The organism is Actinoplanes sp. KI2 (assembly GCF_025630775.1).
In the GTDB taxonomy this organism is placed as follows: domain Bacteria; phylum Actinomycetota; class Actinomycetes; order Mycobacteriales; family Micromonosporaceae; genus Actinoplanes.
Window position 1 is genome coordinate 1 of sequence record NZ_JAOSZE010000005.1, and the last position, 55,157, is coordinate 55,157.

At 71.7% G+C, this 55,157-nt stretch carries 59 protein-coding genes (1 of these 59 running past the window's edge); 31 read left to right on the plus strand and 28 right to left on the minus strand.

Features of this window, described 5'->3' with window-relative positions; translation table 11 throughout:
- Positions 1-46: 46 nt before the first annotated feature.
- The 5 genes from ODJ79_RS06405 to murD all read right to left on the minus strand — a co-directional run bounded on the left by ODJ79_RS06405 (position 47) and on the right by murD (position 6,004).
- A complete protein-coding gene (locus tag ODJ79_RS06405) occupies positions 47-880 on the minus strand; it encodes a carbohydrate ABC transporter permease (protein WP_263022597.1) in 834 nt (277 codons plus the stop codon).
- 62 nt (positions 881-942) lie between these two features.
- Positions 943-1,920, minus strand: a complete 978-nt coding sequence (locus ODJ79_RS06410; RefSeq protein WP_263022377.1) for a carbohydrate ABC transporter permease — start codon at positions 1,918-1,920, stop codon at positions 943-945.
- 61 nt (positions 1,921-1,981) lie between these two features.
- The gene (locus ODJ79_RS06415; protein WP_263022378.1) at positions 1,982-3,292 is read right to left on the minus strand and encodes an extracellular solute-binding protein; all 1,311 of its coding nucleotides are present in this window, start codon (positions 3,290-3,292) and stop codon (positions 1,982-1,984) included.
- Positions 3,293-3,338: 46 nt separating this feature from the next.
- Positions 3,339-4,295 carry a MurR/RpiR family transcriptional regulator gene (locus ODJ79_RS06420; protein WP_263022379.1) on the minus strand — a complete coding sequence of 319 codons (957 nt, stop codon included), beginning with the start codon at positions 4,293-4,295 and terminating at the stop codon, positions 3,339-3,341.
- 359 nt (positions 4,296-4,654) lie between these two features.
- Positions 4,655-6,004, minus strand: a complete 1,350-nt coding sequence (gene murD, locus ODJ79_RS06425) for a UDP-N-acetylmuramoyl-L-alanine--D-glutamate ligase (protein WP_263022380.1) — start codon at positions 6,002-6,004, stop codon at positions 4,655-4,657.
- Between the two features lie 94 nt (positions 6,005-6,098).
- Here murD and ODJ79_RS06430 point away from each other — a divergent pair, with 94 nt between their 5' ends.
- Together ODJ79_RS06430 and ODJ79_RS06435 are read left to right on the plus strand one after the other, a co-directional pair.
- On the plus strand, positions 6,099-7,388 hold the full coding sequence (locus tag ODJ79_RS06430) for a hypothetical protein (RefSeq protein ID WP_263022598.1): 1,290 nt from the start codon (positions 6,099-6,101) through the stop codon (positions 7,386-7,388).
- Positions 7,385-7,753: a signal peptidase I gene (locus ODJ79_RS06435; protein ID WP_263022381.1), complete on the plus strand. Its 369-nt coding sequence runs from the start codon at positions 7,385-7,387 to the stop codon at positions 7,751-7,753. The genes ODJ79_RS06430 and ODJ79_RS06435 overlap by 4 nt, the downstream gene beginning before the upstream one ends.
- Positions 7,754-7,763: 10 nt before the next feature.
- Here ODJ79_RS06435 and ODJ79_RS06440 read toward each other — a convergent pair whose 3' ends face one another.
- Positions 7,764-8,933, minus strand: a complete 1,170-nt coding sequence (locus ODJ79_RS06440) for a globin (RefSeq protein ID WP_263022382.1) — start codon at positions 8,931-8,933, stop codon at positions 7,764-7,766.
- Between the two features lie 118 nt (positions 8,934-9,051).
- Between ODJ79_RS06440 and ODJ79_RS06445 the strand changes: the two genes are divergently transcribed.
- On the plus strand, positions 9,052-9,198 hold the full coding sequence (locus tag ODJ79_RS06445) for a hypothetical protein (protein ID WP_263022383.1): 147 nt from the start codon (positions 9,052-9,054) through the stop codon (positions 9,196-9,198).
- 469 nt (positions 9,199-9,667) lie between these two features.
- Here the strand turns inward: ODJ79_RS06445 and ODJ79_RS06450 are convergent, their stop codons facing one another.
- Together ODJ79_RS06450 and ODJ79_RS06455 are read right to left on the minus strand one after the other, a co-directional pair.
- Entirely contained in the window at positions 9,668-10,720 is a 1,053-nt protein-coding gene (locus ODJ79_RS06450) for an LLM class flavin-dependent oxidoreductase (protein WP_263022384.1), read from the minus strand.
- A gap of 28 nt (positions 10,721-10,748) precedes the next feature.
- On the minus strand, positions 10,749-11,741 hold the full coding sequence (locus ODJ79_RS06455) for an alpha/beta hydrolase (protein ID WP_263022385.1): 993 nt from the start codon (positions 11,739-11,741) through the stop codon (positions 10,749-10,751).
- A gap of 99 nt (positions 11,742-11,840) precedes the next feature.
- Between ODJ79_RS06455 and ODJ79_RS06460 the strand changes: the two genes are divergently transcribed.
- The 5 genes from ODJ79_RS06460 to ODJ79_RS06480 all read left to right on the plus strand — a co-directional run bounded on the left by ODJ79_RS06460 (position 11,841) and on the right by ODJ79_RS06480 (position 14,859).
- Positions 11,841-12,623 (plus strand): maleylpyruvate isomerase family mycothiol-dependent enzyme, encoded by a 783-nt coding sequence (locus ODJ79_RS06460; RefSeq protein WP_263022386.1) that lies wholly within the window; start codon positions 11,841-11,843, stop codon positions 12,621-12,623.
- A gap of 84 nt (positions 12,624-12,707) precedes the next feature.
- Positions 12,708-12,917 carry a DUF3072 domain-containing protein gene (locus tag ODJ79_RS06465; RefSeq protein ID WP_263022387.1) on the plus strand — a complete coding sequence of 70 codons (210 nt, stop codon included), beginning with the start codon at positions 12,708-12,710 and terminating at the stop codon, positions 12,915-12,917.
- A gap of 160 nt (positions 12,918-13,077) precedes the next feature.
- Positions 13,078-13,269 (plus strand): hypothetical protein, encoded by a 192-nt coding sequence (locus tag ODJ79_RS06470; protein ID WP_263022388.1) that lies wholly within the window; start codon positions 13,078-13,080, stop codon positions 13,267-13,269.
- A gap of 55 nt (positions 13,270-13,324) precedes the next feature.
- The gene (locus tag ODJ79_RS06475; protein WP_263022389.1) at positions 13,325-14,119 is read left to right on the plus strand and encodes a TrmH family RNA methyltransferase; all 795 of its coding nucleotides are present in this window, start codon (positions 13,325-13,327) and stop codon (positions 14,117-14,119) included.
- A gap of 122 nt (positions 14,120-14,241) precedes the next feature.
- Positions 14,242-14,859 (plus strand): hypothetical protein, encoded by a 618-nt coding sequence (locus ODJ79_RS06480; protein ID WP_263022390.1) that lies wholly within the window; start codon positions 14,242-14,244, stop codon positions 14,857-14,859.
- 96 nt (positions 14,860-14,955) lie between these two features.
- Here ODJ79_RS06480 and ODJ79_RS06485 read toward each other — a convergent pair whose 3' ends face one another.
- Positions 14,956-15,909, minus strand: coding sequence for an EamA family transporter (locus ODJ79_RS06485; RefSeq protein WP_263022391.1), 954 nt, complete (start codon positions 15,907-15,909; stop codon positions 14,956-14,958).
- 78 nt (positions 15,910-15,987) lie between these two features.
- On the opposite strand from ODJ79_RS06485, the gene ODJ79_RS06490 reads away from it, so the two are divergent.
- A complete protein-coding gene (locus ODJ79_RS06490; protein WP_263022392.1) occupies positions 15,988-16,884 on the plus strand; it encodes a LysR family transcriptional regulator in 897 nt (298 codons plus the stop codon).
- 19 nt (positions 16,885-16,903) lie between these two features.
- Here ODJ79_RS06490 and ODJ79_RS06495 read toward each other — a convergent pair whose 3' ends face one another.
- Positions 16,904-17,491 carry a dihydrofolate reductase family protein gene (locus ODJ79_RS06495; RefSeq protein WP_263022393.1) on the minus strand — a complete coding sequence of 196 codons (588 nt, stop codon included), beginning with the start codon at positions 17,489-17,491 and terminating at the stop codon, positions 16,904-16,906.
- Between the two features lie 135 nt (positions 17,492-17,626).
- Entirely contained in the window at positions 17,627-18,304 is a 678-nt protein-coding gene (locus tag ODJ79_RS06500; RefSeq protein ID WP_263022394.1) for a hypothetical protein, read from the minus strand.
- Between the two features lie 290 nt (positions 18,305-18,594).
- On the opposite strand from ODJ79_RS06500, the gene ODJ79_RS06505 reads away from it, so the two are divergent.
- Positions 18,595-19,389: a hypothetical protein gene (locus tag ODJ79_RS06505; protein WP_263022395.1), complete on the plus strand. Its 795-nt coding sequence runs from the start codon at positions 18,595-18,597 to the stop codon at positions 19,387-19,389.
- A gap of 52 nt (positions 19,390-19,441) precedes the next feature.
- On the opposite strand, the gene ODJ79_RS06510 is transcribed toward ODJ79_RS06505, so the two are convergent.
- Together ODJ79_RS06510 and ODJ79_RS06515 are read right to left on the minus strand one after the other, a co-directional pair.
- The gene (locus ODJ79_RS06510; RefSeq protein WP_263022396.1) at positions 19,442-20,563 is read right to left on the minus strand and encodes an SPFH domain-containing protein; all 1,122 of its coding nucleotides are present in this window, start codon (positions 20,561-20,563) and stop codon (positions 19,442-19,444) included.
- 9 nt (positions 20,564-20,572) lie between these two features.
- Positions 20,573-21,022 (minus strand): NfeD family protein, encoded by a 450-nt coding sequence (locus ODJ79_RS06515; RefSeq protein WP_263022397.1) that lies wholly within the window; start codon positions 21,020-21,022, stop codon positions 20,573-20,575.
- A gap of 106 nt (positions 21,023-21,128) precedes the next feature.
- Here ODJ79_RS06515 and ODJ79_RS06520 point away from each other — a divergent pair, with 106 nt between their 5' ends.
- Positions 21,129-22,433, plus strand: coding sequence for a serine hydrolase domain-containing protein (locus ODJ79_RS06520; protein WP_263022398.1), 1,305 nt, complete (start codon positions 21,129-21,131; stop codon positions 22,431-22,433).
- Positions 22,434-23,810: 1,377 nt separating this feature from the next.
- On the opposite strand, the gene ODJ79_RS06525 is transcribed toward ODJ79_RS06520, so the two are convergent.
- Positions 23,811-24,761: a DMT family transporter gene (locus tag ODJ79_RS06525; RefSeq protein ID WP_263022399.1), complete on the minus strand. Its 951-nt coding sequence runs from the start codon at positions 24,759-24,761 to the stop codon at positions 23,811-23,813.
- 22 nt (positions 24,762-24,783) lie between these two features.
- On the opposite strand from ODJ79_RS06525, the gene ODJ79_RS06530 reads away from it, so the two are divergent.
- Positions 24,784-26,223: a PLP-dependent aminotransferase family protein gene (locus ODJ79_RS06530; RefSeq protein ID WP_263022400.1), complete on the plus strand. Its 1,440-nt coding sequence runs from the start codon at positions 24,784-24,786 to the stop codon at positions 26,221-26,223.
- Here the strand turns inward: ODJ79_RS06530 and ODJ79_RS06535 are convergent.
- Positions 26,210-27,010: a DUF3097 domain-containing protein gene (locus tag ODJ79_RS06535; RefSeq protein ID WP_263022401.1), complete on the minus strand. Its 801-nt coding sequence runs from the start codon at positions 27,008-27,010 to the stop codon at positions 26,210-26,212. The two genes, ODJ79_RS06530 and ODJ79_RS06535, sit on opposite strands and share 14 nt — an antisense overlap.
- A gap of 89 nt (positions 27,011-27,099) precedes the next feature.
- On the opposite strand from ODJ79_RS06535, the gene ODJ79_RS06540 reads away from it, so the two are divergent.
- Together ODJ79_RS06540 and ODJ79_RS06545 are read left to right on the plus strand one after the other, a co-directional pair.
- Entirely contained in the window at positions 27,100-27,882 is a 783-nt protein-coding gene (locus ODJ79_RS06540; protein WP_263022402.1) for a hypothetical protein, read from the plus strand.
- Positions 27,883-28,380: an NUDIX domain-containing protein gene (locus ODJ79_RS06545; RefSeq protein WP_263022403.1), complete on the plus strand. Its 498-nt coding sequence runs from the start codon at positions 27,883-27,885 to the stop codon at positions 28,378-28,380.
- On the opposite strand, the gene ODJ79_RS06550 is transcribed toward ODJ79_RS06545, so the two are convergent.
- Positions 28,371-28,676 carry a DUF1905 domain-containing protein gene (locus ODJ79_RS06550; protein WP_263022404.1) on the minus strand — a complete coding sequence of 102 codons (306 nt, stop codon included), beginning with the start codon at positions 28,674-28,676 and terminating at the stop codon, positions 28,371-28,373. The two genes, ODJ79_RS06545 and ODJ79_RS06550, sit on opposite strands and share 10 nt — an antisense overlap.
- A gap of 49 nt (positions 28,677-28,725) precedes the next feature.
- On the opposite strand from ODJ79_RS06550, the gene ODJ79_RS06555 reads away from it, so the two are divergent.
- From ODJ79_RS06555 to ODJ79_RS06565, 3 genes are all read left to right on the plus strand, one after another.
- Positions 28,726-30,396 (plus strand): PQQ-dependent sugar dehydrogenase, encoded by a 1,671-nt coding sequence (locus ODJ79_RS06555; protein WP_263022405.1) that lies wholly within the window; start codon positions 28,726-28,728, stop codon positions 30,394-30,396.
- Positions 30,397-30,465: 69 nt separating this feature from the next.
- Entirely contained in the window at positions 30,466-31,308 is an 843-nt protein-coding gene (locus ODJ79_RS06560; RefSeq protein ID WP_263022406.1) for a L,D-transpeptidase, read from the plus strand.
- Between the two features lie 9 nt (positions 31,309-31,317).
- A complete protein-coding gene (locus ODJ79_RS06565) occupies positions 31,318-31,719 on the plus strand; it encodes an NUDIX hydrolase (RefSeq protein WP_263022407.1) in 402 nt (133 codons plus the stop codon).
- Positions 31,720-31,741: 22 nt separating this feature from the next.
- On the opposite strand, the gene ODJ79_RS06570 is transcribed toward ODJ79_RS06565, so the two are convergent.
- From ODJ79_RS06570 to ODJ79_RS06585, 4 genes are all read right to left on the minus strand, one after another.
- Entirely contained in the window at positions 31,742-32,614 is an 873-nt protein-coding gene (locus ODJ79_RS06570; RefSeq protein ID WP_411267273.1) for an HAD-IIA family hydrolase, read from the minus strand.
- A complete protein-coding gene (locus ODJ79_RS06575) occupies positions 32,557-33,585 on the minus strand; it encodes a ferrochelatase (RefSeq protein ID WP_263022599.1) in 1,029 nt (342 codons plus the stop codon). Before ODJ79_RS06575 ends, ODJ79_RS06570 begins: the two co-directional genes overlap by 58 nt.
- Before the next feature lie 69 nt (positions 33,586-33,654).
- The gene (gene fabI / locus ODJ79_RS06580) at positions 33,655-34,422 is read right to left on the minus strand and encodes an enoyl-ACP reductase FabI (RefSeq protein WP_263022409.1); all 768 of its coding nucleotides are present in this window, start codon (positions 34,420-34,422) and stop codon (positions 33,655-33,657) included.
- Between the two features lie 27 nt (positions 34,423-34,449).
- A complete protein-coding gene (locus ODJ79_RS06585; RefSeq protein WP_263022410.1) occupies positions 34,450-35,154 on the minus strand; it encodes a beta-ketoacyl-ACP reductase in 705 nt (234 codons plus the stop codon).
- 87 nt (positions 35,155-35,241) lie between these two features.
- On the opposite strand from ODJ79_RS06585, the gene ODJ79_RS06590 reads away from it, so the two are divergent.
- From ODJ79_RS06590 to ODJ79_RS06600, 3 genes are all read left to right on the plus strand, one after another.
- The gene (locus tag ODJ79_RS06590; protein ID WP_263022411.1) at positions 35,242-36,447 is read left to right on the plus strand and encodes a sensor histidine kinase; all 1,206 of its coding nucleotides are present in this window, start codon (positions 35,242-35,244) and stop codon (positions 36,445-36,447) included.
- Between the two features lie 16 nt (positions 36,448-36,463).
- Positions 36,464-37,108, plus strand: coding sequence for a response regulator (locus ODJ79_RS06595; RefSeq protein ID WP_263022412.1), 645 nt, complete (start codon positions 36,464-36,466; stop codon positions 37,106-37,108).
- 63 nt (positions 37,109-37,171) lie between these two features.
- Entirely contained in the window at positions 37,172-38,077 is a 906-nt protein-coding gene (locus ODJ79_RS06600; RefSeq protein ID WP_263022413.1) for an alpha/beta hydrolase family protein, read from the plus strand.
- Between the two features lie 482 nt (positions 38,078-38,559).
- On the opposite strand, the gene ODJ79_RS06605 is transcribed toward ODJ79_RS06600, so the two are convergent.
- From ODJ79_RS06605 to ODJ79_RS06615, 3 genes are read right to left on the minus strand one after another with little or no spacing between them, the layout of a single operon-like run.
- On the minus strand, positions 38,560-39,510 hold the full coding sequence (locus ODJ79_RS06605; protein WP_263022414.1) for a VWA domain-containing protein: 951 nt from the start codon (positions 39,508-39,510) through the stop codon (positions 38,560-38,562).
- A complete protein-coding gene (locus ODJ79_RS06610; protein WP_411267267.1) occupies positions 39,507-40,598 on the minus strand; it encodes a DUF58 domain-containing protein in 1,092 nt (363 codons plus the stop codon). The genes ODJ79_RS06605 and ODJ79_RS06610 overlap by 4 nt, the downstream gene beginning before the upstream one ends.
- Positions 40,580-41,677, minus strand: a complete 1,098-nt coding sequence (locus tag ODJ79_RS06615; RefSeq protein WP_263022415.1) for an AAA family ATPase — start codon at positions 41,675-41,677, stop codon at positions 40,580-40,582. The genes ODJ79_RS06610 and ODJ79_RS06615 overlap by 19 nt, the downstream gene beginning before the upstream one ends.
- Positions 41,678-42,063: 386 nt before the next feature.
- Here ODJ79_RS06615 and ODJ79_RS06620 point away from each other — a divergent pair, with 386 nt between their 5' ends.
- From ODJ79_RS06620 to ODJ79_RS06635, 4 genes are read left to right on the plus strand one after another with little or no spacing between them, the layout of a single operon-like run.
- Complete coding sequence (locus ODJ79_RS06620; protein WP_263022416.1) at positions 42,064-42,270, plus strand: hypothetical protein; 207 nt, start codon at positions 42,064-42,066, stop codon at positions 42,268-42,270.
- A gap of 10 nt (positions 42,271-42,280) precedes the next feature.
- Positions 42,281-42,790: a PH domain-containing protein gene (locus ODJ79_RS06625; RefSeq protein WP_263022417.1), complete on the plus strand. Its 510-nt coding sequence runs from the start codon at positions 42,281-42,283 to the stop codon at positions 42,788-42,790.
- Positions 42,787-44,118, plus strand: coding sequence for a PH domain-containing protein (locus tag ODJ79_RS06630; RefSeq protein WP_263022418.1), 1,332 nt, complete (start codon positions 42,787-42,789; stop codon positions 44,116-44,118). The genes ODJ79_RS06625 and ODJ79_RS06630 overlap by 4 nt, the downstream gene beginning before the upstream one ends.
- Positions 44,119-44,128: 10 nt before the next feature.
- Positions 44,129-44,539: a thioesterase family protein gene (locus tag ODJ79_RS06635; protein WP_263022419.1), complete on the plus strand. Its 411-nt coding sequence runs from the start codon at positions 44,129-44,131 to the stop codon at positions 44,537-44,539.
- Here the strand turns inward: ODJ79_RS06635 and ODJ79_RS06640 are convergent.
- Positions 44,510-45,448, minus strand: a complete 939-nt coding sequence (locus ODJ79_RS06640; protein ID WP_263022420.1) for a carbohydrate kinase family protein — start codon at positions 45,446-45,448, stop codon at positions 44,510-44,512. The genes ODJ79_RS06635 and ODJ79_RS06640 overlap by 30 nt on opposite strands.
- Positions 45,449-45,544: 96 nt before the next feature.
- On the opposite strand from ODJ79_RS06640, the gene ODJ79_RS06645 reads away from it, so the two are divergent.
- Together ODJ79_RS06645 and ODJ79_RS06650 are read left to right on the plus strand one after the other, a co-directional pair.
- A complete protein-coding gene (locus tag ODJ79_RS06645; protein ID WP_263022421.1) occupies positions 45,545-46,189 on the plus strand; it encodes a hypothetical protein in 645 nt (214 codons plus the stop codon).
- 247 nt (positions 46,190-46,436) lie between these two features.
- Positions 46,437-47,903, plus strand: coding sequence for an aminopeptidase P family protein (locus ODJ79_RS06650; RefSeq protein ID WP_263022422.1), 1,467 nt, complete (start codon positions 46,437-46,439; stop codon positions 47,901-47,903).
- Between the two features lie 3 nt (positions 47,904-47,906).
- On the opposite strand, the gene ODJ79_RS06655 is transcribed toward ODJ79_RS06650, so the two are convergent.
- The 3 genes from ODJ79_RS06655 to ODJ79_RS06665 all read right to left on the minus strand — a co-directional run bounded on the left by ODJ79_RS06655 (position 47,907) and on the right by ODJ79_RS06665 (position 49,005).
- Entirely contained in the window at positions 47,907-48,428 is a 522-nt protein-coding gene (locus tag ODJ79_RS06655) for a hypothetical protein (protein WP_263022423.1), read from the minus strand.
- 139 nt (positions 48,429-48,567) lie between these two features.
- Positions 48,568-48,837, minus strand: coding sequence for a hypothetical protein (locus ODJ79_RS06660; protein WP_263022424.1), 270 nt, complete (start codon positions 48,835-48,837; stop codon positions 48,568-48,570).
- 3 nt (positions 48,838-48,840) lie between these two features.
- Positions 48,841-49,005, minus strand: coding sequence for a hypothetical protein (locus ODJ79_RS06665; RefSeq protein ID WP_263022425.1), 165 nt, complete (start codon positions 49,003-49,005; stop codon positions 48,841-48,843).
- A gap of 84 nt (positions 49,006-49,089) precedes the next feature.
- Here ODJ79_RS06665 and ODJ79_RS06670 point away from each other — a divergent pair, with 84 nt between their 5' ends.
- The 5 genes from ODJ79_RS06670 (at position 49,090) to ODJ79_RS06690 (ending at position 55,012) form a co-directional block, all read left to right on the plus strand.
- A complete protein-coding gene (locus tag ODJ79_RS06670; RefSeq protein ID WP_263022426.1) occupies positions 49,090-49,743 on the plus strand; it encodes a TetR family transcriptional regulator in 654 nt (217 codons plus the stop codon).
- 224 nt (positions 49,744-49,967) lie between these two features.
- Positions 49,968-52,739, plus strand: coding sequence for an aconitate hydratase AcnA (acnA, locus tag ODJ79_RS06675; RefSeq protein WP_263022427.1), 2,772 nt, complete (start codon positions 49,968-49,970; stop codon positions 52,737-52,739).
- Between the two features lie 84 nt (positions 52,740-52,823).
- Positions 52,824-53,342: a PadR family transcriptional regulator gene (locus tag ODJ79_RS06680; RefSeq protein WP_263022428.1), complete on the plus strand. Its 519-nt coding sequence runs from the start codon at positions 52,824-52,826 to the stop codon at positions 53,340-53,342.
- Entirely contained in the window at positions 53,339-54,757 is a 1,419-nt protein-coding gene (locus tag ODJ79_RS06685; RefSeq protein WP_263022429.1) for a DHA2 family efflux MFS transporter permease subunit, read from the plus strand. Before ODJ79_RS06680 ends, ODJ79_RS06685 begins: the two co-directional genes overlap by 4 nt.
- Before the next feature lie 9 nt (positions 54,758-54,766).
- Entirely contained in the window at positions 54,767-55,012 is a 246-nt protein-coding gene (locus ODJ79_RS06690; protein ID WP_263022430.1) for a DUF2630 family protein, read from the plus strand.
- Positions 55,013-55,072: 60 nt separating this feature from the next.
- On the opposite strand, the gene ODJ79_RS06695 is transcribed toward ODJ79_RS06690, so the two are convergent.
- Positions 55,073-55,157 carry the final stretch of a serine protein kinase RIO gene (locus ODJ79_RS06695; protein ID WP_263022431.1) on the minus strand. The gene runs 815 nt beyond the window's last position, so the window shows 85 of its 900 coding nt (coding positions 816-900); its start codon lies off the right edge, out of view — the gene reads right to left on this strand; its stop codon occupies positions 55,073-55,075.

Consider the following 55,157-nt stretch of genomic DNA (forward strand, 5'->3'; position numbering starts at 1 on the left):
TCACAGCATCTCCTCAGTGCTTGTGCTCATCTGTGGGGGAAAACGATCAGCCCTTCACAGCACCGGCGGTGAGACCGGTGGCGATATTGCGTTGGATGATCAAGAAGAAGACCACCACCGGGATGGAGGTGATGATCGCACCGGCCATGAGGGGCCCCCAGGCGGTACCGCGGGTTGTCTGGTTCTGCAGCAGCCAGGCCATCAGGTTCTGCTTGCCCGGGCTGTTGAGCGTGTTGATGATGATGAATTCATTCCACGCCGCGATGAATCCGAACACACTGGTCGCGACCAGGCCGGGGCCGGTCAGCGGCAGGATGATCCGCCAGAACACCTGGCCGCGCGTGCAGCCGTCGATCAGGGCCGCCTCGTCGAGCTCGCGAGGGATGCCGTAGATGAAGCCACGCAGCGTCCACACCGTATAGGGCAAGATCAGGACCAAGTAGGTGATACTCACACCGATCAGACTGTCGGTCAAGGACACGCTCTGCAGCATCAGGAAGAGCGGGATGAGCAGCGCGATGAGCGGCACGAGCTGCACTCCGAGGATCACCAGCAGGATCCCCTTGCGGCCGCGGAAGTTGAACCGGGCGATCGCCAGCGCCGCCAGGAAACCGACCACCAGCGCGCCGGCCACCGCCAGCAGGGTGATGACGATGCCGTTGAGCATGTCCTGCATGAACAGCGGCGCCTTGACGGCCGACACGAAGTTGTCGAAGGTCGGGTTCTTCGGCCAGAACGTCGGCGTCAGCGCCAGCACCTCGTCGGCCGGCTTGAAGGCGGTGTTGAGCACCCAGTAGACCGGGAACAGCATCAGCAGCGAGAAGATCACGCCGACGGTGTTGGCCGCGATCGTGCCGGCCCGGCTGCGGCCGACCGTCATCACGCCGTCGTCGGTCCGGCGGCGCCGGCGGGGGGCGGGCGCGCCCGGAGTCGTGGCGACCATCAGTCCACCTCCCCGATCTTGAACATCTGCCGGATGTAGAACGCCATCACGCCGAGCATCAGCAGCACGGTGATCACCGAGATGGCCGAGCCGAGGCTGTACCGGGACTGCCCGAACGCCTGCGTGTACGAGTAGGTGGCGAGCGTCTGGTACTGCGGCTCGGGGTGACCGTCGCGCAGCGCCCAGTTCTGCGTGAACATCCCGAAGTCCCAGATCACCGAGAGTGTCGTCACGATCGTCAGCAGCGGCTTGAGGATCGGCAGCGTGATGTTGCGCAGCGTCTGCCAGGACGACGCCCCGTCCACCGTGGCCGCCTCGATGAGCTCCTTCGGCACCTGGGTGAGCCCGGCGTTCAGCGTGATCGCGAGGAACGGGATACCGGCCCAGACCACCAGCGTGGTGATCACCGACCAGCCCTGCCACGGGTTCACGAACCAGCTGTGGTTCTGGTAGTCCACGCCGGGCAGCTTGTCGATCAGGTAGTTCATGACGCCGAAGTCGGAGTCGGTGATCCAGCGGAAGGCCTGGGACGCGACCAGCTGCGGCATCGCCCAGACGAACATCATCGCGACGATCATCAGCAGGCGTACGCCGCGGGCCACCCGGCGCATCAGCAGCGCGATCGCCAGTCCGGCCACGACCGAGATGATCACCGTGACGACGGTGAAGGCGACCGTGCGGCCCACCACGGACCAGAAGACCGGGTCACTGAGGACCTTGGTGTAGTTGTCGAGGCCGACCCAGGGGGGCGTACGGCCGCTGAGCAGTTCGCGCAGCCGCATGTTCTGGAAGGACAGCACGACCATCCGCACCAGCGGATAGCCGAGCAGACCGGCGAGCAACAGCAGGGTGGGTAGCGAGAGAAGCCAGGGCAGACCCGACCCCTGACGGCGGCGACGCGTCCGGGCGCGACCGGAAGCACGGTGCGGTGCGGACCCGCCCGTCCGGCGGGTCGTCGGGGATTCGACGACGGACATCAACGTTCCTTTGCCGTTTCGCTGCCGCCCGCCCCGTGGGCGGGCGGCAGCATCGGAGGGATCAGTTCTCGTTGAGCGTGGTGTTCATCTGGTCGTCGGCCCACTTGGCGCCGTCGGCCACCGACTTCTTGCCGGTCAGGATCTCGGTGAGCATGGTCTGCAGGATGGAAGCCTTCTCGACGTCCGCCCACTTCTCCGCGTTCGGGGTGAACCAGCTGCTCTTCGCGGCGAGCGCGGCCGGCGCGATGGCCGGGTTGTCCGTGGCGGCCTTGTCCAGCAGCGCCGTCGAGTTCGGCAGCGCGCTCGCCTTCACGAGGCCCGCCATCGAGGTGCTGTCGGTGAAGTACTTGATCCACTGCGCAGCCAGCTGCTTGTTCTGGCTCTTCGCGGCGATGCCCAGGTTCGAGCCGCCGAGGAAGGACGGGACATCGGGCATCGGCGCGGCGGCCAGCTTGCCCTTGACCTTGGTGTCGACCATCGGGGAGTTCGGGTCGTTCGGGTCCTTCTTGATCTGCTCGGCCGCGCCCTGCTCCCAGGCGTTGCCGTAGAACATGCCCGCCTCGCCCTGGGCGAAGATGCCGGCCTGGTCGTTCTCGTTCTTGGTCGGGTCGGCCTTCGAGTACTTCTTGACCATGTCGACCCACTTCTGCAGGCCCGTGATCGAGGCCGGCTGCGAGAGCTGGCCGACCCACTTGTCGCCGTCCTGCTTGGCGATGTCGCCGCCGGACGCCTTGACCCAGGACATCGCCGCGTACCAGTACTGGCCCGGCATGTAGACCGCGCCGAACTTCGGGTCCGACTTCTGCGCGGCCTGCAGCTTGTCGGCGTCGGCCAGGAACTCGTCGTACGTCTTCGGGGCCGCCGCGATGCCGGCCTTCTTGTAGAGGTCGGTGCGGTAGATCAGCACCCGGGCGCCCGCGTAGTAGGGCACGCAGTAGGTCTGGCCCTCGAAGTCACACGCGCCCTTGAGGCCCTGCAGCCAGGTGCCCGAGTTCTCGTAGTCGCCCGGGTTGATCGCCGCGAACGCCTGCGAGAACACGTACTTGGGGAACTCGGTGTTGCCGAGCTCGATCACGTCCGGCACGTCCGAGCCGGCCAGCGTGGCGTCGAGCTTGGTGAGGTGGTTGGCCCACTGCTGGTACTCGACGTTGACCTGGGCGCCGGTGGCGTCGGTGAACCGCTTGGACGCGTCGTCCACCACGCCCTTCCAACCGCTCTGGGCGTCGACCATGAGCCAGACCTTGAGGGTCTTGCCCTTGCCGTCGACCGGACCGGAAGCGGACGTGGTCGGGGAGTCGTTCTTGGAGCCGCAGGCGGCGGCGCCGAGCAGCGTTGCGGCGAGGGCCGCGACTGCCACGATCTTGCGCTTCACGCTTCCTCCTGGAGAGCGAAAATATCTATCTGATGGGGGATTGGAATCAGTCGTGCCTGGTTCCGTCCTTGGCCGCCTTGTGGCCATGGACGGCTTGAGCGGTGCGTTGGAAAGCCGCGTGCGAACGTTCGTGGGTTCGCTGCGCGACCGCGACGTAGAGCAGATCCAGGACGACCAGCTGCGGATGCCGCGCGCTGAGCGCATCCGGCCGGAACGTCGTCGCCTGGGTCGCCGTGAGCAGAACGATGTCGGCCAGCTCGGCGAGCGGTGAGCGGGGAAAGCTGGTCAGGGCGATGGTGGTGGCTCCCCGGCTGCTCGCCTCGGCGAGGAGCTCGATCGTCTCGCCGGTCTCGCCCGAGTGCGAGATGCCGAGCGCGACGTCGCCGGGCCGGGACAGCGCGGCGCTGGCCAGGCCGTTGTGCACGTCCGTCCAGGCCCACACCGGCACGCCGATGCGGTGCAGGCTGAACTGCATCTCCTCGCCGACCAGCGCGCTCCCGCTGGCGCCGAAGATGTTGACCCGGGGCGCCACCGCGATCGCCACCGCGGCCCGCTCCACCTCGGCGAGGTCGAGCAGCGCGGCGGTGTCGTGCATCGCCCGGGTGTCGGCCGCCATGATCTGGCCGAGGACCCGCTCGAGCGGATCGTTCGGCTGGATCTCGCGACCGATGTCTACCGTCCAGCCGGCCGAGCGCGCCCGTCCCGTCTCGGCCGCGATCCCGAGCCGCAGGTCGGCGTAACCGTCGAAGCCGAGCGCGCGGCAGAACCGGGTGACGGTGGCCGGTGAGGTGCCGCTGCGCTCGGCGAGCTCGACGATGGTGGCGCGGGAAGCCGCCGCCGGGTCGGTGAGCACCTGCTCGGCCACCCGCCGCAGCGCGCCGGTGAACTCCGGCAGCAGCGAGCGGACCCGCAGGAGAACGCCGTCCGACGGCAGGCCCTGATCGGCGACCAGGGAGTCGACGACCGCGGTCGGTGCGGCGCCGTCCATCTCTGGCTCGCTCATGGGCCACCCTTTCAGGAAGGACTGTTTACTGTTGCGGTAAAAGTTCTTACTAACCGGTCCCTCGTGTCAAGGCCGCGGGCGAAGTTTTCAAACCGTTACCTGACCTGGGCCGATGAACGCGCGTTACAACGCCACCGCTTGACGGTCATCAATCCGGAAATGTTCTTTACGACGTGACCGCGGTCACATGTGCCGGTTCATACCGATTTGCACTCGTACCATCGGAGCACAGATGATCATCATTCGGCCACGCGGCATGGGCCGTTCGGTTGATCTCTCGAACGGTTGGTAACAACGAGGAAACCCCGGCAACGCCGTGAAAATCTCAACCACCCACGCGGTGGTGCGGGGGCCTGCCGTCAGGCGGACTCGCGGATCGCCGCCGCGAAGGCCTCGGAGCGGTGCTCGAAGTTGCGGTAACGGCCATAGCTGGGTGCCGCCGGGGAGAGCAGGACGACCCCGCCGGACGGGGTCATCTTGCGGGCCAGGCGCACGGCGGCCGGCAGGTCCTCGGCGACGTCCGTGGTCACGCCGGACAACCCGGCCAGCTCCGCGATGATGCGCGGTCCCGAGTCGGGAATGCCGATCACCGTGAGTTCGCGGCCCGTGAGGAACTCGCGTAGCGGAGCGTAGTCAAGCCCTCGATCGGTGCCGCCGACGAGAACCGTGAGCGGCCGGCCCGCGTACGCCTCGATCGCGTGCATCGCGGAGTACGGGCTCGTCGAGAGCGTGTCGTCGACGAAGGTCAGCCCGGACGGGTCCTCGATCTCGGCAAGCCGGTGCGGGAGGCCCTCGAACGTCTCGACGGCCGCCTCCAGCTCGTCCTTCATTCCCGCGATGTCCACGCCGAGGCCGTCCAGCACGGCCAGCGCCACGCACAGGTTGCGGCCGTTGTGCGCGCCCTTCAGATGCAACGCCTCGCGGTGGAACAGCGGCTCGTCCGAGCAGTACACCCACTCGTCCGCGACCCGGAAGCGGGAGTCGTCGGCCCCGGCGGGGATCGGCGGGAACCCGTTCAGGTCGCAGATCCCCCGGATCTCGTCGCGCAGGCGCAGGTCGGCGCCGTTCACCACGATCATCTCGGGGCCGTGCCGGAGCAGGTTCAGCTTGTCGCGGTAGTACTCCTTCTCGCCGCCGTGCGCGTCCAGGTGCTCGGGGAACAGCGAGGTCACCACGGCGACCCGCGGCGAGTCGGTCAGGTCGGCGCACTGGTAGCTGGACAGCTCCAGCACGTACTGGGCGGCCGGCGGCAGATCGAGCAGCGGCACGCCGATGTTGCCGCCGAAGACGTTGGGCCGGCCGACGGCGGCCAGCAGGTGGCTGATCAGGCTCGAGGTGGTGCTCTTGCCCTTGCTGCCGGTGACGCCGATGGTTCGCGCTGCGTTATCGGCCATCCAGAGGGCGCTACCGCCGGTGATCGTGACGCCGCGCTCGCGCAGCTCCTTCATCCACGGGTGGGTCTGCGGCACGCCGGGCGAGCGCACCACCACGTCGGCGGTCACCAGGGCCGGGAAGGCGTGGTCGCCGCCGGCCAGCGGAGCGAGCGCCGCGAGCTCCCCTTCCCAGGGCACGGACAGGAAGTTGGCGCTGTCGTCGACCGCGATCAGTCGCGACGGCTCGTGCGACGCGATCGCCAGGACCGCGGCCCGGCCCTCGCGGCCGGTCCCCCACACCGCCACCGACCGGCCGTTCAGGTCTGCCAGACGCACGTCGCATCCTCCTCGTCGAGTAGGCCCGGTGTCGGGGCCTATTAGTATTGCCGGTCGGCAACAAGACAGGAGATTCCGGGTGCAGTTCGACGTCATGCGCTTTCCCTCGTACGCGTTCGACCCGCAGACCGGCGTCGCCACCTTCGACTACCTTCTCGACGGCCCGGACCCGCTGTCGTTCACCGAGACGGTCATCTTCCCGGTGGCCGACCGGCCGGTGCCGGACGCCTTCCACCGGGTGCTTGACCTGCTGCACGTGGTCGCCGGGGTCAGCTACTACAAGGTCGGGGCGCCGGCCCGGGTGGTGGCTCCCACCGCCGTCCCGGAAGCGGCCGCCACCTTCTTCACCGCGGTCTACACGCACGGGATGGCCGAGTTCGCCTATCGCAACCGGCTCCCCCATGTCCTAGATCTGACCGTCGAGGTGCCCGGGGAGACCGAGCCGGCCGCGCCGGTGGACAACTCGCACGGCCGCCCGCTGTCCGCGGTCGGCGGCGGCAAGGATTCGATCGTCACCCTCGAGATCCTGCGCGACGCGGGGCTCGACCCGGTCCCGTTCTCGGTCAACCCCAACCCGGTGATCAAGGCGGTGAACGCCGCCTCCGGCCTGGGCGCGCTGGCCGCCCAGCGCCGGCTCGACCCGAGCCTGTTCGAGCTCAACAGGTCGGGCGTCGCGCTCAACGGGCACATCCCGGTCACCGCGATCAACTCGCTGATCGCGATCGCCACCGCCGTCTGGCACGGCCTCGGCCCGGTGGTGATGTCCAACGAGCGCTCGGCGAGCGACCCCAACCTCGTCTGGAACGGTCACGAGATCAACCACCAGTGGTCGAAAGGGCTGGCCGCCGAGGGCCTGCTCCGGGCGGCGGTCAGCGCGCACAGCGGGCTGACCGAGCCGTACTTCTCGCTGTTGCGGTCGTTGTCGGAACTGCACATCGCGCAGCTGTTCGCCCGGCACGACGCCTACGACGACGTCGTGACCAGCTGCAACAAGGCGTTCAAGCTGCACGACCCGACGGCCCGGTGGTGCGGCGACTGCCCGAAATGCCGGTTCGTCTACCTGGCGATGGCGCCGGCCATGGACCGCGCCCGGCTCAACCACATCTTCGGCCACGACCTGTTCGCCGACCCGGCGCAGGTGCCCGGCTTCCTCGAACTGCTCGGGATCGACGCCCACAAGCCGTTCGAGTGCGTCGGGGAGGTGGAGGAGTCGCTGGTGGCGCTCTCGATGCTGACCGACGAGGCGCCGGTGCTGGTCGCGCTGCGGGCCGCGGTGCCGCCGTCGGCGTGGGCGGCGGCGTCCCGCGAGGCGGTGCTGACACCGGGCGGCCGGACGTACCTGCCCGAGGCGTACGCGAAGATCTTGGATGCTGCGCTGGCATGAGCGGCGAGATCTACGTCGGCAGCGCCGATCTGGACGCTCCGAAGGAGCGGGGTTGGCTGGTCGGCTACTTCCAGCCGGACGACGACCCGCGGCACAGCCCCGAGGTCGAGGTCAAGTGGGGCCGGCACCCGGCCGGTGACCGGCGCGCCGAGTGGGTGCACGGCGAGGAGCGCACCGCCATCCTGTTCCTGATCAGCGGCCGGTTCACGCTGGAGTTCCCGGACCGCCGGGTCACCCTGGCCAAGCCGGGCGACTACGTGCTCTGGGGCAAGGGCGTCGACCACTCCTGGCACGCGGAAGAGGCGTCGATCGTCCTGACCGTCCGGTGGCCGTCCGTCCCGGGGTACGCCACCCCGCTCCCGTAACCCCGGTCGCTCATTCCGGGGCGTCGTGGTGGATGCGCTCCGGGCGCACGCCGAGCTGATGCAGGGCCGCGCTGGTGGCGGCCAGCATCAGCGGCGGGCCGGCCAGGTAGACCTCGTGCTGCGACCACTCCCCGTAGGCGGCGACCGCATCGGTGACCAGGCCGGACGCGTACGGCCCGGGATCGCCTTCGGACACCACGGGCACCACCGTGGCCCGTTTCGCGAGCCGGGCGATCTCCGCGATCTCGTCGATGTCGTACAGCTCGGCCAGATTCCGTACGCCCCAGAACAGTACGGCCGACCGGCCGTCGCCGGTGTCGGCCAGCTCGGTCAGGAGCGCCTTCAGCGGCGCCACCCCGGTGTCGCCGGCGATCATCAGCAGGTCCCGGCCGGGCCGCTCCGGCAGCACCATCTGCCCCTCGGCCCGCCCGATCCGCACCTCGTCGCCAACCACCGTGTGATGCACCAGCGTGCCGCTCACCCCGGTCTCGGTCTTGGCCCGCACGTGCAGCTCCACCAGATCGTCCCGCCGCGGCGCGCCCGCCAGCGAGTACGGCCGCCAGATCCCCGGCAGCCGGCCGACCTCGATCCGTGCGTACTGCCCCGGGCGGAACGGCATCGGCAGGTACGGCCGCAACCGGATCACCGTCAGATCGGGGCGCCGCAGCTCGTGTGAGACCACCACGGCGGTCCAGCTGACCGGTTCGTCCTGGTCGGTGACCTGCAGCCACTCGTACACGTGCTGCCAGGTCGTCCGCCAGGCCAGCTCGAAATCCTGCCGCCAATCCCCCGCGGGCGACCCCGCGCGCAGCGCCTCGGCCAGCGCCGCACCGACGAGCTGCAGCCCCCGCGGCGGCACATCACACGCCGCGAGCGCCGCGCCGAGCCGAGCGCTGCCGCTCACCAGCAGCGGCGGCTGGTCCAGGTGATCGACCAGCCAGATCAGCCCCTCGGCCAGCTTCTTCGTCTGCGTCCCGGCGTCGCCCGGCAGCGCCGCGACGACCTCCGGACGTGCCGTCAGCAGGGCCGCTCGCAGCCGTTCGGCCACCGCGACGGCACCGCCGGCGAAGTCCAGGCTCTCCCGCATCAGGTTCTGGGTCCGCCGCAGCAGAGCGTCGTCCGCCGGGTCCATCCCGTCGACCGCGGGCGCCCGTCCGGGCGCGACCGGCGGAAGCGCCACCTCCGGGCGCGGCTGTCGCGCTGGGTTTCCCGGCATTTGCGGTACGCCCGGAGCCTGCGCCGCAGGACTCTGGCCCCCGGACGCCCACCGCGGCCGCCCGAACGTCGCCCCGGCGGGGGTGGCCGGAGCCCTCTCCGCGGCCGCCGGGGTCCTCTCCGCGGCCGCCGGGGCCCTCTCCGCGGCCGCCGGAGCCCTCTCCGCGGCCGCCGGGGCCCTCTCCTGGGCCGGCATCACCGGGGCCGCCGGGGTTCTCTCCGCGGCCTGACCCACCGGGGCCGCCGGGAGCCTCGCCGCAGCCGGCGCCCGCCCCGCGGAGCCGTCTGCGCGGGGTTCAGGCGATTTTTCGCCCACTGATCCTGTTTCGGGAATGCCCGTCTCGCCGCCAGGAGACACGTCACCATCGGGAGCAGCGACGTCACCGTCGTAGTCGGCGCCGGGCGCGGCCACGTCGCTGCCGGGAGCCGCGTCACCGCCGAGCTCGGCCGCGGCCACGTCGCTGCCGGGAGCCGCGCCACCATCGAGCTCGGCCGCGTCATCTTCCCCGGGCGCACCGTCCGGTGTCCGAGGAGCCGCCCATCCGGGCCGGACCGGGCCGGACTCCCGGTCGGGGCGCGTCTGATCGGCGGGCTCACGCGGGCCGCGGGCCAGGTCTTTGGGATCGGTCAGGGCCGCGGCCACGTCGGCGCCGCCGGCGGCCACCGCGTCGGGCGCGGCCTGCCGCAGCCGGAGGGCCCTCAGCAGCGCCAACAGGTGCTGATCCGCCCCCGAACCCGAGCTCGATCCGGAAGACAACAGCCACACCCCCGCTCAGCGGTCACGCGAACAGTACAACCGTACTGCCGACCCGAACCCTCCGTCCTCCTACCCACCACGAGCGTTACGACACGCAAGACCCAGTGGGCGAGGGCGGCCATCGCGGCACGGGTCTGCGCATCCGGGTCGGTGCCGATCGGGCGCAGCACCACGGTGTCCGCGCCGGCCTGGTGGAGGGCCTCGACCTGGGCCGGGATCGCCGACGCCGGGCCGACCATGCCGTACACCGCCGACGGCTCGACCCCGAGCCACGCCGCCTGGCCGGCCATCACCTCGCGCACCGCCTCGGAGGCCCGGTCCCGGTCGTCGTCGACGTGCAGGAAGGCGAAGACGATCAGCTCGTGCGCGGGCCGGTCCCCCGCGCTCCGGCCCCGATCGATGTGCGCGAGCGCGTCGACCACCTCGGCCGGGCCGGCGCCCTCGGCCAGGATCGTGCCGTCGGCGACGCGCCCGGACAGCTCCAGCGATCTGGGCCGCACCACGCCGGTGACGATCGGCGGCAGCACCGCGGGCGGGTGCACGAGCCGCACTCCGTCGACCGTGACCGCGCGGCCGTGCAGTTCGACCTCGTCGCCGGCGAGCAGGCCGCGCACCGCGACGATCGTCTCCTCGAGCATCGCCAGCTTTCGGGCCGGCTCCGCACCGACCTTGCGCATCCATTCCGGTACGCCGTGGCCGACGCCCGCCGCCAGCCGTCCCGGATGCACCCGGGCGAGGTTGCCGACCTCCATCGCGAGCAGGGCCGCGTTCCGCAGCGCGACCGGCGCGATGCCCACTCCGACCCGCAGCGTCCGGGTGGCGGCGAGCGCGAGGGCGGCGCTGCTGATCGAGCCGGTCCAGCCGAGGTCCTCGACCACCCAGAGGTCGTCGGCACCGAGCTCTTCGAGCAGGGCGGCGAACCCGGTCAACTCCTCCGGCGACCGCCCCCGATCGAACATGAACCCGATCCGAGGCCCGGTGCGATCTTCGGTCACGGCCTCACCCTAGTGGCACCGGAGCCGGTCAGTCGGTGGCGAGGAGGCGCTGCAGCCAGTCGTGCCGCGCCGCGACGGCGGCCTTGCTGATCCGCGCCTCGGGGACCTCCCGGTCGAAGGCGTGGATTCCGCCGGGCCACACGTGCAGCTCGGCCCGCCCGCCGGCCTGCCAGATCCGGCCGGCGTAGGCGAGGACCTCGTCGCGCAGGCACTCGGCGGAGCCGACGTCGAGGAACGCGGGCGGCAGGCCGGTCAGGTCGGTGGCCCGGGCGGGCGCGGCGTACTGCGGCACCTCGGTCTCGCCGCGGAGGTCGCCGAGGAGTGAGCTCCAGCCGAACCCGTTGTAGCTGCGGTCCCAGAACTCGATGGCGTCCATCTGCATCGCCGAGGCGCTGTCGTTGCGATCGTCGAGCATGGGTGACATCAGCAGCTGGCCGAGCAGGCGGGGACCGCCCTTGTCGCGCACGGTCAGGGCGAGCGCGGCGCCCAGGCCGCCGCCGGCGCTGTAGCCCGTGACGACGATGCGCTCCGGGTCGATGCCGAGGGCGTTCGCGTGGCCGGCGACCCACCGCAGGCCGGCGTAGGCGTCGTCGATCTGCGCGGGGTAGGGATGCTCGGGCGCGAGCCGGTATCCGACCGAGACCAGCGTGGCCCCGAACCGCTCGGCCGTTTCGAGCAGTTGGTCGAGCCCGAGGCGGTGGTCGTTGCAGAAGAAGCCGCCGCCGTGGATGAAGTAGAGCGCCGGCCGCGCCGCGGGCGCCCCGGCGGGCGTGCAGACGAGCAGCGGGACCTCGGGGGCGCCGTCCAGGCCGGGCACCGAGGGCTCGGCGACGATGAAGCGCCCGCCGTGGCTGAGGTCGGTGAGCGCCGCCACCTCGGCGTCGACCTCGGCGCGGATCCGCGGCAGCAGCGCGGGGCTCATCGGCGCCAACTCCGGCTCCTCGGCCAGGTAGGCGTCGTAGGCGAGCTGAAGTTCGGCGTCGAGCGGAACGGGAGCGGACGTCCCCGGGTCAACAGTCACGGGCGCAAGCTAGTCGCCCGGATCCGGTCGCGCCAATCGGCTTTCCGCACCTCGCCGAAATCGCTGTCCGGTCGCGGAGCCGGATGATAAAAAGCCGCAGTGCAAAAGATTCTGGAGTTCCCCGAGCTGTTGCGACTGATCGACGAGCGGTCGAGCGCCTTCCGCGCCGCGGTCGCCGCCGCGCCCAGCCTGGACGTCCCGGTGCCGTCCTGCCCCGAGTGGACGCTGTTCGATCTGGCGCAGCACATCGGCGACGGGCGCCGCTCGTGGGCCGCCACCGTCATCGCCGGGCCGGACGCCACCGCCAAGTCCGCATCGCCGGGCCCCGCGGCGCCCCACGAGCGCGAGGCCCTGCTCGCCTGGCTGGCCGTATCCGTGCAGGAGCTGCTGGCGGCGTTGCGCGAGGCCGGCCCGGATCGCGGTTGCTGGACGTGGTGGGAGACCTCGCAGTCGCCGCAGACCTGCGGAGCCGTCGCCCGGCACCAGCTCCAGGAGATCGCGGTGCACACCTACGACGCCCATCTGGCCCTGGGCACGCCCCAGCCGCTGCCCGACGAGGTGGCGCTGGACGGTGTCGAGGAGTTCCTGTCCACCTGCTGCGCGACGACGAGCGCGTGGCCGCACAAGCCCGCCGCCGTCGACTACCACGCCACCGAGGGCCGCTCCTGGCGCCTGTGGCTGTCCCCCGACGGCCTACGGACCGCCCGGCTCCCCGCAGCCACGGACGGCGACGACGCGGCCACCGGCGCCGACGCCTCGGTCCGGGGCACCGCCGGCGACCTGGTCCTGCTCTTCTACGGCCGCATGCCGCCGGAGTCCCTGGAGCTGGCGGGTGACCGAAATGTCTTCGACCAGCTCATCGCCTGGGACCCCGACGCGTAGGAGGCAACGACCCGCATGACCGTGGCGACCCTTGGGTAATGGGACAGACGTTCGACGAGGGACCCGAGGGCTGAGGAGGACGTGATGGCTGACCGGGACGATGTCACGGCGGGAAACGCCGTCAAGGACCCGGCGGACTGGACGACCGGCGACGAGCCGGCCACCGCCGCGCAGGAGTCGTACCTGCACACGCTGGCCACCGAGGCCGGCGAGCCGGCGCCCGAGGGCCTCACCAAGGCCGACGCCTCGCGCCGGATCGACGAGTTGCAGGAGCGGACCGGCCGCGGCCGGTAGGACGAGACCTGACGCGCGTGCCGCCCGGGCGGCACGCGCGTCACCCGCCACGCCGCGGCGTACGTTTAAATGCTTTTGGGGTTTTGATGCCGTGGTGTGGTCGGCGCGCTGTTGTCCTGATGCGGGTCTTGTTGTCGTGGGGCACATATAGGCTGCCCCTATGTCCGACACGGAGCAGCAGGAGCAGGACGAGCAGCCGGAAGAGTTTCTCAACCGGGCCGCTCGCCGGGCCGCCAAACACAAGAAGCATGCGCATGGCCTGGCCACCACCGGCCAGGCGGCCGACCAGGGGCACGGGCGCGGCGCGGCGCCGGCCCGCAAGTCGTTCACCAGTCGCCGCTCCGGCGGCTGACCGGAAGTGACCTGCCGCCTGCCATTGTGCCGAGGAGTCTCGGCACAATGGCGGGATGGTTCTGCTTCAGGTGGAGAGCGCGGACGATCCGCGGATCGGGGATTATCGCGCGCTGACCGACCTGGAGCTGCGCACCCGATGGGAGCCACCGAACGGCCTGTTCATCGCCGAGGGTGAGCTGGTCATCCGGCGTGCGCTGCGCGCGGGCTACCGACTGCGCTCGGTGCTGGTCGACGAGAAGCGGGCCGACCAGTTCGCCGACCTGCCCGACGAGGCGGTGGTCTACGCCGCCAGCCCCGAGGTGCTCGAGTCGATCACCGGCTTTCACGTGCATCGCGGGGTGCTGGCCTCGTTCCACCGGCGTGACCTGCCGTCGCTGGAGGAGTTGCTCGCGGGCGCCCGGCGGCTCGCGGTGCTCGAGGGGCTGAACACGCACACCAACCTCGGGGCGCTGTTCCGCAGCGCGGCCGCGCTCGGCATCGACGCGGTGGTGCTGTCGCCCAACTGCGCAGACCCGCTCTACCGACGCGCCGTCCGGGTGAGCATGGGCGAGGTGTTCGCGATCCCGTACGTGAAGGTCGAGGACTGGCCCGGTGCGCTCAAGACGGTCTCGGGGGCCGGTTTCCGGCTGCTCGCGCTGACCCCGGCCGACGACGCCGTGCCGCTGCAGGAGCTGAGCGAGGCCGACCGGGCGCGGCCGGCGCTGATGCTGGGGGCGGAGGGGCCGGGGCTGACCCGGGCGGCGCTGGCGGCAAGCGATGTCCGGGTCGTGATTCCGATGCAGAGCGGTGTCGATTCGCTCAATGTGGCGACGGCCGGGGCGATCGCATTCTGGGAACTCTGTCGTTAAGTTTCCGATCTTTCCACGGTCGAAATTCAGGGCTTTTCCGTGGGCCCGGTGATCGATACCCTGTCTCCGGAAAAAAGAACTGTGACCCGGGATGTGGGTAAATGCAGGAAAAATCCGGCATTGTGCGTGCTCTTCCGTGGCTTCCGACCATCCTGGGTGTCGCCGCTCTCGCGGTTTTCACGATCGTCACCATCGTGCGGCTCACTCCCGATCATGCACAGACGCTGCCCCCGCCCGAGCCGCCGTTCGCCCTGCCGGGAACGACCTCGGGACCGCAGGCGCCGGTCAGCCTGATCCCGTCCACCGACCCGACCATGCCGGCGACACCGACCACCGATCCCACCAGCCCCGATCCGAAGCCCACCTCCCGGGCCATGCCGGCCGTGATCACCCCGTCCCGGGCCACCACCACCGAGCCCGCCCGACCGATCCTGGTCAGCGGCCATTACCACGTGCTCAATTCCTATGCCGACAACTTCATCGGCGAGGTGTTGCTCTCCAATCGCACCGGCGCCGAACAGCATTGGACCGTCACCCTCACGTACCCCGGGAATCTCCGCACGTCGTGGCTGGAGTCGCTGCCGCAACCCACGCTGGTCCAGCGCGGACACACCTTCACCTGGACGTCGTCGGTGCCGCTCGCGGCCGGCTCCAGCGGTCGGTTGCGGTTCCAGTTCGACAAGGTGAACGGATCCGAGACCCCCGGCGACTGCACCGTCAACTGGTCCGCCTGCACCTGAGAAAGGCGGGTGGCCGGCCCGAGCGGGGGCCGGCCACGGTCCCGTTACCCGACACCGCCGCCTTGAAACCGTCGGACGCGTCGGCGTACGTCCGGGTCATCGGCGGATCTGGTGCTGCGGGAGTTGTGCGGCGAGGAGATCACCCAACGTGGACTCCCCCCGCTCGTCTGGCGCGCCTCCGCCTGACGTACCGGCCGCCGCCGGCCGCGGGGTCAGCTGGCCGGCCAGCAGCGCCGACAGGGCCAGGGCGAATCCGGCCAGCTGCGTCGCACTGAGGGTCTGACCGAGGACCAGCGCCCCGGCCGTCGCCGCCACCAGCGGGGACAGCAGGCCGAGCAGGGCGGTCGCGGTGACCGGCAACTTCCAAAGACCGGAAAACCAGATGGTGTACGCCAGGAGCCCGCCGACCAGGCCCAGCCAGAGGTACCCGCCGACCGCCGCGGCGTCGACCCGGCCCGGCACGCCCTCGGTCACCGCGACCGGCGCCAGCAGCACCAGGCCGCCGGCCGTCAGCTGCCATCCGGCGTACGCCATCGGTTTGATGCCCTCGGGCCGGCCCCAGCGCTTGGTCAGCGTGACGCCCAGCCCCATCGCCGCCGCGCCGGCCAGCCCGGCCGCGATCCCGGCCGCGTCCAGCGCCGCGGCCGGGCCAAGCACGACCAGCCCCACCCCGGCCACCCCGGCCAGGCCCCAGAGCAGCCGCCAGGCCGAGAGCCGCTCGCCGAGGACCGCGACCGCCAGGAACGCCACAATGATCGGCTGGGTCGCGCCGAGCGTGGCGGCGACCCCACCGGGCAGCCGCTCGGCCGCGAGGAACAGCAGCGGGAAGAACGCGCCGATGTTGAGGGCGCCCAGCACGAGCGCGCGCCCCCACCAGATGCCCCGCGGGAGCTGCCGGGTGATCGCCAGCGCGACCAGCCCGGCCGGCAGCGCCCGCATCAGCCCGGCGAACATCGGGTGCCCGGCCGGCAGCAGCTGCGTGGTGACGAGGTAGGTGGTGCCCCACACGGCCGGCGCCAGAGCGGTGGTTGCGGTTGTCTTCGCGTTCATACCCTCAGCGTCGGTCCGCGACATCAATGAGTCCAACACATACTTTTCAACGCAGCGATCGTGATTCACGATAGATCCGTGGAGCTGCAGCAGATGCGTTACGTGCTGGCCGTCGCGAGCACCGGAAACTTCACCCGCGCCGCCAAGCAGTGCCTGGTGGTGCAGTCGGCGCTGAGCCATCAGATCGCCGCGCTGGAGCGCGAGCTCGGCGTCCGGCTGTTCGCCCGCACCAGCCGGCGGGTGGCGCTCACGCCGGCGGGCGAGGCCTTCCTGCCCGCCGCGCGCGCCTGCCTCGAGGCCGCCGACCGGGCCGCCGCCGATGCCGCGGCCACCACCGGTGAGATCCGCGGCCGGCTGGCGATCGGCATGATCCCGACGGTGACCGGCATCGACCTGCCGGCCGCGCTGCGCGAGTTCCACCTGCGCCACCCGCAGGTGCGGATCGTCCTGCGCGGGGCGGGCAGCGACGAGATGGTCGAGAGCATCCGCGCCGGCGACCTGGACGTGGCGGTGCTGGGCCTACCCGAGTCGGCGCGGCCGCAGGGTGTGCGCTACCGCGCCCTCCACCACGACCGGCACGTGGCCGTGCTGGCGCGCACGCATCGGCTGGCCGCCCGCCGGCGGCTGGATCTCGCCGCGCTGGCCGGCGAGCCGTTCGCCGACTTCCCCGCCGACACGGCCGGCCGGGCACAGAGCGACCTGGCGTTCGCCGCCGCCGGCCTCACCCGCGAGGTCGCCTTCGAGGCCATGGCGACCGACCTCATCCTCGGCCTGATCCGCCAGGGCTTGGCGGTGGCGCTGCTGCCGTCCCGCTTCGTCACCGGCGCCCCCGGCGTGGTCACGGTCCCGCTGACCGACGGCCCCGCCCGCGTGGAGTACCTGGCCTGGAGCGACTTCAACCCCACCCCCGCGGCAACCGCCTTCCTGGAAACGGCCGCCGCCGGTTCGACACACCGACCCGTCGGCGACGGCTGACCCTCCGGCAGGCGGTGGGTCAATCGACCCGGTAGGTCAGGTGGGTGGCGTGGCCGGAGGGGCGCACGTGGATCTGCCGCAGCGTCCGCGGCGCCGCACCGTCGAACAGCGGGATGCCTCCGCCCAGCAGCACGGGCGACAGGTGCAGGCGCAGTTCGTCGACCAGTCCGGCCTCGATCGCGGTACGGACCGTCTCGCCCCCGCCCATGATGACCACGTCGCGGCCCTCGGCCATCGCCACGCCCTTGGCCACCGCGCTCGCGATCCCGTCCACCACGAACGTCATCCGGTCGGCGAGGCGCACCGTCTCCGGCGGGTTCCGGGTCACCACCAGCACCGGAGGCTCGGCGGCAAGGTCCGCGCCGTACCCCATCTCGGCACTCCACCCGTCCGGCGCATCGACCACGTCGAACAGCCGCCGCCCCATGATGACCACCCCGGTGGCCGCGACCGACTCCTCCAGCACGACCCGGTCGATCCCGTCCGGCTGCAACGCCCAGATGTGCAACCCTTCACCGCCGCGGCCCAGACCCTGCTCGGGCCCGGGCTCCGGCCCGGTGACAAACCCATCCAGCGACACCGAGATGTCGGCGACGACCTTGGTCATGACCGCTCCTCCCGCGGCCCCGCCTCGCGAAGCCCGCCCTCGGAGCATGCCACTCACGCCGGGCCACCGCTCACCACCGGATGCGCCAACCTGCCATGAGCGCCGTCCCGCACCCGCCGCCTGCGTGCGGCTCGGTCAGGCGCGTGGGATCAGTCGCGAGCCGGTCCAGGCCAGCCCCGTTCCCGCCGCCAGCAACAACAAAGCCCCCACCGTTGGCAGGGGCTGTCGTGTGTAGGACCCGGCTGCGATGGCCACCGCCGCGAGCATCAGGAGGACGCCGTCGGCCGGGTTGACCAGTTTGCAGCGGAACACCGCCCAACCCAGCAGCAGCCAGCCCGCCGCGGTGGTGGCGGCGGCGACCAGGACCGCCACCCTGAGCTGGTCCAGGCTCAGCGGGGCGCCCTCGGCCAGAGCGTCCGGGGGCAGCGCCGCCAGCGGCAGGCTGAGCACCGTGCCGGCCAGGCCGATCAGCAGGCCGACGATGGCGATCCGGCGGGTTCGGGCGCCGGCCAGCAGCGCCGTCAACGCCAGCATGGCGATCGTCGCCAGCCAGTCTGCGGTCAGGCTCACGACCAGCGGGCCGGGGAGCGCGTCGATGCCCAGGGTCAGCCACCCGTCGAGCACGGCGGCGGCGGGGAGGGCCCACAGCGCCAGCCTCGCGTAGCGCCGGACCGACCAGACCCAGACGGCCTCGCGTACGGGCAGCAAATGCTCTTGATCTGCCGCGCCATCGGCCGGGCGGGCGGCTCCGACCCAGGCCGGAGCGACCCGCAACGGTCGACCGCTCGCCGTGTGGTGATGGCTGGTGCTCATGGCTCCGCCTCGCGTGGGCTTCAACCGAGCGGCCTCGGGGGCAACCGTTGGCTCCTGCGCCGAGCATCCCAAATGTCCGGCAGATCCGCAGGAGTTTGCCGGAAAAGCCGGACGGGCGGATCCGGCCCGACCGATTTCAAACTTTTTCGGCACGCCGCTGAGCTGCCCAAACGCACGAGAACGGCACCCGAAATGGCGCCTTCGCGACGGCGCGTGTTGAACCCGCACGCGGGCGAGGTCCGTACAGGGGGCCGACCGACCACATCGACGTCCACGAACGAGGAGTGATGATGAGATCGCGTGCGTACCGAAGGAACCAGAACCCCAACCGGCGTAAGACCATCGGTGCCGTCGTCATCGGCGGTGTCCTGGTCGCAGCCGGTCTGGCCGGTGTTCAGCTCGCATCCGCCAGCACCACCCCGAAGGCCGCCGACGTGATCACGGTGGAGGGCAAGCAGTTCGACGTCTCGCAGTGCAAGGCCCTCGAGATCGCCGGGCAGGACGTGCTCTGCGATGGCAAGAAGCTCGACCCGCTGCAGCAGCAGGGCGCCGACGACGCGGCCCTCGCCTCGGCTCAGGCCTTGGAGACGGCGTGCGACACGTTCGCGGCCGACGCGAAGGCGGCCGAGGGCGCCGCGCAGCAGGGTGACGCGCAGCAACCGGGTGGCGCGCAGGGCGCGGCGGCGAAGGCCGCTCAGAAGAAGCTCGCCGCCAAGTGGGCGAAGGCGCTGAAGGCCAAGGCCGCGAAGGCGAAGGCGAAGGCCAAGGCCAAGGCGAAGGGTCCGGCCGCCGCCCCGAGCGCCTCCGCCGGTGACCAGGCCGGTGACCAGGGCGCGGGCGCCGCGGACCAGGGCGCGGGCGCCGCGGATCAGAACGCCGCCGCTGCCGCCGCGGTGACCTCCGCGCAGAAGTCCCTGCTCCAGGCCTGCCTCGCGCTGGCCGACGCCAAGACCGCCGCGGGCATCGCCGGCGCGGGCGCGGGCGGCGACCAGGGCGCCGGCGCTTCCGCCCCGCCGAGCGAGGAGCCGAGCGCCGAGCCCAGCGCGGACCCGAGCGCCGGAGCCGGCAGCAGCTCCACGGACTGACGGAACGACGAACGGCCGGCCCGTCATCGGGCCGGCCGTTCGTCGCAGAAAATCAGGCGGGGTCGCGCTGCACCTGGGTGCCGTTGTAGTCGGCGCCACCGAGCGCCGCCGACGGCGGGATCGGGTCCGGCGCCGGGAGCGCCGCGGTCCGGTCCGGATCGCCGGAAACCTGCGCCTCGGCCACCCGGACCTGCTCGTCCACCTGGGCCGCGGCATCCGCGGCGGCCTGCGCCGCGGCCGCCGCCTCGCGCTCCACCTCGGCCGCGTTGACGCTCGACGCGGGCACGTCGCCGGCCATGTTGGCCAGTCCGCCGAGCGCGCCGCCGAGACCCTCGAGGGCCTTGGTCAGCTCGGTCGGCACGATCCACACCTTGTTCGCCGAGCCGTTCGCGATCTGCGGCAGGGCCTGCAGGTACTGGTACGCCAGCACCTTCTGCGACGGGTTCGCCGTGTGGATCGCGTCGAAGACCGTCCGGATCGCCTTCGCCTGGCCCTCGGCCTGCAGAATGCGGGACTGCCGGTCACCGTCGGCCCGCAGCACCGCGGCCTGCTTCTCGCCCTCGGCCGTGAGGATCTGCGCCTGCTTGTGGCCCTCGGCGTTGAGGATCGTCGCGCGACGCTCCCGCTCGGCGCGCATCTGCTTCTCCATCGAGTCGCGGATGCTCGGCGGCGGCTCGATCGCCTTGATCTCGACCCGGGTCACCTTGATGCCCCACCGGCCGGTGGTCTCGTCGAGCACGGTGGACAGGTGGCGGTTGATCTCCTCGCGGCTGGTCAGTGCCCGCTCCAGGTCGAGGGAGCCGATCACGTTACGCAGCGTCGTGACCGTCAGCTGCTCGATGGCCTGCAGGAAGTTGGAGATCTCGTAGGTGGCCCGGACCGGGTCCACGACTTTGAAGTACAGGACCGTGTCGATCGACACGACCAGGTTGTCCGAGGTGATCACGGGCTGCGGCGGGAACGAGACCACCTGCTCGCGCATGTCCACCTTGCTGCGTACCGCGTCGACGAACGGGACCAGCACGTTCAGCCCGGGGGTCAGGGTGCGCTTGTACTTTCCCAGGCGCTCCACCACATCCATCCGCTGCTGCGGGACGATGCGGATGGACCGGAGCAGCGTGACGATGGCAAAAACCACGATCACGATGACTAGGACACCGATCACTGCTTCCATGGCGCCTCTCTATATGTCGGGCAAATCGTCGCGCCACACGATGGCCGTGGCGCCGTGGACCTTGACCACCCGGACCCGCTCGCCCGGGAGGTACTTTTCGGTGCCGTCGAAGGACCGAGCCTGCCAGAGCTCGCCCTCGAGCTTGATCATGCCGTGCTCGCCGTCGACCTCTTCGACCACCATGCCGTGGCTGCCCTCCATCGCCTCGATGCCGAACGGCGTGTCCCCGGTCTCCAGGGCCGACTTGGCGTGCCGCAGGATGATCGGGCGGAGCGCGGCGACGGAGACCCCGGAGGCCAGGGCGAAGACAATGGCCTGGACCAGGAACGGGGCGCCGAGCGCGGCGGCACCGGCCGCGGCGAAGGCGCCCACCGCGAAGAAGATGATCAGCAACGTGGCCGTGAAAGCCTCGGCGATCGCCAGCGCGATGCCGAGCACTACCCAGAGAACCGCTTCCACACCTCGATCGTTGCACGACGGCGCACGCGTTGCGATGCGTCATTCTGGCGTAGCCGGATCGGCGGTTCGCAGTTGTTCAGAAGAGTCAAATCTCGAGGGGGTCCACGTGTCGCTGCTGCCGGATACCGCCCGCCGGGTCGAGGAGGTTGCCGCCCGGGCGCAGACCAAGGGGCGTGCGCCGTCGTTGGCCCTGGCGATCGTCCGGGACCGGGCGGTGCTGCACTTCACGGGCGCCGGTGAGCGCCCGATGCCGGATGCGGAGACGCAGTACCGCCTGGGCTCGATCACCAAGACGATGACCGCCACGCTGGTCATGCAACTGCGCGACGAGGGCTTCTTCGCCCTCGACGACCTGCTCTACCGCCACCTGCCGGGCACCTCGATCGGCGGGGTGAGCCTGCGCCAGCTGCTCGGCCACGTCTCCGGCCTGCAGCGCGAGCCGGACGGCCCCTGGTGGGAGCGCACCGCCGGCGGCGACGTCGACAAGCTGCTGGCCGACCTCGGTTACGACAAGCTCTCCGGGCCGCCGTTCCGCCGCTACCGCTACTCGAACCTGGCTTACGGCCTGCTCGGGGCGGTCCTGGAGCGGGTGACCGGCGAGTCCTGGCCCGACCTGATCGGCAAGCGCCTGCTCGACCCGCTCGGCATGAGGCGCACCACCTATGGTCCGGTGGAGCCGTTCGCCCGCGGTTACGTCGTGCACGCCCTCGACGACAGCCTGCACGAGGAGCCTCGCCTCGACTCGGGCGCGATGGCCCCGGCCGGCCAGCTCTGGTCCACCGTCACCGACATGGCCAAGTGGGCCGCCTTCCTCACCGATCCGCCCTCCGCGGTCCTGCCGCGCGAGACGCTCGACGAGATGTGCGCCCCGGTGGTGCTCAGCGACCTGGAGTCCTGGACCGGCGGCTACGGCCTGGGCCTGCAGCTCTTCCGGGTCGGCGAGCGCGTCTTCGTCGGACACGGCGGCTCCATGCCCGGCTACGTGGCCCACCTGGCGGTGCATCGCCGCAGCCGGCTCGGCGTGATCGTCTTCGCCAACTCGTACGGCCTGCGCGGAACCCACATCCGCAAGGTCGCGCTGGCCGCCCTCACCGCCGCTGTGGACGGCGAACCGGTCACGCCGGCGCCCTGGCAGCCCCCGTCGCCCCCGTCGGGCGAGGCCGCCGAGCTGGTCGGCCGCTGGTGGTGGATGGGCCGCGAATACGAGATCCACGCCGACGGGGAGACCGTGGAGATGTCCGGCCCGAACCATTGGTCCAAGTTCGTCCGTGAGGCCGCCGACCGCTGGCGAGGCGCCGACGGCGAGAACGAGGGCGAGATCCTGCAGGTCATCCGCTCCCCGGAGGGCGCGGCACTGAAGATCGACATCGCCACCTTCGTCTTCAGCCGCGATCCCTACGATCTAGCCTGAGAAACACGTTCCGTTCCGCTCTACCACCCTGGTCCGGGGCATGTCCGGTGCCCCGGACCAGGGGGCAGTTCGTGCCTGTGGTCAGGCGGCCTCAGTGGCCCGATCCACCGTGGCTGCCGCCGGAAGAACCCGAGCCGGCACCGGACGAGCCCGGACCACCACTACCGGGACCACCGTGGCCACCCGAACCAGGCTGACCCCAACCACCACCGGACGAGCCCGGACCACCACTACCGGGACCACCGTGGCCACCCGAACCCGGCTGACCCGAGCCACCACCTGACGAACCCGAACCACCACCGGACGAGCCCGGACCACCACTACCGGGACCACCGTGGCCACCCGAACCGGGCTGACCCGAACCGCCACCCGACGAGCCCGGACCACCACTACCGGGACCACCGTGGCCTCCCGAACCCGGCTGACCACCGGTGCCACCGTGGCTACCACCCGAACCGGGCTGACCACCGGGGCCACCGTGGCTACCACCCGAACCGGGCTGACCACCGTGGCTACCACCGGGACCGGAGTGACCGCCCCCGCCCGGGCCGGACTGGCCCGGCCAGCCCTGACCCGAGTGGCCGCCGCCCGGACCCCCGTGACCCGGCTGACCCCACGGGCCGTTCTGCCCGGGCCGGTTGACGCCGCCGTGCCCGAAGCGGCCCGGGTCCCCGGGGCCGTGCCCGAACCCGCGCCCGATGCCGGGCCCGAAGCAATACTGCGGGTCCCACCCGCGCAGGCCGCGCGACGGGTCGAAGATCCGCAGTCCCCAGGTGTCGCCGCCGAGGCCGGAGAAGACATAGTTGCAGTCGTGGCCGCCCCAGTGCGAGTGCCGCTCGCCGTCGATACCGACCGATTCGCACTGCTGCCGCGACGGGTAGAAGCGCGCGGCACGACCGTCGAACGGGTCGTGCCGGAAGTTGCCGCCCGGCCGGAGCACCGGGCCCCCGTGCCCGTGGCCACCTTGGACCGGTCCGGGCCCATGGCCGCCGCCGTGTACCGGTCCGGGCCCGTGGCCGCCGGCCTGGGCCGGCCCGGCGCCGAAGGCAAGGGCCGCGAGCAGGCCCATACCGGTCATGGTCATCAAACGCGGCAGAGTTTTCATTCGTGCCCTTTCATACGTGATCCCTTGCTTTGCATTTCGAGGGAACACGTAAATGGCAGGACTGGCAAATCTGCCGACGTTTTGTCAGTCGCAGGGCCGACCACCTTTGGGCCGGTCGGCGGGGGCATTTTCGTTCCCGTGAACTGGCGGAAAGTACAGGTCCGCGCGTAGGCAACGATGTGTTTGACTTTCTCGAACCGCGCCTGGCCACCGAATATTAACCACAAATGATTTCGCCTGGCCCGCGGGAAATGCGAATTGCCGAGCGTTTTTCATCCTCGGGCGGATCGGGTTCGCGACATCGCGCCGGGGGCGCCGCCGACCCCGGCGAGGCCGGCCCGGGTGCGGCCGGCGTCGCGGCGTACGCGATCGCGGTGGGTCAGCCCCAGCGCCAGGCCGGTCGCCACGACCGCGACGCCGAGCCAGACGAGCAGCGAGGGCCGTGGCCCGCCGAGCGCCACCCCGGTGGCCGCCGCCGCGATCGGGGTGAGCCCGGTCAGCAGGCCGGCCCGTGCGGCGCCGACCCGCTCGACGCAGGTGTACCAGAGGACGAACGCCATCGCCGTCACGCCGACCGCCAGATAGGCCCCGGCCAGCAGGTCCGCGCCGTCGAGCCGCAGCACCGCGGCCGGCCCCTCGCGCACCACGCCGGTCACCCCGAACAGCAGGGCGGCCATCCAGGTCGCGTGCACCGAGACGCCGATCGGGCCGTGCCGCCCGAGCACCGGCACCGCCATCAGCGTGAACCCGGCCTCGCACGCGACCGTGACCAGCGCCCACAGCAGCCCGATCGCGTCGGCCCGGCCGAAGCCCTGGACCAGGCCGGCGCCGGCGGTCACCACCAGCGCGGCGGCGATCAACCGGGGCGCGGGCGTGTGTCCCTCGAGCAGCGGCCCGACGACCGCGAGCAGTACCGGCACGCAGGCCACCGCGACGCCGAGCACGGCCGGCTCGGCGTGCCGGGCGCCGAGGACCAGGGCCAGGTTGAACAGGAACATGCCGGTCAGCACGACACCGCCGAGCCACCACCACTCGGCGCCGCGGGGGCGCACCAGGCGGCGGCCGGTGACCCGGGCGAAGAGGGCGAGCAGGAGGCAGGCGACCGCGTACCGGAGGGATTGGACGGTCAGCACGGGGGTATCGGCGAGGACGCCGGAGACGGCCACGCTGCCGCCCACGAAGATCATGCCGGCGGCGCCGGCGAGGAGCGGGAAGGGAGTCACACCAGGAATGCTTCCGCCGGGTATGGTCCAGTTGAAGGGCCAATGTGGTGTCGCAAAAGGAGGACCAATTTCCGGATCGGACTTTCTCCAGCTGCGCGCCGAGGACGCCCCGGTCAAGGGCCTGACCGCGTGGCTGACCGCCGGTCTGCGGGACGCGATCGCCGGCCGCCGGCTCGCCGCGGGGGCCCGGTTGCCGGCCACCCGGGTGCTCGCCGCCGATCTGAAGATCTCCCGTGGCGTGGTGGTCGAGGCGTACCAGCGGCTGATCGACGAGGGCCTGGCAACCGGCCGCACCGGCGCCGGAACAATCGTCATAGGAAATCGGGATAAGTCGGATATTGCGGAGGATCGTCGTAAGACGCTCGACGATCTTCGCCTGCCATTTCCCCCGCCGGAGGGGATCGACATCGACCTTTCCCCAGGCGTGCCCGATTTGTCCGCTTTTCCGAGGCGCCAATGGCTCAAGGCGGAGAAAGCGGTCCTCGACGAGATCACCGGCGCCGACCTCGGCTACGGCGACCCGGGCGGCACCCCCAAACTGCGTGCCGAACTGATCGCCTGGCTACGCCGCACCCGGGGCATCCGCGCCGAGGCCGACGACATCGTCGTGGTGAACGGCGTGGCCCAGGCGCTCGCCCTGCTCGCGCGGACGCTCCGGCAGGGCGGCGTGACCGCCGCCGCCATCGAGGACCCCGGCTCCCGCGGAACCCGGGACCTGATGATCCATTGGGGCGTACGCCCGGAGCCCGTCCCCGTCGACGAGCAGGGCATCCGGGCCGACCTGATCACCCAGGACGCCGCCGTGCTGACCCCGGCGCACCAGTTCCCCACCGGAGTCGTGCTGAGCCCGGCGCGCCGCCGGGCGCTCCTCGACTGGGGCGGCCTGATCGTCGAGGACGACTACGACGCCGAGCACCGCTACGACCGGGCCCCGGTGGCCGCGCTGCAGGGATCGGCGCCGGAGCGGGTCGCGTACACGGGAAGCGTCTCGAAATCCCTCGCGCCCGGCATGCGCCTCGGCTGGCTGATCGCCCCGCGCCGGCTTCAGCCGGCGCTGCTGGCCGCGAAGCACGACTCCGACCTGGGCAGCCCCGCGCTGCCGCAGCTCGTGCTGGCCCGGCTGCTCGCCTCCGGCGACTACGAGCGGCACCTGCGGCTGGTGCGCTCCCGGCAGCGGCGCCGGCGGGACGCGCTGCTCACCGGGCTGGCGCAGCACCTGCCGAGGGCCCGGGTCACCGGCGTGGCGGCCGGGCTGCACCTGCTGATCCTGCTGGAGGCGGACGGGCCGGACGACACGGTCCTCGCCGAGCGGGCGGCGGCCCACGGCGTACTCGTGCATCCGTTGTCCTGGCACCGGCAGCGACCCGGCCCACCCGGCCTGGTCCTCGGGTATGCGGCGCAGCCGCCGGACCGGCTGGCCGAGGCGGCGCAGCGGCTCGGCCGGGCCCTCACCCCACCGTGACGAAGTCGATCAGCCGCTCCATCGAGTTGACCAGCGGGGTCTCGACGTCCTTGTAGCTGCTCACCTCGCGGAGGATGCGCCGCCACATGTCGGCCGGCTCACGCACGCCGAACGCCTCGCAGACGCCCTCCTTCCAGTTGCGCCCGGGCGGGATGACCGGCCATTTCTTGATGCCGATCCGGTCCGGCTTCACGGCCTGCCAGATGTCCACGTAGGGGTGGCCGGTGATCAGCACGTTGGGGTCGGTGACGGCCGCGACGATCCGGCTCTCCTTCGAGCCGGGCACCAGGTGATCGACGAGGACGCCGAGGCGGCGATCCCGGCTCGGCCGAAAGGCGCTCACCGCGGCGGCGAGATCGTCGATGCCGTCCAGCGGCTCGACGACCACGCCCTCGATCCGCAGGTCGTCGCCCCAGATGCGCTCGACCAGCGCGGCGTCGTGAATGCCCTCGACCCAGATCCGGCTCGCCTTGGCGACCTGCGCCTTGACCCCGTCGACCGCGATCGACCCGGAGGCAGTGATCTTCCGCTGCGGCGGCGCCGGCGAGGCGACGGGCTTGCGCAGCGTCACCGCCCGGCCGTCGAGAAGGAACGCGGCCGGCGTCAGCGGAAAGTTCCGGCGCTTGCCGAACCGGTCCTCCAGCACCACCGCGCCCAGCTCGAAGCCGACCACCGCGCCGCAGAACCCGGAGTCCGCGTCCTCGACCACCAGATCGATCTCCGCGTCCACCTCGGGCACGACCTTCTTGCGGCGCCACTGCTCCTTGAGCACGTCCTCCCCATACATGCAAGGCACGGTAACCCGTGGCTTGGGACACGGCCTTTCTGACGCTCCGGCCGAGACAACCTTCCCGATGGGCACGTACCCTTGCTCGCATGTCCCCCGCTGCTGATGCGGTCACCCGCACCGCGCGGCGCTCGACCCGGTTCGCGGCCTGGGTGCGCGCCTGGCGCGCCGGCTTGGTGCCGTTCGACGAGGTGGCCGGCGAGATCGCCGCCGACGAGGAGCACCTCGTCGCGGACGCGCCGGGCACCTGGACCGACGTGCCCCTCCCGCAGGGACTGCCGATGTTCGCCAAGGTGCATCCCGACGACATCCGCCTGGTGCTGCCCGCGCCCGGCGACCCCCGCGGCCTGCCCGGCCCCGGCGCGCTGACCGGCGCCGCGCTGCTGGCCGGCGAGGCCGTGATGACGCCCGAGTTCGGCGTCGTCCCCGAGGTCCGGCGGCACACCTCCGGCTCCGGCGTCGAGTTCGAGACGGTGCTCTGGCGGGTCTTCCCGGTGGGCCAGTTCCGGCCGGTGTTCCAGCTCGGCGCGGCCGAAGCCGAGGCCGAGCTGACCGCCGCGCTCGGCGAGGCCACCGCCCGGCTCACCCGACTCGACGTCGCGCAGTGGAAACCCGAGCTGGCCGGTGCCCTGCAGGCGTTGCGCCGGCCGGAGTCCACCGCCACCCTGCCGCCCGGGTTCGACCCGCGCGCCCGGCGGCTGTTCGCCCGCGCCAGCGTGCTCGACCAGGTGCTCGCGCTGGCCGAGACCAACGCACCGGGCGGCGCGATCAACGGGTACGAGGCGCAGCAGCGCGACGCGGCGCTGCGCCCGCTCATGTCCGCCTGCCGGCAGGCCCTGGTGGCGGCCTGCAACTCACCCCTGCATCCGTAGATGCCGGATCGTTTCGCCCACTGCACGTTCTGCGGTGCGCGGTTCGGGCGCGGCCAGGCCTGGCCGCGCCGCTGCGCGGCCTGCGGCGAGACCAGCTATCAGAACCCCAAGCCGGTCGCGGTGGTGCTGCAGCCGGTGGGTGCGGGCCTGCTGGTGGTACGCCGGGCGATCCCGCCCGCGCGATACCGCCTGGCGTTGCCCGGCGGCTACATCGACGTCGGCGAGACCTGGCAGGCGGCCGCGGCGCGGGAGCTGTTCGAGGAGGTCGGCCTCGCGGTCGACGCCGCCGAGGTGCGCCTGTTCGACACGGCCAGCGCCCCGGACGGCACGCTGCTCGTCTTCGGCCTGCTCCCGGTGATCAAGAACGCGGCCGTCATCCCACCCTCCCAGCCCAACGACGAGTCGCTCGGCTGGGAGGTCCTGTACGGCCCGGCCGAACTGGGCTTCAGCCTGCACACGGCGGCCGCGGCCCGGTTCTTCGGCCAAGCTCAGTCGTGAGCGAGCACCTCGACGCTGACCCCGACTCGGTCGCCGGGCTTCAGCCCGTTGGCCGTGCGGACGGCCTGCTTGATCGGCAGCACGTACGCCCCGGTCCGGCTGTCCGGGAAGATCGACGTACGCCAGATCGTCGTACCGACCCGCGCCTGCACCCGCACCGACCCGAACCCTCGCCGCTGCCCGCCGGTCCGATCCCGGATCTCGTCGGACGCGTCGACCGGCAGGCTCACGAACGTCCAGCTGTCGTCGCGGCGAGCCGTCCAGATCCAGAGCTCGGACTCGAAGTCGACAACCATGCCGGTCAGCCTATCGGCAGGACAGACCCTAGACGCCCATGGAGGATTCATGCCCCGGTACGGCCAAACCGCCCTGCTGACCGCGACGGCCGTGGTGCTCGCCGGGGCCGTCACGGCGGCCCTCGTCGCGGTGACGAACCGTACCGCAGCCAACGGCGCCGGCGCCGCGCCGAGCGTGCCCGGCAATCCCCGGGTGAGCGGCCTGACCTGCAAGAACGTCACCTTCGCCTGGGACGCCGCCAGTGACGACAAGGGCGTGAGGTTCTACGACGTCTACCACGACGGCCAGCTGATGAAGTCGGTCGGCGACCGGACGCTGTCCACCGCGCTGACCGTGGTCCCCGGCGCGTCGTGGGGCCTCTACGTCAACGCCCGCGACGCCGACGGCAACGTCTCGCAGGCCAGCACCACGGTGACCATCACGCCGCCGGCCTGCTCGGCCGACGCCAAGGCTCCCACCGCGCCGTCCGGTCTCGCCGGGGTCGCCTCCGGCACCACGGTCACGCTGACCTGGAAGGCGGCGACGGACAACGTCGGCGTGAAGAGCTACGACATCTACCGTGGCACCACCCGGGCCGGGTCCGTCGCCGGCGGCGGCACGTCGTTCGCCGACAGCGGCCTGCCGGCCAAAACCACTGTCGCGTACGTCGTGGTCGCGCGCGACGCCGCCGGGAACACATCGGCGCGCAGCAACACGGCGACGTTCACGACCGGCGCCGCCTGCACCAATCCGGTGTGCACGGTGACCCAGGTCGGCACCGACAAGGACATCCCCTGGGGGCTGGCCACCCTGCCGGACGGCCGCATCCTCTACAACCGCCGGGACGCGCACGACATCGTCGTGCTGAACCCGGCCGACGGCACCAGGAAGACCGTCGGCACGGTGCCGAACGTGCAGAGCACCGACGGCGAGGGCGGCCTGACCGGCCTCGCGATCGCGCCGACCTTCGCCGCCGACCACTGGCTGTACATCATGCACACCTCGCCGACCGACAACCGGATCGTGCGGATCAGGATGGTCGACGACAAGCTTCCGACGGCGAGCGAGCAGGTGCTGCTCAAGGGCATCCTGCGGAACAAGTTCCACGACGGCGGCCGGCTGCGGTTCGGCCCGGACGGCAAGCTGTACGCCGTCACCGGCGACGCGCAGAACGGCGACAACGCGCAGAACAAGAACGGCCTGAACGGCAAGGTGCTGCGGCTCAACCCGGACGGCAGCGTCCCCGCCGACAACCCGTTCCACAACTACGTGTGGAGCTACGGCCACCGCAACCCGCAGGGTCTCGCCTTCGACTCGCAGGGCCGGCTGTGGGAGCAGGAGTTCGGCAACACCATCATGGATGAGACCAACCTGATCGTGAAGGGCGGCAACTACGGCTGGCCCGCCTGCGAGGGGACGGCCGGCACCTGCAACACGCCCGGCTACATCGCGCCCAAGGCCACCTACCCCACCGCGGCCGCGTCCTGCTCCGGCCTCGCGATCGTCAAGGACGTGGTCTACCTGGCCTGCCAGCGCGGCACCCGGATGTACCGCTGGGTGATCAGCGGCGACCAGCTGACCGGCGGCCGGCAGTTCTTCAACGGCACCTACGGCCGGCTGCGCACGATCGAGCCGGCCCCCGGCGGCGGCCTGTGGCTGACCACCACCAACACCGGCGACAAGGACAGCGTCGCCGACAACAGCAACGAGAAGATCCTGCACGTCGCCCTGGGCAGCTGACCGACCCGGAGCATTCTCTTTGGGGGGAAATGACCGCCGGGCGCCCGGTCCAGCACCTAATGTGGCCGGGTGAGCCTGGCCCGTACCCGTCGGACCGCGCCGGTGTGCGTGCTGATCCTGTCGTTCTGCGTGATCGCGGGACTGGCCAGGGCGACCGCGGCGCCGCCGACGAAACCGCCGGTGCCGGCCGTCGCCCCCATCGCGGCCCAGCCGGCCACCACCATCGCGCCGATCAAGGCGCCGCCGCGGGGTCTCCCGGTGATCACCTACCGGCACGTGCCGGGCGGCTTCCCCGCCGACCCCGGCCCGGCCGACACCGCCCCGATCACCGAGGGCCTGCACGCGATCGGGAAGCTGGCGCTCTACGACGCCCCCGGCGGCAACCCGCGCGCCTTCCTGCCACCAGACATCCGCGGCGTCGAGGTCACCGTCCCGATCGTCGAGCGGGAACCGGGCTGGGTCGCGGTGCTGCTGCCGTCGATCAACCGGCGGATCGGCTGGCTGCCGGCCACCGGGTGGAGTTCCCGGCCGCTGCGCGACCAGATCGTCGTGCATCTGGACCGGCACGAGCTGACCTGGCTGCACGACGGCGTACGCCAGGAAAGCTGGACGGTGGCCACCGGCAGCGACCGGACGCCGACCCCGCCGGGGCGGACCTTCGTGCTCGGCCGCACCACCACCGAGGGCAGCGTGTACGCCGGACTGGACGCGCTGGTCCTCGGCGCCGTGCCGGACGATCGGGACGCGGTCGCGCCCGGCCTGCGCGACGCGCACACCGGCATCCACGGTTGGTACAGCGCGTCCGCGTTCGGCCGCAGCATCTCCAACGGCTGCCTCCGGCTCCCCCGGGACGGCCAGCGCACCCTGCTCGACCACATCGGCCCCGGCACGCCGGTCGTCGTGCTCGACTAGGCTCCCCGGGTGACCAGCACGATCATCGCGACGGCCTGGGTGTGCGTGCGCGACCGCCGGGTGCTCGTCGTGCGCCCGCACTACACCGATGCCTTCTACCTGCCCGGCGGCAAGCCGGAGCCCGGCGAGACGCACGCCGAGGCGGCCGCCCGCGAGGTGCTCGAGGAGGTCGGGCTCGTCCTGGACCCGGCCGCTCTCACCCTCTACACCGAGATCGTGGCGCCCGCACACAACCGGCCGCCGGGCACGACGGTCCGCCTGGTCTGCTTCACCGGCGGCGACGCGGGCGCCGCCCCGTCGGCCGCCGCCGAGATCGGCGAGATCGCCTGGTTCACCCCCGACGACACCGCCCGCTGCGCGCCGGCGATCCAACTGCTGATCGCCGACCTGTCCACGGCCGGTCTCATTTGACCGGCGGCCGGGTGACGCGCGGTCAGATCTCGTCGATCAGGTCGGCCACCGAGTCGACGATGCGCGAGGGGCGGAACGGGTAGCGGTCGGCCTCCTCGCGGGTGCTGATGCCGGTCAGGACCAGGATCGTCTCCAGGCCGGCCTCCAGCCCGCACAGCACGTCGGTGTCCATCCGGTCGCCGATCATCGCGGTGCTCTCGCTGTGCGCCTCGATGGTGTTCAGCGCGGAGCGCATCATCATCGGGTTGGGCTTACCCACGAAGTAGGGTTCCACGCCGGTGGCCTTGGAGATCATCGCGGCGACCGAGCCGGCGGCCGGGAGGGCGCCCTCGTTGGACGGGCCGGTGGCGTCCGGGTTGGTGCAGATGAACTTCGCCCCGCCGTCGATCAGGCGGATCGCCTTGGTGATCGCCTCGAAGCTGTAGGTGCGGGTCTCGCCGAGGACCACGTAGTCCGGGTCGAACTCGGTCAGCACATAGCCGGCCGCGTGCATGGCCGTCGTCAACCCCGCTTCGCCGATCACGTACGCGGTGCCGCCCGGCCGCTGGTCGGACAGGAACTGCGCGGTCGCCAGCGCGGCCGTCCAGATCGACTGCTCGGGCACGTCGAAGCCCATCCGGTTGAGGCGGGCCTGCAGGTCGCGCGGGGTGTAGATGGAGTTGTTCGTCAGGATGAGGAACGGTTTGCCGGAGGCCTTCATCCGGTTGACGAACTCGGGCGCGCCGGGGACCGGCTCGCCCTCGTGGACGAGAACCCCGTCCATGTCGGTGAGCCAGCTCTCGATGGCCTTGCGCTTCTGGGGTTCATTCTGGGGTTTTCCGCCGCGGGTGGGCAGAGTCATGACGCTCCTCGTCGCTGTGGGGTGGGGCAGCAGCCGCTCGGGCAGTCGTCCCAGATCGGGAGCGTACCGAGCCGCCTGCGGGGCTGCTCGGCGGTACGCTCCTCGACCAGTTCGCGGATCATGGTGACGAAGCGCGGGTCGGTGCCGGGGGTCGCGGCGCGGGCGTAGCCGAGCCCGAGCCGGGCCGCGGTCTCGGCGGCCTCGTTGTCGAGATCCCAGATCACCTCGAGGTGGTCGGAGACGAAGCCGATCGGGCTGACCACGACGTCGGTGACGCCCTCCTTGGCGATCGACTCCAGATGGTCGTTGATGTCCGGCTCGAGCCACGGCACCTGCGGCGGGCCGGAGCGGCTCTGCCAGACCAGGTCCCACGGCAGGTCATCGGCGGCCGCGGCGCCGACCAGGCCGGCCGTCTCGGTGAGCTGCGCGGTGTACCGGCCGCCGTCGGGTCCGGCCGCGTCGGCCATCGACACCGGGATGGAATGGGCGGTGAAGACCAGGCGGGTGCTTCGCCGCCGGCGGGGGTCAAGAGCGTCCAGGGCATCCCGTACGGCGGAGACATGCGGCTCGACGAACCCGGGATGGTCGTGGAACTGGCGCAGCTTGGTGATCACCGGCGCGCTCGGCCCGACCTTGGCCCGGGCGCGGGCGATGTCCTCCCAGTACTGCTTGCACGACGAGTAGCCGCCGTACGCGCTGGTGGCGAAGCCCAGCGCGTGGGTGACGCCGTCGTCCCGCATCCGGGCCACGGTGTCCTCGAGCATCGGGTGCCAGTTCCGGTTGCCCCAGTACGTCGGCAGGTCGACGCCGTTGGCCGCGAAGTCGGCGTCCACCGCGGCGAGCAGGTCGCGGCACTGCTGGTTGATCGGCGACACGCCGCCGAAGTGCAGGTAGTGCTCGGCGACCGCGGCCAGCCGCTCCTCCGGGACGCCGCGCCCGCGCACCACGTTGCGCAGGAACGGCATCACATCGTCGGGCTTCTCGGGACCGCCGAAGGACAGCAGGACGAACGCGTCGTAAGCCACCACGCGCCCATCTTCGCCCATCCGACCGCCCCGCCCACCACCCATAGACCCGACTGAAGGCCATTTCACTCAGGTACCGACCGCGTGGAAGCCCCCGTCGACGTGGATCACCTCACCGGAGGTGGCCGGGAACCAGTCGGAGAGCAGCGCGCACACGGCGCGGGCGGCCGGCTCCGCGTCGTCCAGGTCCCAGCCCAGCGGGGAGCGCTCGACCCACGCCTTCTCGAACTGCTCGAAGCCGGGGATCGACTTGGCCGCCATGGTGCGCAGCGGCCCGGCCGAGACCAGATTGCTGCGGATGCCCTTCGGGCCGAGGTGCAGCGCCAGGTAGCGCGAGGCGGACTCGAGGCCGGCCTTGGCCACGCCCATCCAGTCGTAGACCGGCCAGGCCAGGGTGGCGTCGAAGGTCAGCCCGACGATGCTGCCGCCGTTCGGCATCAGCGGCAGGCAGGCGGTCGCCAGCGACTTGTACGAGTACGTGGAGACCTGCAGCGCCTTGGACACGTCGGCCCAGCCGGCGTTGAGGAACTCGCCGCCGAGCACGGCCTGCGGGCCGAACGCGATGGAGTGCACGACGCCGTCGAGACCGTCCACGTGCTCGCGAACCCGGTCGGGCAGCGAGGCGAGATGCTCCTCGTCGGTGACGTCGAGCTCGATCACCGGCGCCTTCTCGGGTAGCCGCTTGGCGATCCGCTCGACCAGCGACATCCGGCCGAAGCCGGTCAGCACCACGTCGGCGCCGTTCTCCTGGGCGACCTTGGCCACCGAGAAGGCGATCGAGGCGTCGGTGATGACGCCGGTGATCAGCAGCCGCTTACCGGCCAATATTCCAGACACGGAACTACGCTCCTTGTTGCGAAAGCCTCAATGCCCCATGCCGAGACCGCCGTCGACCGGGATCACCGCGCCGTTGATGTACGCGGCGGCGTCCGACGCCAGGAACGTCACCGTGGCCGCCACCTCGTCCGGGCTGGCCAGCCGGCCGGCGGGGACGGCTTTGATGATCTCCGCCCGACGGTCGGAGGACAAGACCGCGGTCATCTCGGTGTCGATGAATCCGGGCGCCACCACGTTCGCGGTGATGTTGCGGCTACCCAGCTCACGAGTAATGCTGCGGGCCATCCCGACCAGGCCGGCCTTGCTCGCCGCATAGTTCACCTGACCGGGTCCGCCGTACAGGCCGACGACGGACGAGATGAAGATGATGCGGCCCCACTTCGCGCGCAGCATCTTCGAGCTGGCCCGCTTGGCGACCCGGAACGATCCCTTGAGGTTGGTGTCGACGACCCGCTCGAACTGGTCCTCGCTCATCCGCAGCAGCAGCGTGTCGTCGGTGATCCCGGCGTTGGCCACCAGCACCTCGACCGGGCCGAGGTCCTTCTCCACCTGCGTGAACGCGGCGTCGACGGCGGCCGAGTCGGTGATGTCGCAGGCGACGCCGTACAGCCCCTCGGGCGCGCCGCTGCCGCGGTGCGTCACCGCGACCCGGTCCCCGTTCTTCGCGAACGCCTGGGCGATGGCCAGGCCGATCCCCCGGTTTCCTCCGGTCACCAACACCGTGCGAGCCACGACGAACGCTCCTCATACCCAGGTAGGGGGTGCCAGTTGGCACCACGGGGTCACGACGGCACGGCAATACCGCCGTAACCTGCCCGGGTGGAGATTATCCGCCCCGCGACCAGTCGCGATGCGACGGGGCCGCTGCGCCGGCTCCTGCTTGTCCGAGAGGCGCCGCGGCCCACGCCGCGACGACGGATCTGGACGTACGCGGCCCCGCTCGGCCTGCTGGCGCTGATCGGCCTCGGCTTCTCGGCCGGCGAGTACCTGCTGGCCAACCGGGTCCTGCCGGCGATCGTGATCTGGATCATCGCGGCCGGCTCGGTGCTACCGGTCGCGCTGTGCGTGCGCTGGCCGGTGCTGGCCTGGCGGGTCGCCTTCCTGATGATGTTCCTCGGCGTCATCAACGCGGGCCCCGCCGAGCCCTGGCCGTGGAACGCGGTGCAGATCTTCGGCTTCCTGGCCGTCCTCGGCCGGCTCGCGGTCACCCAGGACTCCGCGGTCACGGTCTGGGCGACCATGGGCAGCCTGGTCCCGGTCTTCCTGTTCGCCAAGGGCGCGAACGCGGGCGGGGCCGCGGTGCTGCTGGTGGCGATCGCGGCCCTCGGCAACATCCTCTACCGGCGCCGGCACACCCGGGAGCTGGTCGCCGAGCAGGAGGAGCTCACCGAGCTGGAACGGGCCAAGCGCGCCGTCCTCGAGGAGCGGGCGCGGATCGCCCGGGAGATGCACGACGTGGTCGCCCACCACATGTCGATGATCGCGGTACGCGCCGAGACCGCTCCCTACCGCGTGCCCGGCCTGCCCGAGTCGGCGCAGCAGGAGCTGGCCGGCATCGCAACGGCGGCCCGCGACGCGCTGGCCGACATGCGCCGGCTGCTCGGCGTGCTGCGGGCCGAGGACGGCGAGGCGCCCACCACCCCGCAGCCCGGGCTGAACGACCTCGACCAGCTGGTGGCCGCGGCACGGACGGCCGGCGTCGACGTCACGCTGACCGCCGAGGGGCTGGACGCCGTCCCGGAGACGGTCGGGCTCGCGGCGTACCGGATCATGCAGGAAGCCCTCGCCAACGCGGCGCGGCACGCGCCCGGCGGCTCGGTGACGATCGATGCTCGCGGTCTGGCCGACCGTCTGGAGCTGGCGGTGCGCAACCGGCGGACCGGGCCGGCGACGCCCGGCGGCGGGCATGGTCTGATCGGGATGCGCGAGCGGGCCGCGCTGCTCGGCGGGGAGCTGACCGCCGGGCCGGAGCGGCTCGACTTCGTGGTACGGGCGACGCTGCCTTTCGGACAGAGCCAGCCTTGAGGGGACCGGACGAGCAATGATCAAGGTGTTGATCGCGGACGACCAGGCGATGGTCCGCGAAGGTTTCGGCGCGCTGCTCGCCGCCCAGCCCGACATGCTGGTGGTGGGTGACGCGGCGGACGGCGAGGCGGCGGTGGCCCGGTCGCGCGCGCTGGGCCCGGACGTCGTGCTGATGGACATCCGGATGCCGGTGATGGACGGGCTCGAGGCGACCCGGCGGCTGGCCGGCGGCCCGAAGGTCCTCATCCTCACCACCTTCGACCTGGACGACTACGTGTACGAGGCGCTGCGGGCCGGTGCCAGCGGCTTCCTGCTCAAGGACGCCCCGGCCGCCGACCTGATCAACGCGGTCCGGGTGGTGGCGGCCGGCGAGGCGCTGCTCGCGCCCTCGGTGACCCGCCGGCTGATCGCCGAGTTCGCCGCCCGCACGCACGGCGACCGGCCGCGCCCGGCCGCGCTGAACGCGCTCACCCCGCGGGAGACCGACGTGCTGCGGCTGATCGCCCGCGGACTGTCCAATCAGGAGATCGCGGCCGAGCTGGTGGTGGCCGAGCAGACGGTGAAGAGCCACGTCGGCCGGATCCTCGCCAAGTTCGACCTCCGCGACCGCGCGCAGGCGGTGGTTTTCGCGTACGAGACGGGCCTCGTCGTCCCCGGGTAGGGGTTCGCAATGGGCTCTGCGGCGTGACGACCCGAGGGGTTTCGCGGCCGGAGCGTACGGCCCATGCGAATCCTGCCGAGCTTCCTGGCCCTGACCCTGCTCCTGCCGATCCCGGTGGCACCGGTCTCGGCTTCCGCGCCGGACGCCGAGACGCACCTGCCCGCGTTCACCGAGGCGTACCGGGAGACGGCGGTGCGCATGCTCGCCACCGGCTGCCCGTACGCCACGTGGGCCGCCCAGGGCCGGCACTTCCTGTTCTTCGACCCGGCCGGGGACGGGCAGACCGCCGAGGTCTTCGGCGACCTGAACCGGGCCTCCCGGATCGCCATCCTGGTGCCCGGCGTCGCCACCACGCTGGTCGACTTCGACCGCGGGCTGGGCGGGGTGGCCCGGCGCGCCCCCGGCGTCCAGGGCCGCACCCTCTACCAGCAGCTCAGCAAGCGGGACCGGGACGTGGCGGTGATCTCCTGGCTCGGCTACGACCCGCCGGACGGGGTGGGACTGGCCGCGGCCACCGAGGGCCGGGCGCAGGCCGGGGCCAAGCGGCTGACCACGTTCGTCCGGGACGTGCTGCGCCAGCGGCCGGACGCCACGGTCACGCTGATCGGGCACAGCTACGGCTCGCTGGTGGTCGGGCTCGCCGCCCGCGACCTGCCGGAGGTGCCCGACGTGATCGCGCTCGGCTCGCCGGGCCTCGGCGTCGGTCACGCCGCCGACCTGGGCGGCGCGCACGTCTGGTCGGCGCTCGCCCCGCACGACTGGATCCGCCGGCTGCCCCAGGTGCGCGTGCTCGGGCTCGGGCTGGGCCGCCGCCCGTCCTCCGCCGGCTTCGGGGCCACCGCGCTGCCCACCGGCGGCGTCGAAGGGCATGACTACTACCTGGTCGAGGGCAGTGCCACCCTTCGCGCGGTCACCGACGTCGTCCTGTCGGGTGGTCCTCGCCACGCGGAAGCCACCCACGTTTATTAATTGGTTCTTAAGAGGTACAGTTTCCGACGGCCCGGAAACCGCCGATGACGTTGTCGGCCAACGGATTCCGGACCCCGAGCGTCCCGGCCGCCGACGGACATGTCGGCATTGACCTACGGAGGTGATCGCTGTGCGAGATAGCGATCCTCCTAGTCGTGGCCGGGCCCCGCGTCAGCGCGCCTGACCGCTGACGCCGACCCGCCCCGCATCCCCCGGTCCGCCGCCGACATCTCGGCGTGGCCGGCTCGAGTCGTGTGCGCTGCGACCACGGGATGCGCCGGCGCCGGCCGCGACGTGAACCCGAGCGCCTTTCCTGGCCAGTTCACCTGAGCGGAGTCTGCAAATGAAGAACTTCGTCGCACCCCTGAGCTTCACCATCGCCGCCGCCTGGGTCGTCGTGCTGTTCGTCCTGGTGCACGGCACCAACTGAAACTGATGCCCTTCCCCGCGGCCCCAGGGCTCGCGGAGAAGGGCACCCTGCGTCACGGCAGGCGGGACGTCCACAACAGGCTGAGCGAGGCCGCTGCCAGGGCGAACAGCAGCGCCACGCCCGCGTACCACTGCGTCACCTCCCGGCTCTCGACCCGATGACCGATCGAGCTGCCCATGTCCTCGTACACCTGCCGCAGCTCGCTCACCGACGCCGCCTCGTAGAAATGGCCGTCGGTCTTCTCCGCCAGTTGCTGCAGGGACAGCCGGTCCACCGGGACCTGCTTCAGCTCGCCACGGATGTCGACCACGCCGGTGTCCGTGCCGAAGGCGATCGTCGACACCGGCACGTTGGCCTCCGACGCCGCGGTCGCCGCGTCCTCGATCGAGCGGCCCGACGTGCGGTAGCCGTCGGAGAGCAGCACGATCCGGGCCGGCGGCGCGCCGTTCGCGCCGTCCGCCGGCACCGATCGGATCGCGTCCAGCGAGGTGAACACCGCCTCGCCGGTCGCGGTCGCCTCGGCCAGCGTCAGGCCGTCGATCCCCGCGATCACCTGGCTCCGGTCCTTGGTCGGCGACACCAGCACGTTCGCCGCCTTCGCGAACGACACCAGACCCAGGTTGTAGCTCGGCGGCAGCTCGTTGACGAACGCCTTGGCCGCCTCCTGAGCCGCCTCGATCCGGGTCGGCTGCACGTCGTCGGCCTCCATCGACAGCGACACGTCGATCGCCAGCATGACGGTGGCCCGCTCGAGCGGCTCCTTCTTGTCGACCGACGGCCGGGCCATCGCCAGGCCCAGGATCAGCAGCGAGAGCAGCAGCGCGGTCGCCGACACGTGCCGGCGCCAGCCCAGTCCCTTCGGCGCGATGGTGCGCAGCAGATCAACATTGGTGAAGCGCATCGCGTACGTGCGGCGGCGGAACTGCCGCCACACGTAGACGCCGGCCAGCACGAGAACGGGCAGCAGCGCGAGCAGCCATGCCGGTTCCAGGAAGCGGATCATCGGGTGGTCCCCCGGGTGCGTGCGTGTCGCTGGGCGGCCACGAATCGGACCATGTCCAGCAGCCAGTCGGTGTCGGTGCGCAGCCGCAGGTGAGCGGCGCCGGCCGCGCGCACGGCGCGGGCGATGGCGCCGCGTTGCTCGGCCGCTGCGGCAGCGTACCGGCTGCGCAGCTTGGCGTCGGAGGTCTGCACCTCGTGCAGCGCTCCGGTCTCGGGATCGGCGAGGGCGAGCACGCCCACGTCCGGCAGTTCCAGCTCGCGCGGGTCGACCACCTCGATGGCGAGCACGTCGTGCCGCACGCCGAGCTTGCGGAGCGGGCGGGCCCAGCCGTCGACCGGCGCCAGGAAGTCGGAGATGACCGCGGCCACCCCGCGGCGGCGCGGCGGCCGGTTGAGCATGTCGATCAGCTCGCCGAGGTCGGCGCGCCCGGGCCGGACCTCGGTGCGGGCGATCGCCCGGAGCAGCCCCTGCGCCTCCTTCCGGCCCGGGCGGGCCGGAAGCCGGACCGTTGGTGAGCCGACGGGCTCGGCCTTCCGCTTGCGTCCCCGGTCCGGTACGCCGGAGCCGGTGCCGACCACCGCGCCAATGCGGTTGCCGCCACGCACGGTCAGGTGCGCCATCGCGGTGGCGGCGGCCACCACCAGATCACGTTTGAGCCAGTGCGCGGTGCCGAAGTCGAGACTCGCCGACAGGTCGACCGCGAGCCAGGTCTCCAGCTCCCGGTCGGCGACGGTCTGCCGGACGTGCGGCAGCGTGGTGCGGGCCGTGACCGGCCAGTCCATCCGGCGCACGTCGTCGCCGGGGCGGTACTCCCGGGACTCGCCGGCCTCGCTGCCCGGGCCCGGCAACAGGCCCACGTAATCGCCCTGCAGCAGGCCGTCGAGCTTGCGGGTCACGAGCAGCTGCAAGCGCCCGAGCACCGCCTCCGCCCTGGCCGCCCCCTCGACCGCCGAACCGCTTCCGCCGCCCGGCCCCAGCGACGGCGCGAACCCGGGCCCCGGGTGGGCTGTGCCACCACCGGCGCCTCGCCCCGCGGGCGGCGCGGCGAACCCAGCCTCGCGGGCCGGCTCTAGTGCTGGCCCGGCCATGCGACACCTGTCTGCGAGCCGACCCCGACCGGCTGGCCGTTCGGGGAAGCGCCCTGGCGGGACGCGACCGACGGCATCGGGACGCTCTGCATGATCCGGGCGACGACGTGATCGGCCGGGATGTCGTCGGCCAGCGCGTCGTAGCTGAGCACCAGCCGGTGCCGCAGGATGTCCGGCGCGATGTCCTGCAGGTCCTGCGGTAGCGCGTAGTCGCGGCCGCGGAGCAGCGCCAGGGCGCGGGTGGCCCGCACGATGCCGAGCGAGGCGCGCGGGCTGGCGCCGTACTGGATCAGCTGGGCCACGTCGGGCATGCCGTGCTGTGCCGGGGCGCGGGTGGCCAGCACCAGCCGGACCGTGTAGTCGACCAGCGCGTTGTGCACGAACACCTGATCGGCACGACGCTGCAGGCCGAGCAGATCTTCCGGGGTGAAAACCTGCTTGGGCACCGGGGCGCTCACGCCCATCCGGTAGACGATCTCGCGCTCCTCGGCATCGGTCGGATACCCGACGAGGATCTTCATGAGGAACCGGTCGCGCTGGGCCTCGGGCAGCGGATAGACACCCTCCTGCTCGATCGGGTTCTGGGTCGCCATCACCAGGAACGGGTCGGGCACCTCATGCGTCTGCCCGCCGATCGACACCTGATGCTCGGCCATCACCTCGAGCAGCGCGGACTGCACCTTCGCCGGGGCCCGGTTGATCTCGTCGGCCAGCAGGAAGTTGACGAACACCGGGCCGAGCTCGACGTCGAACCTCTCCGAGGACTGCCGGTAGATGCGGGTGCCGACGATGTCGGCCGGGACCAGGTCGGGGGTGAACTGCACGCGGGAGAACGTGCCCCCGACGACCTTGGCCAGGGTCTCGACGGCCAGGGTCTTGGCCACGCCCGGGACACCCTCGAGCAGGCAGTGACCGCGGGCGAGCAGCGCCACGAACATCCGCTCGACCATCCTGTCCTGGCCGACGATGACGCGCTTCACCTCGAACATGGCCCGCTCGAGCTGGGTCGCGTCCTGCGCGGGAGGCACCGGGGCGCCCCCGGAAGTCGGCTCGTTCTCGGGCGTGAGCGGCTGGGCCACCGGTCCTCCACAGCGGTCGGCATGCAGGGCTATGACGAACAAGACTTACACGACGGACCTGAAAGTGTGCTCGGTGTCCCCGCATAACGCGCTGCGGGTGGCCACCGCCATGGTCCAGTCGTGTCGATCTTTCTGCGCAATGCGCCGGAACGGGCACCCCAAGCGGGAGGATGCGCGCCCACGTCAACCGTGTAACATCGTCCCCGTCGCCGGGCAACTTCCCCCGTGGTTGCCCGGCGTCAGCGTCGAGTGGCCCCTGGTCCGCACAAACCGCGGACCTGGGGCCGCTTCGCATTTCTGCTCCGGGGGCCGAGCCCCCGGAGACCCCACAACTTGTGGTTGCGGTGGGTGGCTCGCCTGCTGATGGGTCGAACTATTGTTTGATCGTGGTTGAGGAGTTGGCGCCGCGGTGTTCGGCCAAGGGGTGTCGGGGGGCCGGTGTGTGGGCGCTGCGGTGGAACAACCCGAAGTTGCACACGGCCGACTATCGGAAGACGTGGCTTGCGTGCGACGAGCATCGCGAATCGCTGGGGAACTTTCTGGAGGTGCGGGGTTTCCTGCGCGAAGTGACGCCTTTCGGCGCAATCTCCTAGGCTTCACGTTGTGACTCCGCCGCCGCTGCACGTCGACGCTCTCACGCCCTGGCCGGACACGGTTGCCTGGCGGCCGGTGTCGCCGAAGCTGATCACAGTGGAGCTGATCGCCCGCGGCATCGGGGTGGTGGTGCTGCTCGCCGCCCTCGGGCTGGGCTGGTCGCTCGCACCGTACTGGCTGTGGCCGGCCGGGATGGCGGCGGTCGTCGTCTACGGGGTCTGGCGCTCGTTCGTCACGGTCCGCGCCGTACGGGCCTGGGGGTACGCCGAGCGCGACCAGGACCTGCTGGTCCGGCACGGTCTGCTGATCCGGCGACTGTCGATCGTGCCGTACGCGCGGATGCAGTTCGTCGATGTCACGGCGGGGCCGCTCGAACGCGCGTTCGGCCTGGCCACCGTGCAGTTGCACACGGCCGCGGCGGCCAGCGACGCGAAGGTGCCCGGCCTGCCGCCCGAGGAGGCGGCCCGGCTGCGCGACCGGCTCACCGCCCTCGGCGAGGACCGGGCCGAGGGCCTGTGACCACCACACCCGGCGACGTGGGCGAGCCGCGGCGCCGACTGCATCCGCTCAGCCCGCTGCTGCACGGCGCCAAGACCATGGCCGTGGTCGTCGCGGCGCTGTCCTGGCAGACGCTGGGCCAGGTCGGGCTCGAGCGGTTCGCGCTGGTCGTGGTCGTGCTGGCGCTCGGCGCGGTGGTGTTCTCGGTGGTCAACTGGCTGACCACCGGCTACCACGTGGTCGGTCGCGAGCTGCGCATCTCCGACGGGCTGTTCTGGCGGCGCAACCGGGCCATCCCGCTGGAACGCCTGCAGGCCGTCGAACTGCGCCGGCCGCTGCTGGCCCAGCTCACCGGCCTGGCCGAGCTGCGCCTCGAGGTGGTCGGCGGAAGCAAGACCGAGGCGCCGCTGGCGTACCTGACGGTCCGCGACGCCGCCGCCCTGCGGGAGCGCCTGCTCGCGCTGGCCGGGCGTACGACCTGGGCGGCGCAACCGGACGCCGGAGCGCAGGCCGCGCCGCCCAGCCTGGAACGCGCCCTGCTGCGCGTCTCGAACCGGGACCTGGTGACCAGCCAGCTGCTCACCCCGCAGGCGTTCTTCCTGCCGGCCGGCATCACGTTCGTGGTCATCCAGTTCGTGCTGGAAGCCCAGTGGACCTTCATCGGGATCGCCAGCACCATCACCGCGATGGCCGGCGTGCTGCTGCACCCGGTCCGCCGGATCCTGCAGGACTGGGACTTCCGGCTGGCCCGCGACCCGGGCGGACGGCTGGTCGTGCGCTACGGGCTGCTCGAGACCCGCAGCCAGGTCGTGCCGCTGCACCGGGTGCAGTCGGTCGGGCTGACCTGGCCGCTGCTCTGGCGCGGGCAGCGATGGCTGCACCTGCGGCTGGACATCGCCGGGTACGCCGGTGAGCACGGCTCGGACAGCAAGCAGTCGGATCGGCTGCTGCCGGTCGGCGACTTCGGGACGGCCCGCGCCCTGGTCTGGGACGTGCTGCCCGGCGTCGACCTGACCACGCTGGCCACCTCGCCGCCGCCGGCCCGGGCCCGCTGGCTGCACCCGTTCGCGCTGCGCTACCTGGGCGTCGGGCTCACGCCGGAGGTCTTCGTGTCCCGGTGGGGGCTGCTGACCCGGGAGATGAACCTGGTGCCGTATGCCCGCTTGCAGAGCGTACGGGTGGTGCAGGGGCCGTTGCAGCGACTGCTCGGGCTGGCCACGGTCTACGCCGACACCGCCGGCGGGCGCTCCGGGCAGGCCCGGGATCGGGACCTGGCGGAGGCGTGGGCGCTGGCCGAGCAACTGGCCGTACGGGCCCGGCATGCCCGCGGCCTGCTCAGCCAGCCTTAAGCTTTCATCCATGGAGCTTCCGGAGTTCGCACCCGGTCTCACCGCCCGGGTCGAGTTGACCGTCACCGATGCCGACACCGCGCAGGCCCTCGGCTCGGGCGACGTGCCGGTGCTGGGCACGCCACGCGTCCTCGCGCTCGCCGAGGCGGCCACCGTCGCGTGCACGGCCCGGCAGTTGCCCAGCGGCGTGACCACGGTCGGCATCCGGGCCGAGGTCGAGCATCGGGTCGCCACCCCGGTCGGCCGGCACGTGACCGCGCAGGCCACGCTCGCCAAAGTGGACGGTCGCAGGCTGCTCTTCGAGGTGGCGGTGAAGGAGGGCGACGTTCTGGTCGCCGAGGTGCGGGTCGAGCGGATGGTGCTCGACCGCCAGCGCTTCATCCAAAAGTCGCTAGATCAGGGCGCCCCAGCGGGCAACTAGCTCGTCGTTGGTCGGCATCGCGGTGGCGCCGCCGCGCCGTTCGCAGACCAGGCCCGCAACGGCCAGGGCGAAGCGTACGTAGCGCTGCCAGCCGGCCAGGTCGGCCGGGAAACCGTCGGCGAGCAGGCGGCGGATCAGCGCGCCCATCACGGAGTCGCCGGCGCCGGTCGCGTCGATCGCGGCGACGCTCGGGGCGGGCAGCATCCCCACGCCGTCGGCGGCGGCGATGTAGGCGCCCTTCGAGCCGCAGGTGACCACCACGGCCTTGGCGCCCAGCTTGCGGATGTGCTCGGCGGCGGCGGCGGGCTCGGCGCCGTCGTAGAGGATCACCGCGTCGGCGGAGCTGAGCTTGACCAGGTCGGCGGTCGCGAAGAACTCCTCGACCAGGTCGCGCAGGTCGCTGACGGCGCGCGCGTCGGGCAGCAGGGCCGGGCGGGCGTTGGGGTCGAAGACCTTCAGCGGGCCGGGGATCTGCCAGGCCGCCCGGGCGGCCGCCCGGAACGGCTCGCGGAGCAGGGCGATCGAGCCCGCGTAGAGGACGCTCGCCCCGGCGATCGCGTCCCGGTCGAGGTCGGCCGCGGCGAGCAGGGCGTACGACGGCGGCTCGCCGTAGAACGTGAAGGTCGGCTCGGCGCCCACGAACGTCGTCACGGCGAGCGTGGTCGGCACCGGGGCGCGCCGGACGCCGCGCAGGCCGACCCCGGCATCGCGGAGGAACGCGGCCAGCCGGTCGCCGAGAATGTCGTTGCTCAGCGAACCGGCGTACCGCACGTCGCCGCCGAGCCGGCTGACCGCCACGCTGACGTTCAGCGGCGCGCCGCCGATCGCCTGCCGGTAGATCAGCTCGCCGTCCAGATCGGCCTCCAGCAGATCGACGAGCGCCTCGCCGAGCACCACCGCGTATCCCATGCCGGCCCCTTCCACGTCCCGGATTCTCAGCCTTCCGTCCGCACGCGTTCCACGCCAGTCGCCGCCGCTTAGATCCGCTTTTGACATTATTTAGACATGATGATCCGAATTCTTGCGCTGGGACTACCGCTGTCGATGCTGGCCGGCTGCACCAGCCCCGTCGACCTCGGCCCGATCTCGTCGGCCACGACGTCCGCCTCGTCCTGGGTGCTCTACAGCTCGGGGAGCCCGTCGCCGGAGCCGTCCCTCGCCAACCCGCCCTACCTGGCGGCCTTCGGGACGTTCCTCCCCTACCGGCCCGGCTCCACGGCCATCACCTACGACCCCGCGGTGGTTCCGCCGGGCGCGACCGCCACGCTCACCATGACCAGGACCGGGTACGGGACGGAGGTACACCTCGAGGCCATCCGGCTGATCCCGAACCGGGTGTACGGCGCACACCTGCACATAAATCCCTGCGGTGCCGATCCGGAGGCCGCCGGCAGCCACTACCAGAACGTCCAGGACCCGGTCACGCCGTCGGTGAACCCGGCCTTCGCCAACCCCTCGAACGAGGTGTGGCTGGACTTCACCACCTCAGCCACCGGGACGGGCTCGGCGACCAGCCGCCACGGGTGGGACTTCGACCCGGTGCGGCGGCCGCGGTCGCTGGTGCTGCACGCCGAGCGCACGATGACCGCGGCGGGGATGGCCGGCAAGGCCGGCGCTCGGGTCGCCTGCCTCACGCTGCCCGCCTCCTAGCCGGCCCTCCTAGCCGGGCCTTCTGGCCGGCAAGGCCGGCTTTCGTTGCAGGTCAGCCCGGCGGTCGCGCTGCGGCCTGGGGTGGCACCCAGGTCGCGGTGCCGACCGGGGCGGTGGAAGTGCGGTCGGGGACGGGCTCGCCGTACCTCCGCATGCTTTTGATTCTGATCTTGGGGTGTGGGCGGTCTGCTCGGCCCCGGGCGCAGGCGGTACCGTCGAGGGCGGATCGACGAGCGGAGGCAGACCCATGGCCGAGCAGGGCGGCAAGCCGGAAACGCCGCGGACGGAGTCGCACGACCCCGACTTCCCGGAGGCGTTTTTGCAGTTCATGCGCAGCGGGTGGCGGGAGGATCCGATCGAGGTCGCCGCGCTGCCGGAGGCGCCGAACTTCGCGAAGCGGCGGGCCGCGCTGTCCGAGGCGTTCCCCGGGGAGACACTGATCATCCCGACCGGGAACGAGAAGGTGCGCGCCAACGACACCGACTACCCGTTCCGGCCGGGGAGCGACTTCTTCTACCTGACCGGCGATCGCGACCCGGACAGCGTGCTGGTGCTGCGGCCGACCGGGTCGGGGCACGACGCGATCCTGTACACCCGGCAGCGGAACTCGAAGGACACCGACGCGTTCTTCCGCAGCCGCAACGGGGAGCTGTGGATCGGCCGCACGCACACGCTCGCCGAGAAGTCGGCCGAGCTGGGGCTGCCGACGGCCCCGCTGGGCGAGCTGGGCGCGCTGCTGGCCGGCTCGGCGCCGGGGCAGACCCGGGTGCTGCGCGGCTTCGACGCCAACGTCGACCGGGCGGTCCTCGCCTACGAGCCGGACCGGGAGAAGCCGCGCGACCGCGAGCTGGCCTGGGTGCTCAGCGAGCTGAAGCTGGTCAAGGACGAGTGGGAGATCGCGCAGCTGCAGGCCGCGATCGACGCGACGGTCCGCGGGTTCGAGGACGTGGCGCGGGTGCTGCCGGCCGACCGCGGGGTGAAGGAGCGGCTGCTCGAGGGCGTGTTCGGGCTGCGGGCGCGGCACGACGGAAACGACGTGGGCTACGGCTCGATCGTCGGCGCCGGGGCGCACGCGACGATCCTGCACTGGGTGCGGAACACCGGCGAGACCCGGCCGGGCGAGCTGCTGCTGATGGACATGGGCGTGGAGGGGCACAACCTCTACACCGCCGACGTGACCCGGACGGTGCCGGTGAGCGGCACGTTCACCCCGCTGCAGCGCCAGGTGTACGACATCGTGTACGCGTCGCAGCAGGCCGGGATGGACGCGATCAAGCCGGGCGTGCAGTACCGGGACGTGCACAAGACCTGCATGCGGGTGCTGGCCGAGGGGCTGCACGACCTCGGGCTGCTGCCGGTGAGCGTGGACGAGGCGATGAGCGAGAAGAGCACGGTCTACCGGCGGTGGACGCTGCACGGGTTCGGGCACATGCTCGGCATCGACGTGCACGACTGCTCGAACGCGCGGAACGACAACTACCGGGACGGTGCGCTGGCCGAGGGCTACGTTCTGACCGTCGAGCCGGGGCTGTACTTCCAGCCGGAGGACGAGCTGGTGCCGGCGGAGCTGCGCGGGGTCGGCGTCCGGATCGAGGACGACGTGCTGGTCACCGCGGACGGCTGCCGGAACCTCTCGGCCGGGCTGCCGCGGTCGGCGGCGGATGTCGAGGCGTGGCTGGCGTCGCAGCGCGAGGCCGGCCCGCGCCTGCCGTGATCCCTACGAGGCGGGGGCGTAGTCGGTGACCGACCAGCAGTCGTCGCCGCTGGGCCCCTCGTCCGAGACGTTGATGATGACCTTGACGGGGTGACCGTCCGTCCCGTCGTAGGTCGTGGTGACCTGGCCACCGTCGTCGGTCGCGGTCTGGGCCATGTCGCGCAGCCCGGCCAGCGTCGGGACGTCGATCTCCTCGCCGTTCTGACCGTTGACCGGGCCCAGATCGGCATCCGACGACGTGGCGGTCGACGGGGCCGCCGAGCCGCCGATCCGCTGCGAGCTCGTCACCGCGCCGGACCGCACGGCCACCCGGTATCTACCGAGCGGGGACGCGTCGTCGCAGCCGTGGGTCAGCGTGAAGGTGTACGAGGCCGGCTCGGTGAACGGCGGCGCGGAGCCGGCGGCCGCGGGGGCCGAGGGCGCCGTGGAGTCGGCGCCGTGGAAGGTCGGGCTGCCCGAGTGCGCGGTGCAACCGCCGACCAGCGCCACCGCCGCGACGCCACTGAGGGCCAGACCGAGCCGCACGACTTTCCTCCACCACACCGGACCATGAGAGACGCGAAGAAGTTTCTTCCGCGGCGGCGAATGTAGCGCAGGCGCGCACGCCCGGCAGCGGCGGAGGCGCCGGACTCGTAGACAGGCGCGCACGCCCGGCACCGGACTCCTAGAGGTGCCAGATCACGCCACCGCTGCGCAACTGGACCGCCATCAGGCCGGCCAGCACGAGGAGATCGGCCAGACCCAACGCGACCCCGATCAGGCCCGCGGTGCGGCTCGGCGAAGAGGTGCCACGGTGCCGGTGGGCGGCGATCGCGCCGAGGACGATGGCGGTCGGCCCGAAGAGGACGTTGAAGAAGAACAGGCCGGCCACGCCCAGGGTCAGCGAGGCCACGGCACGGTCGTCGAGGCTGCCGGCGCGCTTGAGAACGTTCATGGCTCAGTGCCGTCCCGTCAGGGCCGAGCCGCGCCGCCCGCGCCGCGTGACGATCAGCACGGCGCCCGCCAGGACGACGCCGAGCACCACGAGCAGCGGCTGCCCGGTGAGCAGGGTCGGGCCCACGATCAGCGCGATCAGCGCCATCGTGGCCATCAGTGCCAGCATCGGTCGCTCCCCTCAGTTCACAGTTGTTTACTGAACTCACCATAGGCCTCCACCAATACAGTCGACAGGTGTTTACTGAGTGACATGAACCACGACCGCCTCAGCCGGCCGGCGCAGAAGGCGCGCACCCGGCAGTCGCTGCTCGACGCGGCGCTGACCCTGATGCAGCAGCGGAGCCTGAGCAGCATCGGCCTGCGCGAGATCACCCGCGTGGCCGGCCTCACCCCGGCGGCCTTCTACCGCCACTTCCCGGACGTCGACAGCCTCGGGGTCGCCCTCGTCGACCAGTGCCTGGGCAGCCTGCGCACCACCATCCGCACGGTCCGCGACGGCCTCAGCTCCAGCGACGAGGTGATCAACCGGTCGATCGACATCCTCGCCCGGCAGGTGCACGCCGACCCGGCGCACTTCCGCTTCATCGCCCGCGAGCGGCACGGCGGCGTGGCCGCGGTCCGCGCCGCGATCGCCGAGCAGCTCGACCTGTTCGCCGCCGACCTGGCCATCGACCTGGCCACCGACAAGATGGCCGGCGGCCCGCGCTTCGACCGGTGGATCGTGGCCGACCTGCGCATGGTCACCAGCCTGTTCGTCAGCCACATGGTCTGGACCGCCGCGGCGCTGCTCGACGCCCCGCCGGACGACCCCGCCGCGACGGACCAGGTGATCGACACCGCCGCCCGCCAGCTGCGACTGATCATGCTGGGCGCTCGCGAGTGGCCCGCGGAGCCCGCGCCCTGACCGCCCGGCTCGGCCATACGCCCACGGCCGACCCCGCGACCCTGGGAAAATCCAACGGATTCGCCGTCCGCGCGTCCCGGTCACCCCGCCTTGCGCGGACTTACAAGACGGACGTACGGTTTACGGGAAACGTGAACCGAGAGTTAGGTTCGCCTAACTCCGGCAGCACCCGAGCCGGTGCGAAAGACTGACTTGACTTCCAGTCGCTGGGTGAAGGAGATGACGTGGCCAGCCTCGACACCTTTGGTGCGAAGAGCGAGCTGCGCGTCGGAGACGCGAGCTACGAGATTTTCACGATCGACAAGGTCGAGGGGCACGCCCGCCTGCCCTACTCCTTGAAGATCCTCCTGGAGAACCTGCTCCGGACGGAGGACGGCGCGAACATCACCGCCGACCACATCCGGGCGCTCGGCGGCTGGGACCAGACCGCCGACCCGAGCGTGGAGATCCAGTTCACCCCGGCGCGGGTGCTGATGCAGGACTTCACCGGCGTGCCCTGCGTGGTCGACCTGGCCACCATGCGCGAGGCCGTACGGGAGCTGGGCGGCGACCCCACCAAGGTCAACCCCCTCGCGCCGGCCGAGCTGGTCATCGACCACTCGGTGATCGCCGACCTGTTCGGCCGCGAGGACGCGTTCGCCCGGAATGTCGAGCTGGAGTACCAGCGGAACCGCGAGCGCTACCAGTTCCTGCGCTGGGGACAGACCGCGTTCAACGAGTTCAAGGTCGTTCCGCCCGGCACCGGCATCGTGCACCAGGTCAACATCGAGTACCTGGCCCGGACGATCATGGAGCGCAACGGCCAGGCGTACCCGGACACGGTGGTCGGCACCGACTCGCACACCACGATGGTCAACGGCCTGGGCGTGCTCGGCTGGGGCGTCGGCGGCATCGAGGCCGAGGCCGCGATGCTCGGCCAGCCGGTCAGCATGCTGATCCCCCGGGTCGTCGGCTTCAAGCTCTCCGGCGAGATGCCGGCCGGCACCACCGCGACCGACCTGGTCCTCACGATCACCGAGATCCTCCGCGAGCACGGCGTGGTCTCGAAGTTCGTCGAGTTCTACGGCCCCGGCGTGAGCGCCGTGCCGCTGGCGAACCGCGCCACGATCGGCAACATGTCGCCGGAGTACGGCTCGACCGTGGCGATCTTCCCGATCGACGACGAGACCATCAAGTACCTGCGCCTGACCGGGCGCAGCGACGCCCAGGTCGCGCTGGTCGAGGCGTACGCGAAGCGGCAGGGCCTCTGGCTCGACCCGAACGCCGAGCCCGACTACTCGGAGAAGCTCGAGCTCGACCTGTCGACGATCGTCCCGTCGCTGGCCGGCCCGAAGCGCCCGCAGGACCGCGTCCCGCTGAACAGCGCCAAGCCGATGTTCCGCGAGGCCCTCAAGAACTACGTGCAGCCCATCGGCCACGCCGACGAGGCCAGCGACGAATCCTTCCCGGCCTCCGACTCGCCGGCCAACGCCGTGCAGGACGATTCGGACAAGCCGCACGTCTTCTCGGCGGCCGAGGGCGCGAACGGCCGGCCGTCGAAGCCGACGCGGGTGGTCGGCGAGGACGGCACCGAGTTCGAGCTCGACCACGGCGCCGTCGTGATCGCCGCGATCACCTCCTGCACCAACACCTCGAACCCGCAGGTCATGATCGGCGCGGCGCTGCTCGCCAAGAACGCGGTCGACCGCGGCCTGTCCCGCAAGCCGTGGGTCAAGACCACGCTCGCCCCGGGCTCCAAGGTCGTCATGGACTACTACGACCGGGCGGGTCTGACGCCGTACCTCGACAAGCTCGGCTTCAACCTGGTCGGCTACGGCTGCACCACCTGCATCGGCAACTCCGGCCCGCTGCCCGAGGCGATCTCCGCCGCGGTCAACGCGGAGGACCTGACCGCGGTGAGCGTGCTCTCCGGCAACCGGAACTTCGAGGGCCGGATCAACCCGGACGTCAAGATGAACTACCTGGCCTCGCCGCCGCTGGTGGTCGCGTACGCGCTGGCCGGCACGATGGACCTGGACATCACGTCGGAGCCGCTCGGCACCGGCAGCGACGGCCAGCCGGTCTACCTCAGCGACATCTGGCCGAGCGCCAAGGAGATCGACGACGTCATCGCCAACGCGATCGGCGCTTCGGGCTTCAGCTCCGCCTACTCGGATGTCTTCGCCGGCGACGAGCGGTGGCAGTCGCTGCCGACGCCCGAGGGCCAGACCTTCGAATGGACGGACGAGTCCACGTACGTCCGCAAGCCCCCGTACTTCGAGGGCATGGCCGCCTCGCCGGCGCCGGTGTCCGACATCTCGGGCGCCCGGGTCCTCGCGAAGCTCGGCGACTCGGTCACCACCGACCACATCTCGCCGGCCAGCTCGATCAAGCCGGACTCCCCCGCGGGCAAGTACCTGGCCGAGCGCGGCGTGCCGCGGCACGAGTTCAACAGCTACGGCTCGCGCCGGGGCAACCACGAGGTCATGATCCGCGGCACGTTCGCCAACATCCGGCTGCGCAACCAGCTGGTGCCCGGCGTCGAGGGCGGCTTCACGGTCAACCACCTGACCGGCGACCAGACGACGATCTACGACGCCAGCGTGGCCTACCAGGAGGCGGGCGTCCCGCTGGTCATCCTGGCCGGCAAGGAGTACGGCTCGGGTTCGTCCCGGGACTGGGCGGCGAAGGGCACCATGCTGCTCGGCGTCCGCGCCGTCATCGCCGAGAGCTACGAGCGCATCCACCGCTCCAACCTGATCGGCATGGGCGTGCTGCCGCTGCAGTTCCCGCCGAAGACCAACGCCGAGTCGCTGGGCCTGACCGGCACCGAGACCTTCACCATCACCGGCGTCACGGCGCTCAACGACGGCGCGATCCCGGCCACCGTCAAGGTCCGCACGGACACCGGCATCGAGTTCGACGCCGACGTGCGCATCGACACGCCCGGCGAGGCGGACTACTACCGCCACGGCGGCATCCTCCAGTTCGTGCTGCGGAAGATGCTGCACAGCTGAGTCGGAAATCGCCCCGCCGGTTCTCCGGCGGGGCGATTTTTTCGGCCTTCCTAGTCCAGTCTGACCTATGTCAAACTGGACGGCGTGTACCTGGACATCGTGATCCTCAGCCACCTCCAGCGCGGGCCGGTCCATGGCTACGAGCTCAAGCGCAAGGTCAGCCAGACCACGGCGTACGCGCTGCACAACAACACGCTGTATCCGGCCCTGCGCCGCTTCGAGGAGGCCGGCGCGGTCACCAAGACCGCCGAGACGCTGCCGGGCCGCCCGCCGCGACACGTGTACGAGATCACCGAGCTCGGCCGCGAGCTGCTGCACGACATGCTCGCCGACCTGACCCCCGAGCAGGCCGCCGACGAGAACGAGTTCCTCACCCGGGTCGGCCAGTTCGAGCACCTCACGGCGGACGAGCGGGGTCGGGTCCTGTCCGCCCGCACGGAGGCACTCGGCGTACAGAAAACGCATCTGGCCGGCCTGGCCGAGCGCTCCACCCGGTCGCGCAACCACGAGTGGGGCGGCCTCGTCGTGGCCGAGTTGGCCGGCCGCATCGACCGCGAGCTCGCCTGGATCGAGCGGCTGACCGGCCTGGTCGACCAGCCATGAGGAAGCTCAGCCCGCTGATGCAGCTCGGCCTGCTGGCCGGCCCGCTGCTGACCATGGTGGACTCCTCGATCGTCAACGTCGCGGTCCCGGACATCGCCGCCGAGCTGCACGCCGACCTGGCCACCGCGCAGTGGGTGGTCAGCGGCTACCTGCTGGCCCTCGCGGCCGGCCTCACCACGACGTCCTATCTCGCCCGGCGCTTCGGCACGATGCGCGTCTACGCCGTCGCGCTGGCCGCGTTCCTGCTGGCCTCGGCCGGCTGCGCCGCCGCACCCGGGATCGGCGGGTTGATCGCCGCGCGGGCCGTCCAGGGCTTCGCGGGTGCGCCGCTGGTGCCGCTCGCGATGAGCGTCCTGCTCGGCCGCCAGGGTCGCGAACGCCGCGTCCCGGTCGCGGCCGGCCTGCTGTTCTTCCTGGCCCCCGCGATCGGCCCGTCCCTCGGCGGCCTGCTGATCGCGGCCGGCGGCTGGCGCTGGATCTTCCTGGTCAACCTGCCGATCGGCGCGCTCGCCCTGCTCGGCGTCCGCCGCCTGCCGCCGGAGGTGGCACCCACCGCGGACGGTCACGCTCGTCCCGACCCCGTCGGTCTCCTCCTGCTCAGCGTGGGCCTGGTCGGCGTCCTCTTCGGCGCGAGCCGGGCCACCGGCGAGGGCTGGACCGACCCCGGGACGATGGTCACCCTGGGCGTCGGCGTCGCGCTGCTTCTTGCGTACGTCTGGTGGGCCCCGCGCACCCGAGACCCGGCGGTCGATCTCACCCTGCTCCGGCACGGCCGCTCGGCCCTGGCGCTGGTGCTGAGCGTGACGTCGTCGGTCGTCGCGTTCGCGGCGGTCTTCCTGCTCCCGGTCTTCACCCAGTCGGTGCAGCGGCACTCGGCCTTCGCCACCGGCCTGGCCCTGCTGCCCCAGGGCGTGATCACCGGCGTGGGCACCGCGCTCGGCCAGCGGCTGGCCGCCCGCCACGGGGTCCGCTACCTGGTGGTGACCGGGTTCGCGGTGCTGGCGGTGGCGAGCTCCGGGCTGCTCCTGCTCACCGCGGCCACTCCGCTGTGGGCGACCTCGCTGATCCTGGCCGGCCGGGCGGCCGCGATCGGCTTCGGCATCACCCCGCTGCTGTCGGTGATGCTCGCCCCGCTGCCCGACGCCAAACTGGCCGACGGCAACACGCTCTTCAACATCGCCCAGCGCCTGGGTGGCTCGATCGGCGTCGGCATCCTCGGCTCGCTACTGGCCGCCCGCGCGGTCCAGGTCGGACCGGTGCCCGCCTTCCACGAGATCGGCCTGGTCCTGTCCGGCCTGGCCGTCGCCGCGGCGCTGCTCGCGCTGCGCTTGCCCACGCGTACGCCGGAGGTGGCGCTCGACACGATCGGCGCGAGATCAGCCGCTGGGGCTGGTCACAATGTCGCCGGTGAATAGGCTTCGCACATGGATGACAAGAATGTGCTGGACCGGATCCACGGTTTGGTCGACGAGGAGCACACGCTCCGTCAGCTCCTGGCCCAGGGCAAGATCTCCTCGGATGAGGAGCACGCTCGGCTCCGCGAGCTGGAAGAGTCCCTGGACCAGTGCTGGGACCTGCTGCGCCGGCGCCGGGCCGCCCGCGATGTGGGCAACGACCCGAACGCCGAGCAGGCCCATGCCGTCACCGAGGTCGAGGGCTACCTGCAGTGATGCAACCCGGCCGCGGCCGCCTAGTGCTCGGCGGTCGCGGGCCGGGGCGCGTGCGGCGGGTCATCGCAGGCCCGCCTCGTGCAGCAGACGGTCCAGCAGGTCGTCCGCGTCCACCTGCAGCCCGCGCTGGGTGAACCAGCCGGCC

Coding starts and splice junctions, on each gene's coding strand:
- ODJ79_RS06470 (WP_263022388.1), top strand. CDS start 13,078: ATGTCCGACACGGAGCAGCAGGAGCAGGACGAGCAGCCGGAAGAGTTT.
- ODJ79_RS06530 (WP_263022400.1), top strand. CDS start 24,784: ATGGTCCAGTTGAAGGGCCAATGTGGTGTCGCAAAAGGAGGACCAATT.
- ODJ79_RS06405 (WP_263022597.1), bottom strand. CDS start 880: ATGACGGTCGGCCGCAGCCGGGCCGGCACGATCGCGGCCAACACCGTC.
- ODJ79_RS06635 (WP_263022419.1), top strand. CDS start 44,129: ATGGAGCTTCCGGAGTTCGCACCCGGTCTCACCGCCCGGGTCGAGTTG.
- ODJ79_RS06540 (WP_263022402.1), top strand. CDS start 27,100: ATGTCCCCCGCTGCTGATGCGGTCACCCGCACCGCGCGGCGCTCGACC.
- ODJ79_RS06545 (WP_263022403.1), top strand. CDS start 27,883: ATGCCGGATCGTTTCGCCCACTGCACGTTCTGCGGTGCGCGGTTCGGG.
- ODJ79_RS06555 (WP_263022405.1), top strand. CDS start 28,726: ATGCCCCGGTACGGCCAAACCGCCCTGCTGACCGCGACGGCCGTGGTG.
- ODJ79_RS06420 (WP_263022379.1), bottom strand. CDS start 4,295: ATGAGCGAGCCAGAGATGGACGGCGCCGCACCGACCGCGGTCGTCGAC.
- ODJ79_RS06670 (WP_263022426.1), top strand. CDS start 49,090: ATGAACCACGACCGCCTCAGCCGGCCGGCGCAGAAGGCGCGCACCCGG.
- ODJ79_RS06650 (WP_263022422.1), top strand. CDS start 46,437: ATGGCCGAGCAGGGCGGCAAGCCGGAAACGCCGCGGACGGAGTCGCAC.
- ODJ79_RS06430 (WP_263022598.1), top strand. CDS start 6,099: ATGCGCTTTCCCTCGTACGCGTTCGACCCGCAGACCGGCGTCGCCACC.
- ODJ79_RS06605 (WP_263022414.1), bottom strand. CDS start 39,510: ATGATCCGCTTCCTGGAACCGGCATGGCTGCTCGCGCTGCTGCCCGTT.
- ODJ79_RS06500 (WP_263022394.1), bottom strand. CDS start 18,304: ATGAGCACCAGCCATCACCACACGGCGAGCGGTCGACCGTTGCGGGTC.
- ODJ79_RS06660 (WP_263022424.1), bottom strand. CDS start 48,837: ATGAACGTTCTCAAGCGCGCCGGCAGCCTCGACGACCGTGCCGTGGCC.
- ODJ79_RS06535 (WP_263022401.1), bottom strand. CDS start 27,010: ATGTATGGGGAGGACGTGCTCAAGGAGCAGTGGCGCCGCAAGAAGGTC.
- ODJ79_RS06640 (WP_263022420.1), bottom strand. CDS start 45,448: ATGGGATACGCGGTGGTGCTCGGCGAGGCGCTCGTCGATCTGCTGGAG.
- ODJ79_RS06610 (WP_411267267.1), bottom strand. CDS start 40,598: ATGGCCGGGCCAGCACTAGAGCCGGCCCGCGAGGCTGGGTTCGCCGCG.
- ODJ79_RS06485 (WP_263022391.1), bottom strand. CDS start 15,909: ATGAACGCGAAGACAACCGCAACCACCGCTCTGGCGCCGGCCGTGTGG.
- ODJ79_RS06475 (WP_263022389.1), top strand. CDS start 13,325: ATGGTTCTGCTTCAGGTGGAGAGCGCGGACGATCCGCGGATCGGGGAT.
- ODJ79_RS06595 (WP_263022412.1), top strand. CDS start 36,464: ATGATCAAGGTGTTGATCGCGGACGACCAGGCGATGGTCCGCGAAGGT.
- ODJ79_RS06465 (WP_263022387.1), top strand. CDS start 12,708: ATGGCTGACCGGGACGATGTCACGGCGGGAAACGCCGTCAAGGACCCG.
- ODJ79_RS06600 (WP_263022413.1), top strand. CDS start 37,172: ATGCGAATCCTGCCGAGCTTCCTGGCCCTGACCCTGCTCCTGCCGATC.
- ODJ79_RS06505 (WP_263022395.1), top strand. CDS start 18,595: ATGAGATCGCGTGCGTACCGAAGGAACCAGAACCCCAACCGGCGTAAG.
- ODJ79_RS06550 (WP_263022404.1), bottom strand. CDS start 28,676: ATGGTTGTCGACTTCGAGTCCGAGCTCTGGATCTGGACGGCTCGCCGC.
- ODJ79_RS06435 (WP_263022381.1), top strand. CDS start 7,385: ATGAGCGGCGAGATCTACGTCGGCAGCGCCGATCTGGACGCTCCGAAG.
- ODJ79_RS06410 (WP_263022377.1), bottom strand. CDS start 1,920: ATGTCCGTCGTCGAATCCCCGACGACCCGCCGGACGGGCGGGTCCGCA.
- ODJ79_RS06510 (WP_263022396.1), bottom strand. CDS start 20,563: ATGGAAGCAGTGATCGGTGTCCTAGTCATCGTGATCGTGGTTTTTGCC.
- ODJ79_RS06665 (WP_263022425.1), bottom strand. CDS start 49,005: ATGCTGGCACTGATGGCCACGATGGCGCTGATCGCGCTGATCGTGGGC.
- ODJ79_RS06645 (WP_263022421.1), top strand. CDS start 45,545: ATGATGATCCGAATTCTTGCGCTGGGACTACCGCTGTCGATGCTGGCC.
- ODJ79_RS06685 (WP_263022429.1), top strand. CDS start 53,339: ATGAGGAAGCTCAGCCCGCTGATGCAGCTCGGCCTGCTGGCCGGCCCG.
- ODJ79_RS06690 (WP_263022430.1), top strand. CDS start 54,767: ATGGATGACAAGAATGTGCTGGACCGGATCCACGGTTTGGTCGACGAG.
- ODJ79_RS06495 (WP_263022393.1), bottom strand. CDS start 17,491: ATGACCAAGGTCGTCGCCGACATCTCGGTGTCGCTGGATGGGTTTGTC.